This window comes from Bacillus cereus group sp. MYBK108-1 (assembly GCF_051917185.1).
GTDB classification, from domain to species: Bacteria; Bacillota; Bacilli; order Bacillales; family Bacillaceae_G; genus Bacillus_A; species Bacillus_A cereus.
Window position 1 is genome coordinate 1 of record NZ_JBQAHZ010000028.1, and the last position, 57,671, is coordinate 57,671.

Consider the following 57,671-nt stretch of genomic DNA (forward strand, 5'->3'; position numbering starts at 1 on the left):
GTTCATCCTGAGCCAGGATCAAACTCTCCAATAAAGTTAGTTTGTCTAGCATCTAAAATAAAAATTGACGTTTCACGTTGTTTGTTTCGTTCAGTTTTCAAAGAACTACTTGGTCGCTCATTTGCGACTTCCTTATGTTAACATCTTCGTTTTTCGATGTCAACTAAGTTTTTTAATTTCTTTTTTGTCGTTTTCTGCGTTTCCGCATCAGCGACGGTTATTAATATATCATGGTGAAAAATGAAATGCAACACCTTTTATAAACTTTTTTTAAAACTGCCCACATTTCTTTTTTTATATCATATACTTAAACGAAATATCTCTTTCATGTATGAGCAATTCCTACATATATTTTATATAAAGTTACTCTATCAAAAGACGTTTCTTTCTATAATAAACGTTTTATTCATATAGCATATCATACAAGGAGGAATATATATGGACTATACCGATTTATTAATCAAACTAGGTCTCTCGGCTATTTTAGGATTTGCCATTGGTTTAGAACGCGAATTAAAACGGAAACCACTTGGTTTAAAAACGTGTTTAGTTATTTCTATTATTAGTTGCCTCCTAACGATTGTTTCTATTAAAGCAGCTTATAACTTACCACATACCGATCATATGAATATGGATCCACTTCGACTTGCCGCTCAAATTGTATCAGGAATTGGTTTTTTAGGTGCTGGCGTAATTTTAAGAAGAGGCAACGATAGCATTGCAGGGCTCACGACTGCCGCTATGATCTGGGGTGCTTCTGGTATTGGTATTGCTGTTGGGGCCGGATTCTATATTGAAGCGATATTCGGAATGTGTTTCCTTATGATTAGTGTCGAACTTATACCACTCGCGATGAAATATGTAGGTCCTAGATCATTTCGTCAACGTGATATCGCTGTGAAACTTGTTGTACGAAATATGGACAATATCCCAATCGTAATTGAAGAAATAAAAGAAATGGATATAAAAGTTAAGAATATGAAGCTTAAAACATTAGAAAACGGTTCTCACTATTTACATCTTAAACTGTCCATTGATCAAAAAAGACATACCGCTGATGTTTACTATGCTCTCCAGCATCTTGAAAGTGTCCAACAAACTGAAGTGGAAAGTATGTAACGTAAAACAAACTCTCTTTAATTAGAGAGTTTTTCTTTTTTCTATAATGGCAACAATGAATGTAGTCCTACAAAGTAAGGAGGAATAGGCAATTGAAATCCCGTCCGAATTTAGTAGATACATTTCGTGATTCCATTATTTTTCGTTTAATTTGTTTTATTATTGTACTGACTGCTTTTTCCGGTTTTCTTATACATAGATTAGAACCTTTTCATTTCACTACATGGTTTGACGGAATTTGGTGGTCAATCGTTACCATTTTTACAGTTGGATATGGCGACTTTGCTCCCCATACGACGATAGGAAAACTAATAGGTATAAGTATTATTTTATTAGGAACTGGCTTTTGTTCTTATTATATGGTGCTGTTTGCTACTGAAATGATTAATAAACAATATATGAAAATTAAAGGTGAAGAAGCCGCTACTTCTAACGGTCATATGATTATCGTTGGCTGGAATGAGCGCGCAAAACATGTTGTAAAGCAAATGCACGTATTACAACCAAACCTTGATATCGTTTTAATTGATGAAACACTTTCTTTACTCCCAAAACCATTTCATCATTTAGAATTTATAAAAGGTTGTCCGCATCACGATCAAACTTTATTAAAGGCTAATATTGCAACGGCACACACCATATTAATAACAGCTGATAAAGAAAAAAACGAAAGCTTAGCGGATACACAGTCCATTTTAAATATTTTAACTGCAAAAGGGCTCAACCCAAACATTCACTGCATCGCTGAACTTCTTACTTCTGAACAAATACAAAATGCAACGAGAGCTGGCGTGTCAGAAATTATAGAAGGAAATAAATTAACGAGCTATGTATTTACCGCTTCTCTTTTATTCCCTTCTATTTCAGGTGTACTATTTTCACTTTACGACGAAATCTCTGATAATAAATTACAACTGATGGAGCTTCCATCGTCCTGCACCGGACAAACTTTTGCCAATTGTAGTTATACTCTTTTAAAGCAAAACATTCTCTTACTAGGTATAAAGCGCGACGAACAATATATGATTAATCCAGTTCATTCCTTTGTTCTCATTGAAAGCGACATACTCATTGTTATTCACCATTAGTAAAATGACGCTCTAATTCTTGCATGAGCACTTTCCCAATATTGATATATTTTCTTTTCACATCTCCATCTGGATCTTTCGGCTCAGCAAATTGATCCATTCCACTTGTTCCAGCTGTTAAAGTATTCACATTATCATCTAGTTCGTCTTGATATACGTGCGAAAGAATATACGGCGTTCCAAGACGAACTATTACGCCTGGTACATCTAGTTCTCCATCAATGGCTGTAAATGGAACTCGTAAAAATTGATACCCATCTTCTTCATCGATTTTGTAATCGAAGCATCCTTTATCATAATCCCAATTACCACCAATGCTATATCCAAGTGGTTTCATAATCTCTTCTAACTTATATAACGCATATGTACGTCCTTCTAAATTTGATTGAATCGGAATCAAGCCCATCCCTCCTAGACTTTTCCTTTAGCATACCCACTTTAGTTTGAATATACTGATGGACTTTTCGATAAAATAATAAAAAGCGACCGGAATCCGGTCGCTTTTTATTATTTTAAACGCTCTTCTAATTCTGCTTTTAATTCTTCAAATCCTGGTTTACCAAGTAAAGCAAACATGTTTTTCTTATATGCTTCTACTCCAGGTTGGTCAAATGGATTCACGCCTAATAAGTAGCCGCTCATCGCACATGCTTTTTCGAAGAAGTATACAAGGTAACCGAATGTGTACTCATTTAATTCAGGAATATTGACGATTAAGTTTGGTACTCCCCCGTCGCTATGTGCAAGTAATGTACCTTCGTATGCTTTTGTATTTACGAAGTCTACAGTTTCACCAGCAAGGTAGTTTAATCCGTCTAAATCGTTTTCTTCTGATTCGATTGTTAGTTCATGTGTAGATTTACCTACTTTAAGAACTGTTTCAAATAAGTCACGACGACCCTCTTGAACGTATTGACCTAATGAGTGTAAATCAGTTGAGAAGTTTGCTGAAGATGGGAAAATACCTTTTTGATCTTTTCCTTCACTTTCACCAAATAACTGTTTCCACCACTCAGCGAAGTATTGAAGTGCTGGTTCATAGTTAACAAGCATTTCAATTGTTTTTCCTTTATTGTATAAAGCGTTACGAACTACTGCATATTGGTAAGCTGGATTTTCTTCTAGTTCTGATGTTCCGAAGTCATCACGACCAGCAGCTGCACCTTTCATCATCTCTTCAATATTTAAGCCACTTACTGCGATTGGTAATAAACCAACTGGCGTTAATACAGAGAAACGACCTCCAACATCATCTGGAATAACAAATGTTTCGTAACCTTCGTTATCAGCTAATGTTTTTAATGCACCACGCGCTTTATCTGTAGTTGCATAAATACGTTTGCGAGCTTCTTCTTTTCCATACTTTTCTTCTAATAACTTACGGAAGATACGGAATGCTAGTGCTGGCTCTGTTGTTGTACCTGATTTGGAAATAACGTTAATAGAGAAGTCTTTACCTTCTAATACGTCCATTAAATCTTTCATGTAAGTGGAGCTAATGTTTTGTCCAACAAATAGCACTTGTGGAGTTTTACGTTGTTCTTTAGAAAGCGTGTTGTAGAAAGAATGGTTTAACATTTCGATTGCTGCACGTGCTCCTAAGTAAGAACCACCGATACCTACAACAAGTAAAATGTCAGAGTCATTTTTAATTTTTTCTGCGCATTTTTGAATGCGAGCGAATTCTTCTTTGTCATATTGAAGCGGAAGGTCTACCCACCCAAGGAAATCGTTCCCAGCTCCAGTTTTTTCGTGGATTGCGTGATGTGTTACTTTCACTGCATCACGTAAATAAGTGATTTCATGTTCACCGATGAAGGATAACGCTTTAGAATAGTCGAACGTTACATGTGTACTCATCTTTTTCCCTCCAATTATGGATATGTATTTCTGTATTCACTTTAGCGAAACTGAAGTTGTAAATCAAGCGATTCAAACATTGTAAACGTAACCAATATATATTTTTTAGAAAAAGTTCATTTTTTGCATAAAAATTCGCATTTTTCGGTATAGATGTATATACATCTTCTTTCAAACATTTTTTATGTATAAAAACAACATAACTACCCCATTCTATAAAAGAGTTAATTAACTCATTGCTTGCTCATGCTTCACAATTAAGGGGGGCTTTTTCATGAGTACTTTACAACGTATCGCATTAGTCTTTACTGTAATTGGCGCTGTGAACTGGGGACTAATCGGGTTTTTCCAGTTTGACTTAGTAGCAGCCATTTTCGGTGGACAAAATTCAGCTCTTGCACGTATTATTTACGGCATCGTTGGTATATCTGGGCTTATCAACCTTGGTTTACTGTTTAAACCATCTGAAAATCTTGGTACGCACCCAGAAACAAACGAAATTCGATAATCAGTATGTCCTTTCACCTCCGACATACGAATATGATTGCATGCAATCATATTTGCAAATATATATCATAAGATAAAGTAAAAGAGGAACGCTCATATGCGTTCCTCTTTTACTTTGTTAACTCGGACTCTTCAATCCATTCTGCCAACTTTTCTCGCAGCGTATTAAATCCGTTTTCAGATGGGTTCGGTATAAGAATCCTTCCTTGTTTTCTTTTCGCCGCTTTTAACGATAAACTCATTTTTCTGTGCTCTTCATCAATTGAAAGTACCTTTACTTCTACTGTATCGCCGACCTTTAAAAAGTCATGAATATCCTTTACATATCCATTTGTAATTTCAGATATATGCACAAGCCCTTGTGTTTCTGCATCTAACGCTACAAACGCACCGTAATCTTGAATTCCAGTCACTTTCCCTGTTACAACCACTCCTGTTGTATATTGTTCTGACATATGAAACACTCCCATACGTTTACCATTCTCTCTACAATTATAGAGAGCAAAGCAGATATATTTATTTTAAATATCCGATTGGTTAGTACGCATTCTAGATAACTTTATCTAGAATGCGTATACCTTATATTAGTAAATTATACCACTATGACAGAACTCATTCAAAATTCATGAAAAATTTCCCTTAAAGAAGTATAATTATCCAATATTGGGATAGAATACTAACACATGGCTTTCTAGTATTCCCCCCCTTTTATGGACAAAACGTATTACGTTTTGTCCTTTTTTTATTTTCTACAAATCGTTCCATTCTCTTCATTGCTTCCATAAGTTGTTCAAGCGATGTTGCATAAGAACAACGAATAAAACCTTCACCACTTTCGCCAAATACGCTACCAGGGACAACAGCCACTTTTTCTTCCAGCAATAACTGTTCTGCAAATTCCGCTGAAGATAATCCTGTTGAAGATATAGAAGGGAAAACATAAAATGCTCCGCCTGGCACATGACACGTTAAGCCCATTTCATTGAAAGATTTCGTCATGAAGTTACGACGCTTCTTATAACTATCTCTCATTCGAATTACTTCATCGTTCCCTGCGCGTAACGCCTCAAGTGCTGCAAACTGAGACATCGTCGGTGCACACATCATTGAATACTGATGGATTTTGAGCATTAATTCTGAAAATTGAACAGGAGCTGCAATCATACCGAGACGCCATCCTGTCATCGCAAACCCTTTTGAAAATCCTGAAATTAAAATCGTATGCTCGCGCATATTTTTAATACTCGCGAAACTTGTATATACTTCGTCGTATACAAGCTCTGCATAAATTTCATCAGATAATACAATTAGATTGTACTTCTCAACAATCACTGCTATTTCTTCAAGCTCGGATTTATTTAGCATTGCACCTGTCGGGTTATTTGGTGAACAAAGCAAAATCGCCTTTGTTTTCGCTGTAATAGCTGCTTCAATTTGTTCTGGTAGTACTTTAAACTCATTTTCTAAAGTAGTCGCCACAGGAACTGGAACTCCTCCAGCTAATGTCACAAGTGGTGCATAAGAAACGAAGCTTGGTTCAATAATGAGCACTTCATCATCAGGATTTATAATGGCGCGCATTGCTACATCTAACGCCTGGCTCGCTCCAACTGTAACAATGATTTCATCACTTGGGTCATAAGATACTGCAAATTGTTTTTTTAGATACTTTGCTATTTCTTGACGGAGCTCCAATAATCCTGCATTTGCTGTATATGACGTATACCCTTGTTCCAAAGAACGAATACATGCTTGCCTTACATTCCAAGGGGTAACAAAATCCGGCTCTCCTACCCCGAGGGAAATAACACCTTTCATATTTGCTGCTAAATCAAAAAATTTTCGAATACCAGATGGTTTTAAAGATTCTGCTGATCTAGATAGTTCAAATTGCTTCATGGTGTCACCACAATTCGCTTATCATCATCGTCTTTTTCATAAATAACGCCCTCATGTTTATACTTCTTCAAAATGAAATGAGTAGTTGTAGAAACGACAGATTCAATTGTTGCTAATTTCTCAGAAACAAACATCGCTACTTCCCCCATCGTTTTACCTTCTAATGTAATAGAAAGATCATATGTCCCTGACATTAAATAAACGGATTTCACTTCTGAATAACGATAAATTTGCTCAGCAACCGCATCAAACCCAACGCCGTGCTTTGGCGTAACTTTCACATCGATCATTGCCGTTAAACCTGTATGTTCTTTCACTTTCGTCCAATCGATATGTGTTACATAATCCACAATAATCTTTTCATTTTCTAATCTCGCAACCATCTTCTTTACTTCTTCTACTTCTATATTTAACAGCTTCGCTAATGTATCTACAGATAATCGACTACTCTTTTCAAGACAAGCTAATAATTCTAATTCTTTTTCTGTCACCATATAAATCATCCTTCCTTTTCGTTTGTGTCTAAATTATACAAATACCCTTTCCAGTTTGAAAAGAAGATTTTTCTATTGAATTATGTCAAAATAAAGTGAAACTTTAATCAGCGGAAAAATGCGTGATAAAGCGAAAGGGGATGGAACCGTGAAACCAAAAATTTATATTGCTGAACCAGTTCCGACATTTGTAGAAAACTATTTATCAGAACACTGTGATTATGAAAAATGGGATCAAAATGAGAAAGTACCTCGTGATGTTCTATTAGAGAAAATACAAGATAAAGATGGGTTATTAAATTTCGGATCTGCTATTAATGAAGAATTACTGACAGTGGCTCCTAACTTAAAAGTAGTGAGCAACATTTCTGTCGGTTACGATAATTTTGATTTACAAGCGATGAAAAATCGAAAGGTTATCGGAACGAATACACCATACGTATTAGATGATACAGTAGCTGATCTCGTTTTCGCCCTTATGCTATCAGCTGGGCGCCGCGTTTGCGAACTCGATTCTTACGTAAAAAATGGTGAATGGAACGCTGAAATCGGAAAAGAACACTTCGGACTAGATGTACACCATAGCACAATTGGTATTATCGGTATGGGCCGAATTGGAGAAGCCGTTGCAAAACGAGCAAAATTCGGATTTGATATGAATGTTCTTTACTATAACCGCCGTCGTAAAGAAGAAGCTGAACAAAAATTCGATGCTACATATTGTGATTTACAGACGCTACTGAAGCAGTCTGACTTTATTGTTCTTCTTACTCCATTAACAGATGAAACATATCACCTTATCGGAGAAAAGGAATTTTCATTAATGAAAGAAACAGCAATCTTCATTAATGCTTCTCGGGGGAAAACAGTAGATGAAGAAGCGTTAATCCATGCTTTAACAGAAAAGAAAATCTTTGCAGCAGGCATCGATACTTTTACACAAGAGCCAATTCAAAAAGATAATCCACTCTTATCATTACAAAATGTTGTGACTTTACCGCACATCGGATCTGCAACATTAAAAACTCGTCAGCAAATGGCCATGACCGCCGCTGAAAATTTAGTTGCAGGATTACAAGGAAAAACACCGCCTAATATTGTGCGCGGGTAATACTGAATAAACGAAAGGCAAGATGACATCGTCATCTTGCCTTTTTTTGTTAACATATTTTCTTCTTCCTTGGAGATGATATGAACAAAAATCAATGGAGTGACAAAAAATGAATCATAAATATACTTGTCCTTATTTCACTTTTTCCACTCGCGGCACTACTGTTCATTACGAATTGTATGAACATGATAATAAAACAGAACGCCCTACTTTCGTACTCGTTCACGGCTTTTTATCTTCCTCATTCAGTTACCGCCGTCTCATTCCTTTACTAGCGAAGGAAGGAACAGTCATTGCTCTTGATTTACCACCGTTCGGAAAAAGTGATAAGTCTCATCTGTTTAAGTATTCTTATCACAATTTAGCAACGATTATTATTGATTTAATTGAACATTTATCTCTCTCAAACATTGTATTAGTTGGGCATTCTATGGGTGGGCAAATTTCTCTCTATGTAAACCGTATACGTCCTGAACTCATTTCAAAGACGATTTTACTATGTAGCTCGAGCTATTTAGCGCGCGCAACCTTACCTTTACTATACTCTTCTTATTTACCGTTCTTTCATTTATACGTAAAGAACTGGATTATACGGCGCGGCATTGTTCATAACTTAATGAATGTCGTTCATGATCACTCATTAATTGACGATGAAATGAAAAAAGGTTACTCCGCTCCTTTTTATGACAACCGTATATTTCCCGCTTTAACTCGCATGATACGAGACCGTGAAGGTGACTTATCTTCAACTGAATTACAAAAAATCGAAACACCTACCCTACTCATTTGGGGTGAAAAAGACCGCGTCGTCCCTGTACATGTAGGTCATCGTCTACACAAAGATTTACCGAATTCAAAATTTATTTCTTATGAAAATACAGGACATTTACTACCTGAAGAAAAGCCTGAACATGTTTATGAAGAAATTATCGCTTTTTCCGCGCAATAAAATGAAACTTTAATCAGTCCCCACCTAACTTCTTTGCTTCCGCTGAATTTTGAGGTGAGGGTCTTACTGCCCGGAAAATAGCGGGATAATATAAAAAAGGCTGTCGGAAATTCCGACAGCCTATAATGAACAGCTTCCACCTTCTTTTATTACAAGTAATTCCATAGCTAATTTCTCACATTTTTCAAGCGCAGGTACTTCCTCAAAAGACATAAAGTATATATGTTGAATCTTCTTTGCGATGTATTTTGGATCGTCAAACACACTTATGACGTTCACAACATCGCTCGCTTCTGTTTCATAAAACTCCGGTCCCATTTGAAACGGATCCCAATTCTTCACAACCTCTATCATCTTTTCATATGTACCCATTCGCTTCCCGCCTTTTCACTTTTTAATACTTTTCTTTATCCTATCACATCAGCTATTCTATAAGAAGAGAGAGAACTTTCATAACTTATTGGTTTTACAGAAGAAGGGAGCAAACTTATGCAACTATTTCATAAAGCAATCAATCGACGTGGAACGCATAGTATAAAATGGGATACATATAAAAACGAAGAACTTATCCATGCTTGGATTGCTGATATGGATTTTGAAGTACCAAAACCAATTCAAACTGCCTTAAAACAACGAATCGAACATCCGATTTTTGGCTATACACTTCCTCCCGAAAATATTGGGAATATTATTTGTAACTGGACAAAACAACAATACGACTGGGATATTCAAAAAGAATGGATTGTCTTTAGCGCCGGAATCGTTCCAGCTCTTAGTACGAGCATACAGGCTTTCACAAAAGAAAACGAATCCGTTCTCGTACAACCACCTATTTATCCTCCATTTTTCGAAATGGTCACAACAAACAACAGACAGTTATACGTGAGTCCATTACAGAAACAAAATGATACATATGTGATAGACTTCAAGCATTTAGAAAAGCAGTTTCAGCAAGGCATCAAACTCATGCTTCTTTGTAGCCCTCATAACCCAATCGGGCGCGTTTGGACGAAAGAGGAACTTTTGCAGCTCGGATCGTTATGTACTAAATATAACGTAATCGTTGTGGCGGATGAAATTCATTCCGATATTATTTACGCAGATCATACACATACACCGTTCGCTTCTTTATCTGAAGAATTAGCAGCTCGCACGATTACTTGTATGGCTCCAAGTAAAACATTTAATATCGCTGGATTACAAGCATCGATTATTATCATTCCAAATGAAAAACTCCGTCAAGCCTTTACATCTATCCAATATAGACAAGGCTTCCACGGATTAAATATCTTCGCTTATACAGCGATGCAAAGTGCCTATACAGAATGTAATGATTGGCTAAACGAAATTCGATTATATATAGAAGATAATGCTCAATTTGCTTGTGAATATATTAAAACTCACATACCTGCTCTTTCCGTAACGAAGCCAGAAGGTAGCTTTTTATTATGGATTGATTGTTCTCTTCTAAAGCTTTCTCAAAACGAGCGTACTGCATTACTTGAGGAAAAAGGAAAAATCATTGTTGAACCTGGTGAGAAATACGGGTTAGGTGGCGAAGAACATATTCGAATTAATATCGGCTGTCCACGATCTGTTTTAGAAGAAATTTTAAACAGACTGCGTCATACGTTTTCATAATAAGAAAGGTGTCTGTCCCCCTAATCATTCTTGGACAGACTCCTTTGTCATATTTTGTCGGTAAGTCGATATATTTCAAGTTACGGTCGATATATTCCAATAATCGCCGATATAATTTGAGTTACAGTCGATATATTCCAATAATCGCTGATATATTTTCAATTACATTTCACAAAGAAAGCTACCATTCACGGTAGCTTTTACTTTTTCTTCATATCCGATGCTTTTTTTACAATTACGCCACAAGCAATTCGATCCCCTGATTTACCTGTCGGTTGAGTCATACCATCATCAGGGTTTTCTGTAATAATAATAGACGCTCCATCTTTTCTATGAATCGTCGTTTTTCCTTCTTCAAGTGTGATGTGAGGTGCATCGATTTCCGCTTTAATCTTTCCAGAACCATCTGCAACTACGTTCGGTAAATCACCGTTTTCTGCACCCGTCGGATTAAGAAGACCATGTTTTTTATCATCAGGATTAAAATGATTCCCGGATGATTCAAAACGAGGTGCCTTACACTCTCCGATTTCATGTACATGTAGTCCGTGTGGTCCTGGCGTGAAACCTTCTCCTTTAATCGTAATTTTCACGCCACTTGTTTGCTGCACTACTTTCGCAGTCCCTACTTCATCTCCTGAAGCATTATGTAATTTCACTTCAATTTCTTTCGGCTTTCCTTGGTCACAACCTGCCATCAGAAATAATAAACAACAACTGAAAAAAAGCCGTTTCTTCATTTTATTCCCTCCAAAATATATTCTGCCCTTAGATTGTCCGAGCATAGAGGGAAACATACAAAAATGCATTACTGTTTCTTTTCAGCTAATAGTTTTTCTTCAACTTTCTGCAATCGCTCTGCTTCTCTTTTTGATACACGAATAAACATGCGCCACGTGGCAATAGCACCGATAATAAATAGAACGCAAACAATCCCTGGAATAATATATTCTGTTTTATCTTCCGGAAAATATAAAGGCATCATATAGAACACTCCTTATTATAGGATTTATAAAACATCAGAATTTTCTGTTATATCATTTTAAATTATAGTGGAACCTATCCATATTCTCAAGGGGCGTTCTGAAAGCAAATGATTTCTTTGACTCCTTCCCGTACTTTCCTTACTATAAACTTGAGGTGAAAAATATGAGAGAAACATTTGAAATTGGCGAAATCGTTACTGGTATTTATAAAACAGGAAAATACATTGGCGAAGTTACAAATAGCCGCCCTGGCAGTTACGTCGTAAAAGTATTAGCTGTTTTAAAACATCCGGTGCAAGGTGACTTACATAACGTAAAACAAGCTGACGTACCATTTTTCCACGAAAGACGCGCTTTAGCTTTCCGTGAACAGACGAACATTCCAGAGCAAATGGTGAAAAAATATGAAGGAGAAATTCCGGATTATACCGAGTCACTAAAATTAGCATTAGAAACTCAAATGAATTCATTTTCTGAAGATGATTCACCTTTTGCGGTTCGTAGTCTAGAAACATTACAACAGTTAAAGAAAGACTACAAACTCTAAAAAACAAAACGACCAAATTACATAATGTGCAATTTGGTCGTTACTGTGTGCTCACTTTCTTTAACACTTTTGAAAAATCAACAAGTTCTCCTAATGTTGGAGGTGCTGGCTTTACTAAATACTCTTTATCTTTTTCTACTAGTTTAAAAATATTGTACGTCGTCATCGCATCATCAAGCGCACAATGATGCTTCCCTGTCCCTACTTTTCCATACGCCTCAATTGCTTTCCATAATCCTGTTTGATTTCTTTCTCCAAAAAACTTCTTATACTCAAGCGATAAATCACGACACTGTCCGAAGAATGGAAAAGCTATCCCTGCCATTTCACAATTATGTTTCAGCACTTTCATATCCATATTTCCCCACGTTACAATTGTCGGTTTACATTTCGTTTCGTATTCTGCAAGCTTCTTAACGAGTTCAGGAAATGAAATCCCTTTATCCACGACTTCTTGTTTTATTCCCAAAAACTTCTTACATCGATCCGTTAAAGAGGGAAATGTTTTCGGCCTGACATGTGATGAATACGTATCTTCTACCTTACAGCCAGCAACTGAAACGAGTCCTACCTCAATAATCTCCGGAAAAAATCCTTTCGGTTTCTTTCTATGCTGGGGCATCGTAAACTCAAAGTCTAAAAATAAAAATCGTTGTTCATCCATACGATCCCTTCCTTATCATTTTTGTCATTCCTTTCTATTTGACACTCCTACACGAACAAGCTCGAATGCTAATTCCATTTTAAATATTCAGATTGGATGTATCTTATATATATGTCAAATGCCCACAAATATTTTAAAAAATAAGAAAAAATGACCTATGCAGAAAATATGACAAAATCCCCCCTTTCATTTACATCCGCCATTTTCCTACTTTATAATGACGTTATGTGTGTTTCTTCTAGAACATTTTTGACACACTAAGAAAAAGTGAATGAAAGGAGATGAGATTTTTGCACGAAACAACGCAAGAACTCGCTAACTGGCAGTATTATTTTGCTATCGCAGTCTTTTTAATTACATATGCCATTATTATTTCTGAAAAAATTAATCGTGCTGTCATCGCACTTCTTGGTGCAGCACTCATGGTAATTGTGGGAGTCGTCGATTTACACAACGCCTTTACGAAACATATTGAATGGGGAACGATTACGTTACTTATCGGTATGATGATTTTGGTGAACATTACGAGTAAATCAGGTGTTTTCCAATACGTTGCTATTAAAGCAGCAAAAGGAGCTCAAGGAAATCCAATTAAAATTTTAATTTCACTTTCCTTACTTACCGCGCTTGGCTCCGCATTTTTAGATAACGTTACAACTGTACTTCTTGTTGTTCCAGTTACTTTATCTATTACGCGCATACTGCAAGTAAATCCTGTTCCTTATTTACTTTCTGAAATTATTTTTTCAAACATTGGAGGAACAGCAACATTAATTGGTGATCCACCTAACATTATGATTGGTTCTGCCAATAAGCATTTAGACTTCAATGCTTTCCTATTGAATCTAGCACCAATCGTAATTATTATTATTGCAGTTACAGCGATAATACTTTACTTTATGTATCGCAAACAATTAATTGCCGATCCTGTACAAGTTAAAAAATTAATGAGCTTAGATGAAAAACAATACATTAAAGATCCAGTATTAATGAAAAAATCTTTAACGGTACTTGGACTTACAATTGTAGGTTTCATGACTCATTCTATTTTCCATATTGATGCCGCTATTATCGCCTTAACTGGTGCTACTGTACTTATGTTAATTGGTGTGAAAGAGCATGAAATTGAGGAAGTATTTGCAAGCGTAGAGTGGGTAACAATCTTCTTCTTCGCAGGGCTATTCGTACTTGTTGGAGGACTTATCGATATCGGTCTTATCAAAATGTTAGCTCAAAAAGTAATTGGTATAACAGGCGGAGATATTTCTTACGCATCCATCCTTATTTTATGGGTATCTGGTATCGCCTCTGCAACAATTGATAACATCCCATTCGTTGCAACAATGATTCCACTTATTAACGATATGGCAGTTGGGCTAGGCTTATCACCATCTGACGCACAAATCGATGTATTATGGTGGGCATTAGCACTAGGTGCTTGTCTGGGTGGAAACGGAACATTAATCGGAGCTTCTGCTAACGTAATCGTTGCAGGTATCGCGAGCCGCGAAGGACATAAATTTAGTTACATGGACTTCCTAAAAGTCGGTTTCCCAATTATGATCGTTTCATTAATCATTTCTCACATTTATATTTATTTACGCTACCTTATGTAGTAAAAAAAGCGCTCTGATAATCAGGGCGCTTTTTTACTTATATCTAAAATATATCGACTTATCAACAAAAAAGAAAAATCTACTCTTTATATCTCACCCGTTCATTTCGAATGATAAATAAATGAATCGGTAAGAACACCGAAAATGTGATTACATGAATAATCGTAAATAATATAGAGTTCGTTCCGTATCTGTCTAAAATAGCGTAGATAAGATAAATGGACAATACAATCGATACAGCTGTTGCTAGTAAACTTATAACTGGTACGAAATTAAAAATAAAACATGCAACGTATATACCGAATACTTTCCACCCTGCTTCTTCTTTCAAAAAATCTGGTAATTTATCTTTCGCTAAGTCACCCCACGTCTTACTATTCAAAAACGGAATAAACGCAAGCACCCCGTCCGTTGCACCATCATTTTTCGCCATCGAATAAAGTGCAAAAGCCGTTAACAAATATGAAATAATTGCCCAAATCAATATAACAAGAATAAACGCAAAACTAAGAGCAAAGAAACCTGCTAATACGCCTTGATCCTCCATCTTATCCTCTCCTCTCTACTTTCAACATATTTCATTACATTGCAAGTTATGTTTTAAAATTTATCCAAACTCTTTGTATAATAAGAAAAGAAAGAGAATAAGAGAGGAGCAACACTTATGCATCCATTTGTAAAAGCATTACAAGAGCATTTTACAGCTCATCAAAATCCTGAAAAAGCAGAACCTATGGCTCGTTATATGAAAAATCACTTCCCCTTTCTAGGTATTCAAACACCGGAAAGACGTCAATTATTAAAAGACATCATTCAAATACATACTCTCCCAGATCCAAAAGACTTCCAAATTATCATACGTGAGCTTTGGGACTTAACAGAACGTGAATTCCAAGCGGCCGCACTTGATATTATGCAAAAATATAAAAAGCATATAAATGAAACTCATATCCCCTTCTTAGAAGAACTGATTGTCACAAAATCTTGGTGGGACTCTGTCGATAGCATCGTCCCTACATTTTTAGGCGATATCTTTTTAAAACATCCAGAATTAATTTCTGCCTATATTCCAAAATGGATTGCATCAGATAACATATGGTTACAACGTGCCGCTATTTTATTCCAACTAAAATATAAACAAAAGATGGATGAAGAACTTCTTTTCTGGATTATTGGACAACTACATTCTTCAAAAGAATTTTTCATCCAAAAAGCGATTGGCTGGGTCCTTCGTGAATATGCAAAAACAAATCCGAATGTAGTTTGGGAATACGTTCAAAACAAGGAGCTCGCTCCATTAAGTAAGCGTGAAGCAATTAAGCATATTAAGCAAAATTACGGAATAAATAATGAAAAAATAGGCGAGACTCTATCATAGATAGACGCGTTCCTCTATTGAGATTTAAAAAAGAACGTGTTAGAATATGTTCATTATTATTAATATAAGTAGCGATGACGGACTTATAAGTACTTGCATAAAAAGCGATTCAGGGATAGTGAAAGCCTGAAGCCGCAAGGAAACGGCAGTCCCGAGCAATACATGATAAAGTGGATGCACCTTTTGTGTATCAACTAGGGTGGAACCGCGGGCAAACGCTCGTCCCTAGGCAAATAAGCCTTGGGATGAGCGTTTTTTTATGTTCTTTTTAGCATATACTGCTCGTTTCCAAAGTATCAGAGTATGTCATCGCCAATACGTTAACTTTCAAAAGGAGGATTTTCTTATGTATTCAATGGAACAAGTTGTAAACTTAGCGAAACATCGCGGTTTTATTTTCCCTGGTTCTGAAATTTACGGTGGTCTTGCAAACACTTGGGATTACGGTCCACTTGGAATCGAACTAAAAAATAACGTTAAAAAAGCTTGGTGGAAAAAATTCATTCAAGAATCTCCACACAACGTTGGTTTAGACGCAGCTATTTTAATGAACCCTAAAACTTGGATCGCTTCTGGTCACGTTGGTAACTTCAACGATCCAATGATTGACTGTAAAAAATGTAAAGCTCGTCACCGTGCTGACAAATTAATTGAGGATGCTTTAGATGCAAAAGGCATCGAAATGGTTGTTGATGGTCTTACTTTCGACCAAATGGCTGACTTAATGAAAGAACATGAAGTAAAATGTCCTGATTGCGGTAGTGAAGAATTCACTGAAATCCGTCAGTTCAACTTAATGTTCAAAACATTCCAAGGTGTTACAGAGTCTAGCACAAACGAAATCTTCCTTCGTCCTGAAACAGCACAAGGTATTTTCGTAAACTTCAAAAACGTTCAACGCTCTATGCGTAAAAAGCTTCCATTTGGTATCGGCCAAATCGGTAAGAGTTTCCGTAACGAAATCACGCCTGGTAACTTCACATTCCGTACACGTGAATTCGAACAAATGGAACTTGAATTCTTCTGTAAGCCTGGTGAAGATTTAGAGTGGTTTGCATTCTGGCGTGAAACTTGTAAAAACTGGTTACTTTCACTTGGTATGTCTGAAGAGAGCATGCGTCTTCGTGACCACGGTGAAGAAGAGTTATCTCACTACAGTAATGCAACAACTGACATTGAATTCAAATTCCCATTCGGTTGGGGCGAACTTTGGGGCGTTGCATCTCGTACAGACTTCGACTTAAAACGTCACATGGAACATTCAAACGAAGACTTTAACTATATTGATCCACAAACGAATGAGCGTTACGTGCCATACTGCATCGAGCCATCTTTAGGCGCAGACCGCGTAACATTAGCATTCTTATGTGATGCATATGAAGAAGAGCAATTAGAAAACGATTCTCGTACAGTTCTTCGTTTCCACCCTGCTTTAGCACCATACAAAGCAGCTATCTTACCATTATCTAAGAAGCTATCTGAAGGTGCTACTGAAGTATTCGCAGAATTAGCTAAAGACTTCATGGTAGACTTTGATGAAACTGGTTCTATCGGTAAACGTTACCGTCGTCAAGACGAAATCGGTACACCATTCTGTATCACATACGACTTCGACTCAGTTGAAGACAAAGCTGTTACAGTACGTGACCGTGACACAATGGAACAAGTTCGTATGCCAATTAGCGAACTAAAAGGTTTCTTAGAGAAGAAAATCCAGTTCTAATTATAAGAAAAAGAGGCTGCTCGTAAGAGCGCCTCTTTTTTACTTTTCACGTTTTTCTTTAATTGCTACTGTACATCTTGATATACATAGTAAATCATCATTTTCATCAATAATACGAACATCCCAAACCATTGTCGATTGTCCTCTATGTATCGGTGTTCCGATCGCCGTTACAATTCCATCTTTCTTTGAGCGAATGTGGTTTGCATTAATTTCTAATCCGAAACAAATACATTTTTCTTGATCAATTAAATTATATGAACCAACACTTGCCACTGTTTCCGCTAATGCAACCGATGCACCTCCATGTAAAAATCCAAACGGTTGATGCGTACGCTCATCAACAGGCATCGTAGCAACTACCTTATCTTCTGTCATCTCTAACAACTCAATTCCAAGTGAATCCATTAAAGTTTTTGCCATATCGCTTCCCCCTTCTCTTACTTTAATTAAATGTATAATTTTACCTATTTATTTTCAAACTACTTATAACACTTATATAAGGAGGCTTCACCTAAATGAAACAGAAATTTTGTATATTACTGCTTATGTTCTCCTTGCTGACTATTGTACCAAATTGTGCAATAACAGCCAAAGCATCTAACCTGACAATCGATGTTAAGACTGTAACGCAAAAAGGTAAGAAACCTTATATAGAATATCAAATAAATAGGCCTTCTTTTCACAACTTTTCTGATTCTAAATTTCAAAATAAACTCAATTTATACTACAAAAAATCCACTGACAAATTTAAAAACAAATTAGAAAAAGAAGCAAAAAAATATTATAAAGAGACAGAAGGATCTAGTACACCCTTTCATCCATACGTAGCAAATGTTGATTATAAAGTCTCTTTAAACAAACCACCTTTTCTTAGCCTATATGTGAATTACTATCAATATACTGGCGGAGCACACGGTCTTTATACGTGGAAGGCAAATACATTTGATTTAAACGAAAAAAAGGTGCTGCACTTAGACGATTTATTTCAACAAAAGGATAAATATAAAGATGTAATCCGTGCAGAGATTGTACGACAAATTAAACAAAATGAAAGCATTTATTTTCCTGATGCAACTGAAAAAGTAATGAGTATGAAAAAATTTCACTTCTTTTTAGAGCCAGACAATCTCGTCATTTATTTCCCTTTATATGAGATTGCTCCCTATTCAAGTGGAATTCCGCAATTTCGTATTCCATATACGTTGCTAAGAGACTATTTAAAGCCTTCTTATCAAAATATTTTGATTGACAACAAGTAAATATTTTCGCTACGATAATGTTAACCTAAAAACAACAGGAGGTTAACATTATGAGAAGATTACATGTTTTAGATTTAGCATTAGCTGCCATGTTCGTTGCTCTTATGGCCATCGGTGCAAATATTGTATCTTGGGCACCTTTCTTACAAGTAGCAGGCATCCCATTATCTATGCAACCATTTTTCGCAATTTTAGCAGGTCTTCTTCTTGGAAGTAGACTTGGTGCCTTATCCATGACTGTATATATGCTCGTTGGTTTAGCCGGCGCACCAATCTTCGCTAACTTCAAAGCTGGATTTGGAGCACTTTTAGATCCTACTGGTGGTTTTATTATCGCCTTTATTATCGTTGCTTACGTATCAGGAAAACTAGTAGAACAAAAAGAAAGACCCACTTTCATTACATTTGCAATTGCCTCTTTCACTGGAATTATTTTAACTTATATAATCGGTACTACTTACATGTACGGAGCAGTCAATCTCTTTATGGGCGGTAATATGAGCTATAAAGCTGCTTGGATGATTATGATGTGGTTTGCAGTAAAAGATATTGCATTTACAATTATCGGTGCTATTATCGCACCTCGCATATACTATGCTGTGCGTCGTTCTGCTTATCAGCATTCTCATTCGACGATTTCATAATAAAAAAGAGTTATTGCAGCTTGCTGCAATAACTCTTTTTTTATATTAAGACTCTTGATTCGCTTGTTCTTCTAAAATTTTCTTCATCATTGCAACCATGTCATCACGTAATTCTGGGTGTTGCAGGGCCATTTCAATTGTCGTTTGAACGAATCCTAGCTTTTCACCTACGTCGTAGCGCTTTCCTTCGAAATCGTAAGCAAATACACGTTGGATTTCATTTAAGCTTTGGATTGCATCTGTTAATTGAATTTCACCACCAGCACCGACATGTTGCTGTTCTAAGAACATAAAGATTTCAGGCGTTAAAATGTAACGGCCCATAATTGCTAAGTTTGAAGGAGCTGTACCTTGTGCTGGTTTCTCAACGAAATTGCGAACTTGGTAACGACGACCTTCTTGTTCTAATGGATCGATAATTCCATAGCGATGTGTTTCCGACTCTGGAACAGTTTGTACACCAATAACAGAAGAAAGTGTTTTTTCATACTCATCCATTAATTGACGTAAACACGGTTTCTCAGCTTGGACAATATCATCACCTAGTAACACTGCAAACGGCTCATCACCAATGAATTTACGCGCACACCAAACAGCATGTCCTAGTCCCTTCGGCTCTTTTTGACGGATATAATGAATATCTACCATTTTTGAAGAAGCTTGTACTTTTTCAAGCAACTCATATTTTTTCTTCTCTAATAAGTTTTGTTCTAGTTCAAATGCATTATCAAAATGATCTTCAATAGAACGCTTTGTTTTACCAGTAACGATAATAATATCTTCGATACCCGATTTCACTGCTTCTTCTACAATGTATTGGATCGTTGGTTTATCTACTATCGGTAACATTTCTTTCGGCATTGCTTTCGTTGCTGGTAAAAAACGTGTTCCTAATCCAGCTGCTGGGATTATCGCTTTTCTTACTTTTTTCATCACAAAATACCCTCTCTCCTGTCGGAATCAATAGCAATCATTTCCTACATAAAACAAAAGGGAGATTTCGCTCCCTTTTGTTCCTTACTACTTAAAATTACTTTGTATTATAAACGATTCATAATGTCTTCTTTAATAGTAAGTAACTTTTGTTCACTATTTTGTAAAGAACTATCTTTTACACCAAAGTAAAACTTAATCTTCGGCTCAGTTCCAGATGGACGTAGGCAGAACCATGAACCATCCTCTAATTGATATTTTAACACATTTGATTTCGGTAAGTGAATCTCTTCTTTATGTCCATCTTGTAAAGATGTAACGATGCTTGCTTTATAGTCTTCCACTGCTACGACTGTTAAGCCCGCTACTTCTTTCGGAGGATTCTCACGGAACGTTGCCATCATCTCTTGGATTTTTTCAGCTCCATCTTTTCCTTTTAACGTTAACGATACAAGGTCTTCGCGGAAGAAACCGTACTTCTCAAATACTTCTAATAGACCGTCATATAACGTTTTCCCTTGTGATTTGTAGTATGCAGCTACTTCACATGCAAATAGGACAGATTGTACTGCATCTTTATCACGGCAGAATGGGCGGATTAAATAACCATAGCTTTCCTCATAACCGAATTGGAATTCATATTGTCCGCTTTCTTCATACTGCCTAATTTTCTCACCGATAAATTTAAATCCAGTTAACGTATCAACTGTATCTAAACCGTATGCTTTCGCAATTGTACGGCCAATCTCAGACGTTACGATTGTTTTTAATACGACACCGTTCTCCGGAAGCGTTCCGTTTTCTTTCTTTTGAGATAGTAAGTAATCAAGCATTAATGCACCTGTTTGGTTTCCTGTTAATACTTGGAACTCACCACTATGATTACGCACTGCTACACCTAGACGATCTGCGTCAGGATCAGTTGCGATTAATACATCTGCGCCTACCTTTTCACCGTCACGAATGGCATACTCAAACGCTGCGTGCTCTTCTGGGTTCGGTGATTTTACTGTAGAGAAGTTTGGATCTGGTAACTCTTGCTCTTTTACAACTGTTACATCTGTAAATCCAACTTCTTTTAAACCACGGCGTACAGAAATATTTGATGTTCCGTGCAATGGTGTAAAGACGATTTTTAAGTCTTTGCCGACCTTTTGCACCATTTCTTTATTAATGATGACATTGTTCAATTCTGCAGCATATGCATCATCTACTTCTTGTCCAATAATATGTAATAAACCGTCAGCTTTTAATTGCTCTACATCAGCGACTTCAACTGTTAATTCATCTTCTACTGCATTTACGTAGCTAATTAACTCATCTGCTTCTTTTGGAGGTAACTGTCCACCATCTTCACCGTATACTTTGTATCCGTTATATTCAGGTGGATTATGGCTTGCCGTAAGAACGATTCCACTTACTGTATGTAAATGACGAACTGCGAAAGAAAGTACTGGCGTTGGACGTAAGCTTTCAAACACATATGTTGTGATACCGCGTGCCCCAAGTGTAGCAGCTACTTCCATTGCGAACTCAGGTGATTTATGACGAGAATCATAGGCTACAACAACACCGCGTTTTTTCGCTTCCTCACCTAATTTTTCAATAAAGCTTGCTAATCCTTTTGTTGCTTTACGAACTGTATATACGTTTAAACGGTTCGTACCAGCACCAAGTTCACCACGCATACCACCTGTGCCAAACTCTAGATTTTTATAAAAGCTATCCTCGATTTTCTTCTCATCTTGCTTCATATTTTCTAGCTGTTCTTTTAATTCTGCATCTAATTGTGCGTAAGAAAGCCAGCGACTAAATTCTTGTTTCCAATTCATTCTTCTCTCTCCTCTCGCTCGTCATACCTTTATTATATGAAAAAAACATGCTGTATCTCAATATTTTATAAAATCTAACAGGATTTTACTAGGAATATTTGTATACACTATTGTTAAATACTCCACTAAAGGGAATGAGGATTATGCACGAATGGGGCTTGTCAGAAGAGCTCAAAATACAAACAAAGCAAATGATTGAAATTGCTGAAAAAGAACTATCGATTATGAGGAACGCAATCGATAAAGAAGACGAATGTATTTTATGCAAAATGGAAGATATTCATCATATGTTAGCAAATGTACAAACATTGGCAGCTACATACTATATTCAGGCATATTTATCACCTTATACGGAAAGTTCATCTTTTATTACAACAGCTATCCAACATTTAAGCGCCAGAAAACATGGTGCTCTTATCGTTGTGGAAAGAAACGAGACGCTTGAAGCTCTCATTCAAACTGGAACGACATTAAACGCTCATTTAACTGCGCCATTACTCGAATCAATATTTTATCCAGGTAACCCTCTTCATGACGGTGCCGTTCTCGTAAAAAATAATCATATTGTCTCAGCTGCTAATATTCTTCCTTTAACGAAAAGTACAAAAGTTGATCCTGAGCTAGGAACACGTCACAGAGCTGCAATTGGCTTATCAGAAAAGAGTGATGCACTTATATTAGTTGTCTCTGAAGAAACGGGCCGTACTTCTTTTGCTTTAAACGGGATTTTGTATACGATTTCTTTATAAACACTTTTTAGCACTTTTTTGAACAGCGCGGTAGTAAATGAAGTTATATCGAATTACCAACAAATACACCTACAATATGAATAAAAAGGCTGTCTACAAAATTTGAGACAGCTTTTTCTTCAAAAAAATTATTCTTCTACAAAATGCTCGAAAAGTATACGAATTACCTATACCATTGCTCGAGCTGACCATAAATTATTTGCTCACAGGGATGTCTAAGTACACTTACTACTCTTTTTGTACTCAAAACATGTTTAGACCTCTTTCATAACAACTATATGTTTTCTAAAATGCTTCACTTCTAGCTATTATTTTTTATCTATTTTTAAGAAATAGTAAAAAAGGGTACTTTAGAAATCCTATCTAAAGTACCCTTTTATTAAAAATCTATTTTATTATAAAGAATAATTGGAGACTGCAAAATGATAAAAATATAGCATACTTTCAAAATTATTTATAATTATTAATATTAATATTAAACATAAAGCAACTACTTTTACACGTCTCATCACTTTAAAACCATATGCTAATAATAACGGTATTGTAAACAGCATATGTGCGCCATAAATAAATGCTTCAGATGCCCCAAAACCAATAATTCCATGTAAAACAATATTAAATAGTAAACAGAAACTTAAAAACCTTACGAAAGGCTCTTTTCTAAAGTTTTTCCATACAGCTACTATTATAAAAGCATACACAGATACAATCACAATCCACCCGATCATAGTATGCGATGGAAGTATATTTAATTGTGCGAATTGCTCACCTTGTCTTAAAGTAACTTCCGAGAATGGTCCAAAGATGAATGAAGATCCTAATAATAGATGAAATACTAATATACCTGATGGCTTAACGTATTCTGGTGAAAAACTCTGTCCTTGCGCAGCAAAGTCCATACTACCCTTTAATCCTTCGATAAGAACGACATTATTTGCGTTCATTGCTAATACAAACAGGACCACGACAATAACAATCGAAATACCAGTCCAAATAATTTTTTTCCGTAGTTTCTTATAACTCATCAGACTACCTAAAAACCACATAAACGAATTGGTTAATGTAACCCCTGTTATTACTATTGCCAACAATACATTCGCAATACTAAATCCTATTTTCGCTTCTTTTTCCCCTGTAATAAATGGATAGCATACAAAGCACATAAGTACCAATGTGAAATTTGCATAGCTAAAAGATTCTGGTGTCCACGTAATAACTAACATTGTAGCTGAAAATCCATACATGACCGCTAGTAAAAAAGAAACAATCGTATTCTTACAAATTTTACAGCATAATGTATAAATCATCACTACACTGAACGCGCTTAAAAACGTTTGAATGAATATAATACCATGTACAATATTCCCTACTTTTACTGTCTCCAGTATCCACATGAATTGTTGAATAAAATAATAAAGGAATGGATGTCGGAACCAGGTCGCCGCTGCTACATCTACTTTTTCAAGGAAAAAGGAGATGATATAATATCCTTGATCAAAAGAAAAATAGGTATCAACCACCCACGCTTCAATAAAAAGCTTAGAGTGAGTATCCATTTTCCAACCGATAAAAAAATAAAATGACCAATAAAAAATGAAAAGGACAAGGGCTAATATCCCCTTTCCTTTATAATCATTCCAAATATTCAATACTTCTTCTCCTCTCTACGGTAGAAATAACATAATTAGATGTGCCACGTATCCAATAACTGTTCCTAACACAAGCCCACCAAAAATCTCATGCCAATGATGTCCTTGACGCTCTCTTAATTTTTCTTCTTCCGAACTTATATGTTTATTCAACATTCTTGCATGTTTACCAACTGTACGGCGAAGTCCTGTGGCATCAATGATAACAATTGTTAAAATTGCCATCCCGATTCCAAACATCGGTGTATTAAATCCTTCATGAAACCCTATTGTCATGACCATACTTGATAAAATCGTTGTATGCGTGCTAGGAAATCCACCATTTCCAACTAAACGAAAAGCATCTTTTCCAGAACGAAGATAATTCACTAAAAATTTCAATACTCCCGAAGCTACCCAAGCTATAAATGGAAGTATACAATATAAATATGTTCCCATTGCTTTACCTCCTATGATTTTGCAATAAATAAAATGCCAGCTACTATACATACCATTCCAGCAATTTTCATGAAATTGATTGTTTCACCAAATAATAATGCTGACGCAATAATAACAAATACATATCCGAAACTCACCATTGGGTATGCATAACTTAAATCAACCTTTCTCAGCACAATCATCCATAATAATGCACTTAAACCGTAAAAAGCTAGTCCGAAAAAGTTCGGTACGTTAATGAAATTCATAATACCTACAGCCGCTGAACTTTGTGATTTCATTGCGCCAAACTTTAATAAAATTTGCCCTACAACTCCCATACCAACTGATAAAATAATCATTAAAAATTGTTGCATCTCTATACTCCTTAACTGTTTATATTCAAAAAATGTTTTATTCCAAATAAAAAACGTTTAAGACACTCCTCTTAAACGTTTTAACAAACCCGAATAGAGTAATTAAAAGTTCAATAGTATAATAATAACTGTTATCGCATATAACAACACTGTTATTAAAATATGCTGATCCTCTAATAAAACTTTATCTGGTTCTCCACCTTTATCTTCCATGTGAACTAAATATAAATAACGAAAAATCCCGTAAATTACAAATGGGATTGTCCACATTAAATAGATACTTTTCCCTGCATTAAAAGTAAAGATAGCATAAGTTACAATAGTTGCCGATGTAACAATTGTACTTAATTGGTCTAACAAAGCAGGAGAATAACTTTCTAATACTTTTCTATGAGAACCTTTATTATTCTGTAACAATACTAATTCATGTCTTCTTTTATTAATAGCCAAGAATAGTGACAGTAATAATGTACATAATAAAAACCACGGTGTAAATGGCACTTGAATAACTAATCCACCGGCCAATGCTCGTAAAACAAATCCAGCTGCAATAATTAAAATATCAATGATTACAACGTGCTTTAAACGAATTGAATACGCTACATTTAAAATAAAATAGGCTGCTAATACTAAGCACAATAACGGATTTAATATATATGAAACTACTAAAGACGCTACTAAAATAACACAACCTGCCGTAATAGCAAAGTACGGATTTAATGCCCCCGATGCCATCGGTCGATATCGCTTAACAGGGTGTTGTCGATCTGCCTCAATATCCATAAAATCATTTAAAATATAGACACAGCCAGATATTGCACAAAATAGCGCAAAACAAATTGCAGCTTGTGCCACCATAGTTAAAGATACTTGTTTTATTGAAAAGACTAACGCTGCAAATACAAGCAAGTTTTTAGTCCACTGTTTCGGGCGTAACTGTTTAAAAAACAATACAACTATATTTTGTTGAGATAAAGTCCCTTCCCTCATAATAATAAGAGTGCTTCTATTTTTGTCACTCTCTTCTTTCCCTCCCTATTCAATTGTTATTTACTTCTAATACAGGGAAAATTATATCACATAAGTATAACATTGAAAATCAACTATTAAATACCAATAAAAAAGGCTGCCTCAAAAATTTGAGACAGCCTTTTCTTCAAAAAATCATTCTTCTCCAAAACGCTCCACAAGTGTTGCAAGTGTACGTACCATTGCACCAGTTGCTCCAGCTGGACCTAAGTCGTGCGCGCCTTTTGTTTCTGATGTTCCAGCGATATCTAAGTGTACCCACGGTGTATCTTCAGCGAATTCGCCTAAGAATGTACCTGCCATAACCGCATGTCCTTCACGGCCTGGTGAGTTATTTAAATCAGCAAACTTACTGTTTCGAACGCGTTCTTTATCACGATCAAAAATCGGTAGTTGCCAAATTGGCTCATCTGTTTCCATAGAAGCCTCTAGCACTTGCTCAAATAACTCTTCATTATTTGTCATTGCGCCTGTCGTATAGTTTCCAAGTGCAACAATTACACCGCCTGTTAATGTTGCAACATCAACAAGGTAGTTTGCACCAAGTTTTTTCGCATACGTAATACCGTCAGCTAAAGCTAGACGACCTTCTGCATCCGTATTTAATACTTCAATTGTTTTTCCGCTCATAGATGTAATTACATCGTCTGGCTTAAATGCCGTACCACTTACAACGTTATCAGTTGAAGGAATAACAGCGATCACATTTTGTTCTGGGCGAAGTTCACCGATAATTTCCATCGCACCTAATACAGCAGCTGCACCGCCCATATCACCTTTCATACCGACCATGCCTTCACGTGGTTTTAAAGAATAACCACCTGTATCGTATGTAATACCTTTTCCAACGAATCCAATGACATCTGTCCACTCTTCTTTTCCTTTATAAATAAGGGCAATCATTTTTGGTGGCTCTACACTACCTTGGTTTACTGCAAGTAACGCACCCATACCAAGATCTTCCATCTCTTCTTTCTCAAGAACTTTATAGTCCATATCATACTTCTCCGCTAATTCAACAGCATACTCAGCAAGCTTTGTCGCTGTTAATACGTTTGGCGGCATATTTACAAGTGTACGAGCTGAATTTGTTGCACTTCCATGTACGTAGCCAACTGTTAATGCGGCTTCAATTTCTTGTGCATCTTCCGCTGTAATAGCCGTGAACTTCTCTAACTCTACACGATCCTTTTTATCTGATTTATACGTTTGTAATTCATATGTACCAAGGCCTTGTACCTCTGCTGCAATATGAGCAACATCAATCGCGTCTAATTTCTCTGTTACGAAAGAATCAAGTAAGATTGCTGCATCTTGTACTTTTGCTGATTGCATTGTTTTAAATGCCTTACCAAGAGCCGCACGTAACGTTTCTGTCGTGTAAGACTCTTTCTTGCCTAAACCAACAAAGTAATAACGTTTCACATTTGTTTTTCCTAAGCTATGCACTTTCGAAATGGCCTTTTTCTTCGTAGATAATTCTTTCTCTTCTAGTAAAACTTGTAATTGTCCTTCAAACGCTTTGTCCAGTTCTTGTACAAAACTACTCATTTTCTCTTCTTCAAATAAAGCAACAATTACTGCTTCATGACCTGCTAATTCTTTTTGTACTTGAAACATGTTCAGACCCCCTAAATTTCTCTACCACCATTATAACTTTATTTTCGATAAAATGCGACAATTCTAACTACAGTTATATGACGTGTAAAATCCCCTTTATTATGAAATAAGCCAAGAAAAAAAGTCTAGCGTAATTACGACTAGACTATCTTTGTTTTAAATATTGACCACGAAACACTTGCATCGTTTCGTCTTGATTTAACATCGTTAACTCTTCTTCTGTAAACTTACCATTTCCTACTTTTACTACGTACACATTTACTTTTTTCTTACCCCATTGGCTATAAACATCTTTCACCGTATCATAATATAGATCAAGACGGTTTCCTTTTATTGCACCGCCCTTATCAGCTACTACACCATATCCATAACCTGGTACGAATAAAATCGTTCCAATCGGAAATACGCGTAAGTCCGCAGCGATTGTGGAATATAAATCCCTTTTCACTTTAACACCTGAATATGTAATACCATACTCTGGATGCCCTGGCCTCTTACCAGTTGACTCAATCCCCGATGTATAACCTGTTGCAGTCATTTCAATTGAACGATATTTAGACCAGTCGTTTGCCTGCTCTAAAGCATTTATCACTTCTTTACTCGGAGCAACATTTCTCTTAACTTCTGCTGCATGTACTTCTTTTGCACTCGTTCCCTCATACTTCTTTACAATCTCTAATAAAGAAACTCCTGTGAAAGCATTCCATGTTACGCATAATGCAATTGCAAGTAAACAAGTCATCATAATGCGAATACAATATCGTTTTAACATTTTTATATTCCACACTCCTTCATCGTTAATCATTCCCTATACCATGAAGGAATATGCAAAAAAATAATCTCCAACTTAATTGGAGATTAAAACATTTGATATCCGCTTTTCCGAAGTTTCTTGATTACGACTCCTGCTAAAGCAGCCCCTACTAATCCAGTAGATAGAATAAATACGTCTGCTTGTCCTAAGTGCGATACACTTGTCCCAAATGAAGAAAATGTTTCTTTCGGTTTTGAAAAATAATCCCACATACTCGCTTTATTAATAATAAGCATACAAACAATCGGATACACAATAACCATTACCCAAGTAGCTCGCAAAATCATGTTGAGTAAAAATCCAATTCCAAAGAACAAAATAAAGAATAACATCATTGAAATAAGTAGTACCGGTATACTCACTCTTTTCCCCTCTCCTTCGCACGTGCCGTAAATACGTGATAAGCTGTATAACCAAATGGTTCGCCTGGATTTAATGTTTTGTCCACTTCAAGATGTAGTTCTGATCTTCCTTCTAACAAATATTTAATAAGCACAGACGTATTCGGATCGTCCGCAATCTTATCCGGATGTAAGAACGCCACTTCAGACAATTCTTTCTCCTGTATAATAATATTTTCTCCTTCAGGCTCCAAAAGAAAAATAATCATATTATCACTAATCTCATTACGAATAACACCCGATCGAACACCAATGATCCCCTTCACATGAGCGACAATGCCTGTCTCTTCTAACACTTCGCGTTTCACAGCTTCATCAACCGTCTCACCTTCATTTACAAACCCAGCCGGTAAAGACCATTTCCCTTTTAATCCACTGTATTTCTTCTTAACAAATAGCCACCTACCATCTTTTGTAGCTACTAAACCACTAACAGCTAGCCATACCTTCCCTCGTTTCTCCATGATGTAATAACCTCCTCTTTCAGAACGGACAGAATATTCTTTCTTTTTTTATATTATACTATATTTTTAATATGAAAAAAGCAGAAACAGCTCTTAGCCGTTTCTGCTTTTTCTACTATATATTAAAAGAACTTTAATTTACCTTTTTTAAGAACTAATAAAGGTCCACCTAATAAGAATAGGTAACGGTTATCGATTACTTTCTTCATGAAGGAAGCTTTCCAACCTGTTAACTTTTTACCCATAACAACGCCCATTGCATCGTCATGACCTAAAGAACATACAGATCCTTTATTATCAAATGCGAATTTTTTCATTTCACCTTTACCACGAACTAATACAGTTAAGTTGTGTGCAATATTGTAACCTTGTTGAATTGCAATTTGTGCTGTTGGTGGGTATGGACGGTTAATTTCTTCATTAATGATTAACGCTGCGTCACCAACCATGAATACATCTTCGTATCCTGGAGCATGCATGTACTCATCAACTTTTACACGTCCGCGCATTGCTTCAAATCCAGACTCTTCCACAATACCGTTACCACGAACACCTGCAGCCCAAACTACTGTTTCAGACTTAATTAATTCAGTGTCATCGCCATTCGCAACGATAATACCTTCTTCAGTTGCTTCTTTAATTGCTGTACCGATGCGGAATTCTACACCTTTTTTCTCAAGTTGTTTTACAGCGTATTCTACTAACGCTGGATCGAAACCTGGAAGTGCTGTTGGAGCAGCTTCTACACAGATGATACGTGCTTTTTCACGTGGTACATTGTACTCTTTGCAAAGTTCAGGAACACGGTTTGCAAGCTCACCTACGTACTCGATACCAGTAAATCCAGCACCACCAACAACGATTGTTACTAACTCATCGCGTTGTTCAGTTGCATATTTAGAGAAACTAGCTTCCATATGCTCACGAATTTCACGAGTTGCATTAATGTTAGCGATTGAGAATGCATGCTCTTTTAATCCTGTAATTCCGAATGTTTCTGATTCGAAACCAAGACCAATTACTAAGTAGTCATACTCTAACTCGCCGTCTTTTAAGATAATGCGTTTTTCAGCAGCTTTAATTTCTACTACTGTGTCTTGTACAAAGTTCACTTTATTTGTATCAATAACGTCTTGAATATCTAGACAGATTTTTTCATCTTGTAATGTACCAGCTGCGCTCTCGTGTAACCAAGTCGCTTGGTAGTGATAGCTGTTGTTGTTTACTAGCGTAATTTCAGCTTCATTTACAGATAATGCTTTTTGCAGACGAACAGTCGTAATCATCCCGCCATAACCTGCACCTAAAACTACGATTTTTGGAGTCTTCACCAAATCACAACCCTTTTCTTTATATAATAGTAATGAGAAATAATACCAAGTACTAAAAACTCTATTTGTCAAGAATGTGGAATTTATCACATTCTATATCATAACAAAACGCAGTCAAAAAATCGTACGAATTTTGTCATAGAAATTTAACATAATACTTCCCTATATTAGTCGGTTTTATTCCAGAATTCAAGCGTCTGGAGAATTATCAATATTTTAAAATAACATAGCGTTTTCAAGGGTTTTTTAGACTTTTTTTCATGTATTTTCCTTTCTGTATATTTTATACAATAAAAAAGAACCTATGCGAAAACTTACACACAATTCAGTCGTTTTCAGAAGTATTATGAACTCAAATATGCTATCATTTATTTGAAAGTGTCATCATTTGCAGGATTTTCGTGTACATATGAACAATATATGAAATCAATATCAAAATTCCATCTATAGGGGGAATGAAAGTGGCAGAAAATCAAAAAGTTTACGACATAACAATTATTGGTGGTGGTCCAACAGGGCTGTTTACAGCATTTTATGGCGGTATGAGACAAGCAAGTGTAAAGATCATTGAAAGCTTACCTCAACTTGGAGGACAATTATCCGCACTCTACCCTGAAAAATACATTTATGATGTAGCTGGATTCCCAAAAGTGCGCGCACAAGAATTAGTTGATAACTTAAAAGAGCAAATGAAGAAATTTGACCCAACCGTTTGTTTAGAAGAAGCTGTCGATACGCTTGAGAAACAAGCTGACGGTATATTTAAACTTGTTACGAATAAGCAAACTCACTATTCTAAATCAGTTATTATTACTGCTGGCAATGGTGCTTTCCAACCACGCCGCTTAGAATTAGAAGGTACAGCAAAGTATGAAAAGAAAAACTTACATTATTTCGTTGATGATATGAATAAATTTGCCGGTAAGCGCGTCGTAGTATTTGGCGGCGGCGATTCAGCTGTTGATTGGACAATGATGTTAGAACCGATCGCTGAAAAAGTTACAATCGTTCATCGCCGCGATAAATTCCGTGCGCATGAACATAGCGTCGAAAACTTAATGAATTCTCGTGCAGAAGTAAGTACACCGTATGTTCCAGTTGAACTCATTGGTGATGACAAAATTGAACAAGTCGTTCTTCAGCACGTAAAAACGGAAGAAAAAGTTATCATCGATGTTGATGACGTAATTGTAAACTATGGCTTCGTTTCTTCTCTTGGCCCAATTAAAAACTGGGGCTTAGATATACAAAAAAACAGCATCCTTGTAAATTCAAAAATGGAAACAAATATTCCTGGCATTTACGCTGCTGGTGACATTTGTACATATGAAGGAAAAGTAAAACTCATTGCTTGCGGCTTCGGTGAAGCACCAACAGCAGTAAACAATGCAAAAGCTTACTTCGATCCAAATGCAAAACTTCAACCAATGCATAGCTCAAGCATGTTTTAATATGTAAAAATAAAAGCTCCTTCCATACGTGGAAGGAGCTTTTATTTTATATACCACGAAAGCACACTGAATTCGATAAACTATCGAACTCAGTGTGCTTTTCGTCTAAAAAAATTATTGTTTTCTTCTTCTACCTAATACGAATAATACTCCGCCAACTAAGAATGAAATTCCAGCACCAACTGACATCATCCATGGAGACGCTGCCCCTGTTTTCGGTAATTCTCTTTCTGTTTTTACTTGCGGCTCTTTAATTAATTTTTCCAATCTTACTTCCGGTTTCACTTCTGGCTCCTTCGGCTCTTTCGGATCTTCTGGTTTCACTTCTGGCTCCTTCGGTTCTTTCGGATCTTCCGGTTTCACTTCTGGCTCCTTCGGCTCTTTCGGATCCTCCGGTTTCACTTCTGGCTCCTTCGGCTCTTTCGGATCCTCCGGTTTCACTTCTGGCTCCTTCGGCTCTTTCGGATCTTCTGGTATCTTAAAATCTTCTTTTGTTTTCGGTAAAATTGTAACTGTAGGCTCAAGTGGCGGATTTATTTTATCGTCCACTACTGCTTTATTTGTTATCCCTTTACTCGGCGCTTCTTTTACCTTCGCTTTAAAAATAATACTACGTTCTTTCGTATCTGTAATTTCTAGATACTTGGCGATTACTTTTCCAAACTCCATTTTTAACTCTATTGGATTTGGCTCAGCCCCTTCAAATCTAATACTACCTTGCACGTATTCTAAACCGGCTGGAATTTCATCTTCTATTGTAACTACATCTAGTTTTCCGTTTTCCACCGTATTTTTGAAGCTAATTCGGTATTCTACTTCTTCTCCTAGCTTTGGCTCTTTATTACTTACTGTCTTCGCTGCTGTTAACTTACCATCTTTATATTCTGGCTTTATTTTCGCTGTCGGTTCTATAACTGGATGTTTCGGATCATCCACTTCAATAATCGCTTTATTTGTTATTTCTCCTCCAACTTTTGCTGTTTCTTTTACCTTTACTTTAAAGATGACACTTCTTTCTTTCGTATCCGTAATTTCTGGATACTTCACTGTTACTTTTCCATTCTCTACTTTAAGTTCTGTAGGCACAGGCTTATCACCTACGGCCTCCAGACTATCTTTCACATACTCTAAACCAGACGGAATTTCATCTTCAATCTTTACATCAACTAACTTCCCGCCATCTACTGTGCCGTTAAAAGTAATTCGATATTCAATTTCTTCCCCTAGCTTTGGTTCATGATTACTTACTTCTTTCCTTGCCTCTAGTTTCCCATCTTTATATTGCGGTGTGATTGGTATAAGTGACTCAACTGGCGGCGTCGTCGGATTATTATCATCAACAATCGCCTTGTTTACAATCTCTTTTCCTACTTGTACCGTCTCTTGTACTCTCACTTTAAAGATGATACTTCTTTTTTTCGTATCCGTAATTTCTGGATACTTTGCTGTTACTTTTCCATTCTCTACTTTCAGTTCCACCGGATGTGGTTCGGGCCCATCAGACTTTATACTATCTTGTACGTATTCTAAACCGGCTGGAATTTCATCTTCTACCTTTACCTCAGTTAGTTTTCCGTTCTCTACCGTATTTTCAAAGCTAATTCGATATTCTGCTTCTTCTCCTAACTTTGGTTCATAATTACTTACTGTTTTTTCTGCTTGTAATGCACCATCTTTATATTGAGGCTGAATAGAGATATTCGGTTGCTCTGGTGGATTTATTGTATCTTCCACAATCGCCTTGTTCACAATCTCTTCGCCTACTTTAGCTTTTTCTTTCACTTTCACTTTAAAGACGATACTTCTTTCTTTCATATCCGTAATTTCTGGATATTCCGCAAGGACGATTCCGTTTTTCACTTTCACATACAACGGTTTCGGATTCTCTCCCTCGGCTCTTTCACTACCTTCTACAAACTCTAAGCCAGTTGGTAATTCATCCTTAATCTTCACCTTCGCTACTTTTCCATGCTCTACTACGTTACGGAAAGTAATTCGATACTCTACTTCTTCTCCTAATTTTGGAGCTGGATTATTTACTGTTTTCTCAGCTTTTAGTTTTCCGTCCTTATACTCCGGCGTAATAATCGCTTCTGGTTTTTGCGGCGGATTCTTCGGATTGTCATCATCCACAATTGCCGTATTCACGATTTTCTTACCGACTTTTGCTACTTCCGTTACTTTCACTTTAAAGATAATACTACGCTCAGCTGTATCAGTAATATTTTCATACTTCGCTGTAATTTCCCCAGCTTCTTCTTTTAACTCTACTGGCGCTGGCTCATTACCTTCTGATTTTAAACTATCCTTCACATACTCTAAACCAGTTGGTAATTGATCCTCAATTTTCACTTCTGCTAGTTTTCCGTTTTCTACCGTATTTTTAAAACTAATTCGGTACTCTACTTCTTCTCCTAGCTTTGGATCTTTTTTATTTACCTTTTTATCAGCTTTAACTTTACCGTCTTTATGCTGCGGGGTAATTTCTACTTCTGGTCGCTCTGGTGGATTTTTTGTATCATCAACAATTGCTTTATTTACAATTGCTTTGTCCACTTCAACAGAATCTTTCACCTTCACTTTAAAGATAATGCTTCTTTCTTTCATGTCAGTGATATTTTCATACTTCGCACTAACCTTACCAGCTTCTTCTTTCAACTCTACTGGTGCTGGCTTATCACCTTCTGCTTTTAGACTATCTTTCACATACTCTAAACCAGACGGAATTTCATCCTCAATTTTCACCTCTGCCAGTTTTCCATCTTTCACCGTATTATTAAATGAAATTCGGTATTCGATTTCTTCCCCTAGCTTCGGTTTATGATTATTCACCTTTTTATGAGTAGCAATTTTACCGTCTTTATATCGCGGTGTAATTTTTGCTGTCGGATCAATTACTGGATGGTTCGGATCATCAACATGGATAATCGCTTTATTTGTGATGTCTTTACCTATTGCAACTGAATCTTTCACCTTCACTTTAAAGACGATACTTCTTTCTTTCGTATCCATAATCTCTGAATACTTTGCCATTACCTTACCATTTTCTACTTTCAACTCCACTGGTTTTGGCTCTTCACCTTCAGCCTTTTCGCTTCCTTCTACAAACTCTAATCCAGCTGGAATTTCATCTTCTATTTTTACCTCTGCTAGTTTTCCATCTTTCACCGTATTATTAAAAATAATTCGATATTCGATTTCCTCACCTAACTTCGGTTCATGATTACTTACTTCTTTTCTTGCCTCAATTTTCCCATCTTTATATTGTGGTGTAATCGGTACATGAGGCTCTTCTGGCAGATTCTTTGTATCATCTATAATTGCCTCATTTACGATTTCTTCTCCCACTTTTACGCTTTCTTTTACCTTCGCTTTAAAGACAATACTTCTTTCCTCTGTATCTGTAATTTCTGGATACTTTGCCATTACCTTATTATTTTTCACCTGTAGCTCTACTGGTTTCGGTTTAGAACCTTCTGCTGTGATGCTGCCTTCTACATACTCTAAACCATTTGGTAATGTATCCTTTATATTTACCTCTACTAGTTTTCCGTTTTCTACCGTGTTTTTAAAACTAATTCGGTATTCTACTTCTTCTCCTAGTTTCGGTTTATGATTATTTGCTACTTTCTGCGCAGCAATTTTACCATCTTTATATTGCGGAGTAATTTCCACACGAGGCTCTTCTGGCTCATTTTTTGTATCTACTACGATTGCTTTATTAACAATCTCCTTGCCTATTTCTGCCTCTTCTTTTACTTTCACTTTAAAAATAATACTTCTTTCTTTTGTATCCGCAATTTCTAGATACTTTGCCATTACCTTGCCGTTTTCAAATTTCAATTCTACCGGACTTGGTTTAGAACCTTCTGCTTGTAAACTGTTCTCCACGTACTCTAATCCAGCTGGAATTTCATCTTCTACTGTAACCTCTACTAGTTTTCCGTTTTCTACCGTGTTTTTAAAACTAATTCGGTATTCTACTTCTTCTCCTAATTTCGGTTTTTTATTGTTTACAAATTTCTCTGCTTTAAGTTTACCGTCTTTATATTCTGGCGTAATTGTTACTTCTGAAGTTGTTGGATCTTTTGTATCATCAACAACTACTTTATTGACAATGCCTTCACCAACCTTAAATTCTTCTTTTACTTTCGCTTTAAAGACGATACTTCTTTCTTCTGTATCCATAATTTCTGGATATTTTGCGATTACTTTTCCATCTTTCACTTTCAGTTCTACCGGATCTGGCTTAGAACCTTCTGCTCGTAAACTATCTTTCACATACTCTAATCCAATTGGTAAATCATCTTTTATTGTTACCTCTGCTAGCTTTCCGTTTTCTACCGTATTTTTAAAGCTAATTCGGTATTCCACTTCTTCTCCTAACTTCGGTGTTTCATTATTTACCGTTTTCTTCGCTTCCACTTTTCCATCTTTATGCTGTGGAGTAATTTCTGCCGTCGGTGTTTCTGGCTCATTTTTCGTATCATCAATAATTGCTTTATTGACGATTTTTTTACCGACTTTCACTTCATCTTTTACTTTCACTTTAAAAGTGATACTTCTTTCTTCTGTATCCGTAATCTCTGGATACTTCGCCATTACCTTACCATTTTCAAATTTCAATTCTACTGGATCCGGCTTAGAACCTTCTGCTTTCACACTGTTTTCTACGTACTCTAAACCTTCGGGTAAAGTATCTTCTATTTTCACCTCTGCTAGTTTTCCGTCTTCTACCGTGTTTTTAAAACTAATTCGGTATTCTACTTCTTCTCCTAACTTCGGCGTTTCATTATTTACCGTCTTCTTCGCTTTCACTTTTCCGTCTTTATGTTGCGGAATAATTTCTGCTGTCGGTGTTTCTGGCGGATGTTTCGTATCGCTCACAATCGCTTCATTAACAATTGAATCGCTCACTTTACCTTTTACTTTCACTTTAAAGGTAATACTTCTCTCTTTTGTATCTGTAATCTCAGGATACTTTGCCATTACCTTACCGTTTTCAAATTTCAATTCCACTGGATCTGGCTTAGAACCTTCTACTTTTACACTATCTTTCACATACTCTAATCCATTTGGTAAATCATCTTCTATCTTTACCTCTGTTAGCTTTCCATGTTCTACCGTATTTTTAAAGCTGATTCGGTATTCTACTTCTTCTCCTAACTTCGGCGTTTCATTATTTACCATCTTTTTCGCTTCAAGTTTTCCATCTTTATACTGAGGAATAATTTCCGCAGTCGGATTAACTGGCTTATTTTGCGAATCATCAATAGTTGCTTTATTAATGATTTTTTTACCGACTGTTACTCCTTCTTTTACTTTCACTTTAAAAACGATACTTCTTTCTTCTGTATCCATAATTTCTGGATATTTTGCCATTACCTTACCATTTTCAAATTTCAGCTCTACTGAATCTGTTCCGACACCTTCTGCTTTCAAACTATTTTCTACATACTCTAAACCTTCTGGTAAAGTATCCTCTATTATCACGTCTGTTAGCTTTCCGTACTTAACCGTGTTTTTCATACTAATTCGGTATTCTACTTCTTCTCCTAACTTCGGTGTTTCATTATTTACGCTTTTCTTCGCTTTAATTTTTCCATCTTTGTGTAATGGTGTGATTTTTGCTTCTGGTTCTTTCGGATGTTTCGTATCATCCACAATTGCCTTATTGATGATTTCCTTACCTACTTCCGCTTCTTCCTTCACCTTTACCTTAAAGACAATACTTCTTTCTTTCATATCCGTAATATTTTCGTATTCAGCAATGACTTTTCCATCTTTCACACTTAACTTTAATGGAGCTGGTTTATCACCTTCAGCCTTTTCACTGCCTTTTACATACTCTAAACCGTTAGGAATTGTATCCTCTATTATTACCTTTTCTAGTTTTCCGTTTTCTACCGTGTTCTTAAAGCTAATTCGGTATTCTACTTCTTCTCCTAGTTTTGGTGATGGATTATCTACTGTCTTCTTCGAATCAATTATTCCATCCTTATGTTGCGGAGTAATTCTTTCCTCCGGCTCAATCGGTGGATTTTTCGTATCATCAACAATTGCTTTATTGACAATCTCTTTATCTACTTTTGCTTCTTCCTTCACCTTTACTTTAAAGACGATACTTCTTTCTTTCATATCCATAATATCGATATACTTAGCTTTGACTATCCCATTTTCAACAGCTAATTCTACTGGTCCAGGTGCTTCTCCTTCGGCCTTGATGCTATTTTCTACATATTCAAGACCTTTTGGAATTGTATCTTCCACTCGCACCTCTTCAAGTTTTCCGTTCTCAACCGTATTATGAAAACTAATGCGGTACTCGATTTCTTCGCCTAACTTTGGCTTCTTATTATTAACTACCTTTGTAGCAGCAATTTCACCTTTTTTACTTTGCGGTGTAATAACAACCTTTGATTCAACAGGCTCATTTTTCGGATCTTTTGCAATTGCTTTATTTACGATTGCCTCCCCTACTTTTGCCGAATCTTTTACTTTCACTTTAAAAACAATACTTCTTTTTTCTGTATCCGTAATTTCTGGATACTTTGCCATTACTTTGCCGTCTTCCACTTTTAGTTCTACTGGCTCTGGTTTTATACCTTCAGCTTTCAAACTATCTTTCACGTATTCAACATCTTTAGGTAGTGTATCTTCTACTAGCACCTTTTCTAGTTTTCCGTTTTCTACCGTATTATAAAATGTAATTCGGTATTCCACTTCTTCTCCTAGTTTTGGTGTTTGATTCGTTACGCTTTTTTCAACATCCACTTTACCGTATTTATAATCCAGCGTAATCTTTTCTTCTGGATGCTCAGTTTGTCCATTCGGCTCACTCACAACCGCTTTATTAACAATCGTTTCTCCGGCTTTTGCCTCTTCTTTTACTTTCACTTTAAAGGCAATGCTTCGCTCTTTTGTATCCGTAATCTCTGGATATTTTGCGATTACCTTACCATTTTCTACTTTTAACTCTACTGGATTTGGTTCAGCACCTTCAGCTCTCTCACTGCCTTGAACAAATTCTAAGTTAGCTGGAATTTCATCTTCTATTGTAACTGCATCTAGTTTTCCGTTTCCCACCGTATTTTGGAAGCTAATTTGATATTCAAATTCTTCTCCTAGCTTTGGTTTCTTATTTGTTGCTTTTTTCTTTGCAGCAATTTTACCGGCCTTATGCTGTGGTGTAATCTTCTCTTCTAGATTCTTTGGTGGATTTGTTTTATCACTAACGGTTGCTTTATTAACAATTTCTTCACCAATTTTTGCAGTTTCTTTTACTTTTGTTTTAAAGACGATACTTCTTTCTTCCATATCCATAATTTCTGGATACTTTGCAATTACTTTTCCATTTTCAAACTTCAGCTCTACTGGCTCTGGTTTTGCACCTTCTGCTTTCAAACTATCTTTCACGTATTCAAGATTGCTTGGTAATTCATCTTCAATGGTCAATACATCTAGACGTCCATCTTTTGTCTTATTTTTAAATGTAATACGATACTCTACTTCGTCACCTAGTTTCGGTGTTTTATTAGATGCTATTTTTTTAGCTTCTATTTCTCCAGGGATCTCTTTTGGAGTCGTAACCGTAATATCTGCATCATCTGCAGTTTCATAATTTACCTCGGTACTATCTTGTCCCTTTACAACAACGATATTTTTTACTGTTGTATCTGATTGTACAGAAGCTTTCACTTTTACTTTGAATGTAATAATGGCACTTTCACCAGGCTTTAAAACACCGCCGTCTTTAGCATTAGCACCTTCACCAACACGGAAATCAATTTGATTATTTACAAACTCTGCTTCATCATCGCTTGCATCATCTGTTTTATTTCCTTTATTACTTCCAGAAATATATTGTATAGATCCCGGAACATACTCTAAACGATCATCTAATTTATCAAAACCTTTTACATTCGATACCGGCGCTTGATTATTTTTCGTATCATTTTTCACTTCAATTTGATACGTAAACTCTTCACCAGCTTTAATTTCCTTAATTTCTTTACCGGTACTATCTAATGCCTTTTTATCAACTTGTAAGTTTGGAGCATTATGTTCTGTAACAAATGTGGCGTTGTTTAATACGTAAATATCACCAGTACCAGCATATGCTCTAAAACGCATTTTTCCTTCTTTCAAATCATTCTTTACTTGAGTCGGTCCTTCAAGATGATACGTATGAATGTCAGTACTGAATGAATTTGTCCAATCCGGTTTATATCCTGGATATTTTTTTGTAACAAACTCGTTAGTACCGTCTACTTGTACTTCTGTCATAGATGAGTCATTAACATCATTATCTTTACCTTTAATATTTTTAAACTTTTGATACCCTAATCCAAAATCATACTCTCCATAATCATAGGCATACCCATCGTTATCAGCTGGATCACCTTGCGATGAAAAATAACTAAATTTCGCCTTAAAAGCACCTTCTTTTGGTGTGTTTATTTTATTAACACTAATGTCTGTCCAAGCTGTACTTTTTTGAGCAACTAAACCTTCCCAAATCTTCATATCTTTTACTGTTTCTTTATAGTTTTCATACACTAATATAAGATTCCAGTTGCCCCAGTAGTAACCACTGCCTTTTTCAAATTTAATTTGTGGCACATTCGCAACTGTCACCGTTTGAGAAATACCTTGCTGTGCAATTACATTTGTTACGTCAGCATATGCAACATAACCGGCACCACTACCAGAGTAATTTGAAATATACGGTAAACTAGCTGCTTTTCGTATACTAGTAGCACTTACCTCTTTATATTCTTTATTACCCATTTTCATTTTAACCGGCTGCCTTACATCTTCATCACTAACTCTATACTCTTTATTTGCATAAGTTGGCGTTCCCATAGCTGCTGTCCAAAATAAATAAGCCTTTTTCACTTTACTTCCAGCAGGAATGTTAGGAAAAGCTCCTGTTGACGAATTAAAAGTACTATCATCGTTATCAACGTCCACAGTCATTTTATTCGTCTTATACCCCAGACTTTGTCTGCCATAATGATCGGTCGTCAAACCAAGTGTTACATTACCAGTCTGTACTAAATTACCAGCAGCAATTGTAGAATACAGTGGATCTCCAAACCCTTGTTTATCTCCTGTTTGGATTTGAACCTTCGAAGCATTTTCTGACGCAGTTTGCACTTCTGCAACACTCTGCTTTACTGCCTCTTTTTCTGGCTGTTTCTCAGCTTCGGTTACTGGTTGTTTTGGTAGTTCTGTTTTTGATGTAGGGTTATTTTTATCTTCCACAGATACTTTTAGCTTTTCATCAACTTTTTTAATTGTATTATTAGCTGATGGGCCAACTTCTTTCTTACTACTGTCAGCCTCCTCATCGGCATTAGCTGCTACCTTTTCTTCAGAAGGGATTCCCTCAACATCTACAGACATGTTTCCTATTTGTACTTGATCTTTTTGCACACTAATCTTTTGTTTGTATTCTTTATTAAAATGCTGCGTGCGGCTAGCCTTTATTAGCACCGTCATTTTTTCGTGTGATTTTAAATCTCGAATTTTAAGATTAGAAGAAAGAAGTTTTCCTCCCTTATCTTTTTCTTCTACATAGAAATCCGCTAGTTTATTTTCAGGTAACTTCTCTCCGTTTACTTTCACAGATTGCGAGAGGAACGTAATTTCATTTTCATTACTTTGTTTAAGCACCAATTCTTGAATTGGTGTATCTCCCGTATTTTCAATCGTATATTGAAATACGTGCTCCCTCTTAGCTACTTCCCCCTTATATATTTCGGCATTTACTTGCTCTGCCTTAATTTTCACATCATTTCCTTGTAACTCATCCCAGCTTTTTTTATTTATCTCTGCAAAAGCACTGGGTGAAGGCAATATGATGGATAGGAGAAGTGTGATCATTGTTACGACATTAAAACACTTCAATACTTGTTTCATATTTTCTACCTTTCTCCTTTCTATATACTTGCTATCCGTCTACTTAATTTCGTAGCCGTATACATATCAATATATATCCACTCGCAACAATCCGACCTACGAAAATGTATCGTTGAAATCCCAATGTCAACAATATAAATCTCATAGAATATTACTATTTTAATTTATCAAAAATAGCATATATATATCGGACACTTATACAAACCTTCACCATTTTTTAACATAGTAAAAAATGCCCTATTGTATAGGTTTATATAACAGTTAAAGGATACATAAAAAGCTTAACATATCTCTTAATCTATTCATACATACAATAGAAATTTTACCATTTTTAGTCATTTCAGTTTGTTATTTATGATTAAAATTTTCAAAAAACAATAACCGTTACATGTAAAAATATGTTATATTATCAAGGAACGTATGTTCTTATTTTAAAGGAGGAATTTGTAATGATAAACGAACCCATTATCGTAAAAAAAGAAGCTTTCCAAGCAATCGGCGTTTCGATTACGACGACTAACGAAATAGAGGCATCTACTGAAGGAAAAATTCCCGAGCTCTGGAACCGATACTTTCAAGAACAAATGATGCATCACATCCCAAATCAAAAAACGAAAGAAACATTCGCATTCTACTCCAACTATGAATCAGATGAAACTGGTACATATACATTCACAATCGGTACGCCCGTTTCTTCATTAGAAGACGTTCCTGAAAATATGACAACTTTAACAATACCTGCTGCTACATATGCGGTATTTACAACGAGAAAGGGACCAGTTGCTGAAGTCGTTTGCGAAGCTTGGGAATATATTTGGCAATGGTCGAAAGAAAATAAACGTGCCTTCACAACTGACTTCGAGCTTTACGACGAAAGAGCATTAGACCCAAATCATGCACAATTGGATATTTATATTGCGTTAGCCTAAAAAAAGATGCCCATTCGGCATCTTTTTTTGTCGTTAAATAGCTACTGGGCAAATTCATTATTATTGTCTACAATGAGAAAGTGCAGTATAGAAATATTAGAAACTGTATAAAGTGAAACTATAATCAGTGGGGGCATCTCCCATTAAGTATTAGCCCTCACCAATCGGGCGTTTACTGGTTTTTTAGTTTAAATTTGTCACATAGAAAGGAAGCAATATGGAGGAACTACAACAAAATAAAACTGCTTTAGAAGGAAGCGGAAAACCGTTATTAAAAAATACGAATTTCCTTTTTCTTTGGGCAGCTACTCTTTTTTCAAGCTTTGCTTTAGCCTTTTTTACTTTTTCACAAACGTGGTACATAGCAAAAACATTAAACCTTGAAGCTTCACTCGGTGTTGTTTTCGTAGCCCTTAGTGTTCCAAGGCTTATTTTTATGATTGTCGGCGGCGCTGTAGCTGATAAATTCCCGAAAAAAAATATTATGTTTTACTCCAATATCATTCGAGCGATTCTTGTCGCAACCATTCTCACATGGTTTATCGTTGGTGATGTAACGCTATATACATTTGCTTTATTCGCTTTATTCTTTGGACTTGCTGATGCTTTCTTCTGGTCAGCAGATGGATCTATCTTACCGGAATTGGTAGAAAAAAGCCGGTTAACACAAGCGAATTCACTTACACAAATGACGAACCAAGCATCGGTCATCTTAGGCCCTGTACTTGGCGGAATTCTCATTAAATTTACGAACTATGAGACAATATTTTCCATTACGATTTTATTACTGATTGTCGCTGCCATACTCGTTCAAAAAATACAATTTACGATGCCAGAACAAAAAGATACAGATAAAGGTATGTTCACTTCCATTAAAGAAGGAATCTTATATGTAAAGGAATCGCCATTCCTTTCAACTTTCCTTATTTGTAGCGCTTTTTTAAACTTATTTTTAATCGGTCCGATGCAAGTTGGTTTCCCGCTTTTTGTTAAAAACGTGCTGCATGGTGATTCGCTCCAGTTTAGTTACTTAGAAGCGTCTGTCGGCGGCGGAATGGCAATCGGTGCGGTCATTGTCGGTTTAAAAAATATTAATCGTAGACGCGGTCTATTTTGCATTATCATGATGCTACTGTCTGGTGTCTTCTTCTTATCCATCAACTTTAGTACCGTACTATGGCAAGCATTATTAGCTGGCATGTTTTACGGTATTACAATCGCAATGGCTATCGTTCCACTGATGGCGATGATTCAATCGACAGTAAAAGAAGAAATGATGGGGCGCGTAATGAGTTTGCTTATGCTATCATCAATGGGCTTTATCCCGCTTTCTTATGCATTCACATCCATCGCGCTTGCAATAGGAATTCCAATCGTAACCGTTATGAAAAGCGGTGCAATCGCCGTTATTGTCTTCGTACTCTTTGTAGCGATTCGTGTTCCAGTTGTAAGAAAGTTTGATTAACTACTTGGAGTCATGCATTTACGCATGGCTCCTTTTTAAAAGGATCAAATAACGGTATCCCCTTACTTCTTCTCACAGCTGCTCCCCATTCTAATCCAATCTCTAAAAATAAATCCCGCACTGTACTATATAAAAGTGCCTTCACATTTTTACGGATTTCCCCGTATTTATACGCCCTCACAACACTTTTCACGCGCCAAATGAAATTCCCATACACTTCTTCATCAGCTAATATTTGCTCCAGTAAAACACCTTGCTCTAGTAATCCACTCTTTTTATATGCAAGTTCCACCTTACTCCAAAATATATTAATCTTCTTCGGATTACTCGTCATCGGCAGAAGTGCGTATATAAAAGGCTTCGGTATATCATGACGGCAATACGTCTCATCAAGCTCGTACGTTATTTTTCTTTTCTCTTTTATTTGTGGAATGTTTTTAGAAAGAATTGTTTCCCTTTCGCTTTTTTGCTCCTTTCCACTACAGCCAGCTGTATAATCCTCACTTTCACATGCGGACATTTTCATACGGTCATCCATGCGGTCAATTGCAGATATAAGAAATACATATAAGTTCGCACTATATCCGCCGCGCCTATGTCTTTCTTTTGTCGCAACACGCTTTATAATTCCTAGTTCCTCTAACTTTACAATAGAGCGGCGTACTGTACGAATACTCTTTCCAACATTTGTAGCAATCGTCTCCATTAATGGACAAGCAACCCCCACTGTTTTCTGTTTCTCATTCACTGCATACTTTCCTAAAAAATGAATAATGGTAGCATCCGTTTTATTTAATTGAAATCGATAATGTTTCAAAACTTGTTTTTGATATGTATTAAACTCTTCTTTACTTTGAAATTCACTATATGGTTTCATTAAATTATATAAGCTTCCCATTTTTATCACCTCACTTATAAATAAGAGGCAGGAAGAAAAATTGGCGTGATAGTTAATATTTTTTTATTGGAGATGAAAATATGATCGTAATTAGTGCTTGTTTAGGTGGTATCGCTTGTCGGTATGATGGAAATGACAATCTCGTTTCAAAAATAGAGGAGCTTTTGCAAAAAGAAGATACAGTCCTCATTTGTCCTGAAGTATTAGGGGGATTACCAACACCTCGCCCCTCAGCTGAAATTATTGGCGGGAATGGCGACGACGTTTTAGACGGAAAAGCGAAAGTGATGACAAAAGATGGTGAAGATGTTACAGAAGCTTTCGTAAATGGCGCTTATAAAGCATTAGAACAAATTAAAAATTTACACCCAGAATATATTATTTTAAAGGAACGCAGCCCATCTTGTGGTAGTTCTACGATTTACACTGGAGAATTTAACGGCAATAAGCAAACTGGTTTCGGAGTGACAACTGCTTTATTTAAAAGACACGGATTTAAAGTCATTTCAGAAGAAGAATTTGAAAGCAAAAAAAGGAATTGACCCTGTTCGTCAATTCCTTTTCTATCTGTCTTATTTCACGCCTAATTTTTCTTTCACTTTCGCTGGAAGCTCGTCTTTCTTTACTTCTTCCCAAGCTGATACACCTTTTTTATCTGAGTGATATACGCGTAGGAATGCTTCTTTACGAAGATTTTTTTGAGCTGTAAATTCTAATTCTTTCTCTTTACCGTCTTTATCAAAGCCAGTCAACTTATATTCATAATCTTTAAATTTTTGACCATTATCAGCTTTACTATGAACTTCTTTTCCATCTACTGTAATTTGAACGTAGTACTCATCTTTACCCATACGGTTTAAATCACAACCAACTAACAAGCTTGCGAATACAACTAAAATACTAAATAGTGCAATGTATCTTTTCATTTCCTTCACCTCATATGTTTTTTCTTATATTCTTATCTTAAAGCCCAGAGCTTAAAGAAGAAATTCAAAAACATGACATGAACATTACACTTTTGTAAGATAATAATTATTTCTTCACTTTAGAAATTGTCATTCCATCACCAATTGGAACGAGTACAGATTGTAAATGCGGGTCGATTTCTATCATTTCATTAAACTTCTGTATAACGTTTTTGTTTCGCACGTTTCTCAGCTACACTACCGCCAATAACGTCTTTCACGCCAATTTGGCCACTTATCACGTAATTTCCTTATACCGTTTATTACGCCTTCTATTATACCCTCAATTATAATCTCTATTACAAGGTATCTTATTAAACTAATAATAGGTTTAATTACGTATTTCCTTATGAATTCAAGAATATCCTCCATCATATTTCCCTCCTTTTTTCAAAAGGAAGCTGCTACTCCTCCGCGTCCTTTTACGTCCAATTACAATTGCTGCCCTACTGCGGCATATATCAACAAAACTAATACGTCAACAACATCCACAATAACGCTATTGAATTTGGAAGAAACTTCGGTAAATACTAATACTATAACATGGCTAAAAGAATTATTTTTTCATCTATATTTGGGGATGCTCCCAAAAACTTTATAAAATCAAAGACAACTTTACTACAACTCTTCCCGTAACTAATTTATTATCGTGGTAAACCGTCTTCCACTACATCCGTAACAGTTCCATTCGGTTCAAAGATTACACGTAATGATCCTTCTCCACCATAACCAGTATAGTCATATACTGAATAAGATTTATATTTCTCAATCACATGTGGCTGTCCAATTGCAGCTTTTACCTGATTCGCGGGCATACCTTTTTTGATTTTCAAATAGTGATTGTAACTTACTGCTGCCGAATTGTTATTTACATCTTTATACCACGGTACACGATCGTTTTTTTCTTCATATTCCTTTACAGGCTCTTCAATACGTTTCATAGATACCTCATTCTCTTTATCTGTACCCTTTATAGCAGTACGTTCAATATTCACAACGTAACCATATGTATTTAATTCAACCACAATTTCATATGTACCATCCGTATCTTTTTCAGTATAAAATACGCGTTTTTCATTATTATTATAATGTTTTATATTCTCACCACCGTAGTCAATCGTATTAAGAATATCCGTATACGTCATACCTTCCTCAATCTTTTGAGATTCGTCATGAAAAATATAACGCTTCTTTGATGATGGAGCATCCTCATTTTTAATACTTTCACGTTTACTCGTGGTCATAGGTGTTTTCTTCTGATCTTTTAATACTTCTTCACCTTCGGCCTTCGCTGGTTGCTTTGCTCCTACTTTTGTTAATACGTCTGTATCGCTAGAACAAGCTCCCAAAATCGATACTGTAGTCAACGCCACCCCTACTATAAGTACTTTCTTAAATAACTTCATTCTAATCCCCCCGGTGTTTTTTAATATCTAGTAATCAACGTATTTTAATGAATACGGAACTATTCAGTTCTATACAATTTGCTATAGCCTTCTCCCTCATACACCTTTTTTATATAAAGTGAAACTTTAATCAGCCCTCACCAATCGGGCTTTTATGGGATAAATCTACCTATTAGTAATAACCGGTGAAACTACAGCTAGTCCGAACACGATCGCCAATCATCTTCGTTACAAATATTAACATTAAATACAACTAATAAATAGTATATTTCTTCTATTTATTTACATTTCCGTTACGAAATCTTATCTTAAAACGAGCAATATGAAACTGGAATTCACAATATAAATCACATATCCTATATATAATAACATTTAAATTAAATTCCAAAGTAACTTTACATGCATTTTCTGTTTTAACGCCAAAAGAAAAGACCTTTCTAACGATTTTATTCCATCGCTAAAAAGGCCTTTTCTATTTCGTCTAAAAACTTAGCACTCTTCTGGTTTACCAGCATTCGTCGCTGTACGGAAAGATGATCCACATCCGCATGATGCGATTGCGTTTGGATTGTCGATTGTGAATCCACCGCCAAGCATAGATTGTTTATAGTCAATTTTTACTCCTTTAACAATTGGAGCACTTTCTGTATCGATAACAAATTCAACACCGAAAAACTCAAGAACTGTGTCGTCTTCTTTTGGTTCTACTTCAAATCCTAAGCCGTAAGAAAGACCGCTACATCCGCCGCCGTGTACAGCAAGGCGCACATACTTCTCTCCATCTTCAGCATCTTTTAACATATCTTTAATTTGAAAAGCTGCTTGTTCTGTTACTTCAATCATGAAATACACCTTCCTTTCTGTTCTTAGTCCATTATACATCTTTACGCTTCTATCTTGTACTCATACACTCCGCGGCAAATTACTTCCGCAGGTCCTTTCATCAACACGTTTCCCTCTTCAGTCCACGCAATCATTAAATCGCCACCAGCTAAATGAACAGTAATTTCCTTACCGCGTTCCATCTTTCCATTTAAAATAGCAGCTACAACTGCAGCGCACGCTCCTGTTCCGCAAGCTTGCGTTACACCAGATCCACGTTCCCAAACACGGAAGTTCATCTCGTCATCATTCAAAATTTCGATAAACTCAACATTTACTCGCTCTGGAAACATTTCATGTGTCTCAAGGACTGGTCCAAGTGTTGTAAGAGGTGCTTTTTCTACATCATCAACCAAAATAACCGCATGCGGATTTCCCATTGAAACAGCTGTAAATGCATAACGATGATTATTATATAAGAAGTTTTCACGAATAAATGGCGTTTCACCTTCACCAAGCATCGGTATTTCTGCACGTGTTAGACGCGGTGCCCCCATATCGATTTTCGCTAATGTCACGACACCACCTTCTACTGTTACTTCAGCCGTTACAATACCAGCCAACGTTTCAATTGTAAAAACTGTTTCTTCTACTAGTTTATGCTCATACGCATATTTCGCTACGCAGCGTAAACCGTTACCACAGCTCTTTCCTTCAGAACCATCATTATTAAACATGCGCATTTTCACCGGAGCTACGTCTGAAGGGCAAATTAAAATCATCCCGTCTGCTCCAATACCAGTATTAATATTTGAAACCTTTTCGGCCACAAGGGCTAAATCTTCTTCAGGAATTTGCTCTTCAAACATATTTACATATATATAACTATTGCCAAGACCATGCATTTTTGTAAAAGAAAATTGGCTCATTTATATTCACTCCAAAAATAATTTGTTATGTTAAGTATAAAATGCATGCTTTTAGAACACAATATGAATGTCCCCCGTTTCTCATATTTGACAACGTTTGGCGATGAGCCACTCTTACACAATTTGTGTAAGAAAAAAGCCCTTCTAAAAAGGGCCTTTTTTTATTTACCCCACTATTTTCAATTGGGGAAGGCTAATAATCAGCATTAGCCTTCCCCACAAAATAAAGTTTTATCTAATGGAAAAGGTGCTGCTAATTCGCAACACCTTAAAACATTGGATTTTCATCCAAATACTCATATACATTATTAACAAGCTCTTCTACTGTTGCACCTTGTACAACTTCACCATTTACAAGTGCAAACGGTCCTTCAAAACAAATACCACAATACCCTAAACAACCGTACTCCATTACATCTAAATTCGGATCTTTTTCTAATTTTTCTAGAGCTGCTTGTGAACCACTTGCAAGGTTACCTACACAAAATTCAATTAATGGTTTAATCAAAATTCTCCCCCCTGTACTACAAAACAAATTACCTTTTCACTTTATCTATAAGAAGAAAACTAAGCTGTTTCTTGTTGTTTTCGTTACACAGTCTAAACTATTTAGTTACTTCATTACTTCACTTCAAAGTAGATGACTTCTTCTATATAACATGCTACTTCCAATGAAATAGTAACTACAAAGGAAAAACAGTTTATTTTACTTTTCTTCTTATTGTACAACAGAGTATTCATTCATGCATTGTTATTTGTTCACAAATTCGATATAATTTGATTGAGTAAAGTCAAAATATTTTATTAATATAAAATTTTATGATTAGGGGATATTTCAACAGAAAAGGGGTAATCCATCATGAAACACCTCGTAATACTAGGTGGCGGCTACGGTGGAATGAGAATTCTGCAAAGGCTACTTCCAAGCAACCAACTTCCAGATGATGTACAAGTGACATTAATCGACAAAGTACCATATCATTGCTTCAAAACTGAATATTATGCATTAGTTGCGGGTACTATTTCAGAAACGCATATTCGTATACCGTTTCCTGAACACCCACGCCTCAATATTCAATACGGCACAATAACAAATATTGACCTCGAAGAAAAAGCTGTTCATCTCGATGGCGGCGAAGCAATCCAATATGATGACTTAATTATCGGACTTGGCTGTGAAGATAAATATCATAACGTTCCTGGGGCTAGGGAATATACACATAGTCTACAATCAATTGAACAAACACGTAAAACATATGAACAATTAAATAGTCTAGAACCAAATGCAACAGTAGCTGTTGTTGGTGCTGGCTTAAGTGGCGTTGAAGTAGCAAGTGAACTTCGTGAAAGCCGTTCTGATTTAAAAATCTATTTATTTGATCGAAAAGATAGAATTTTATTCCCGTATCCAGAGAAATTAAGTAGATACGTAGAAGAATGGTTCGTAAAACATAAAGTTAATATTATAAGAAACTCTAACATTACAAAAGTGGAACCAAATATTGTGTATAATCACGATGAACCACTTGAATGTGATGCAATTGTCTGGACAGCTGGTATTCAAGCAAATGAAGTTGTTCGAAACCTTCCAGTTGAACAAGATGGTAGCGGACGGGTTGTCTTAACGAAATATCACAATATTCCAAACAACGAGCATGTTTACGTTGTAGGAGATTGCGCAGCACTTCCACATGCACCATCTGCCCAACTTGCTGAAGGTCAAGGAGAACAAATTGTCCAAATATTATTAAAACGTTGGAATAATGAACCACTCCCTGATGAACTACCTGTTATTAAATTAAAAGGTGTTCTAGGATCTCTTGGTAAAAAACACGGATTTGGTTTACTCGCAAACCAACCGTTAATGGGACGTGTACCGAGATTATTAAAATCTGGTCTTCTTTGGATGTACAAATATCATAAGGGTTAATACTTTACAGGCTGTCTACTATGTAGGCAGCCTCTTTGCATGAGTTTTTAAAAATTATCAGACACATCTTTCTCAATATTTATAATGATTTATTTTTCATTTTTATATTAAAAACTATGGATAAACAGTGTATGCTATTTGTAAGTTGTTTTATTATTTCCTTGAAGACCGAATTCATTCGGTCTTATTTTTTATGTGATAAATACTTTTGTAGGAGGCATTACATTCCACTTATGAACTTATCGAAACTAAACAATCGAATAGAAGCGAAAAAGAAAGAGTTAATCTATCTCGTTGAACGATACGGATTCACTCATGATAAAGTGATTTCTTTCAGCCAAGAATTAGATCGTTTACTTAACTTATTAATAAAACTCAAGACGCAGAAAAAACGTTGTTCGTTATAACCATTTCCCCCTCTTTTTTGATACGATATAACTAGAATCAGAAAGGAGCGATTTATGTTTATATTAAAAGACGTTATATATAAAGATATACTACACATTCCTTATTTACAGATTCAAAAAGAAAAGATCACTTGCATTATCGGTGAAAGCGGAAGCGGAAAAAGCACATTGCTTCGCATGTTAAACGATTTACAATCTCCAACATCCGGCACAATTGAATATAACGGAAAGTTAATTTCTGATTATCCGCCTATTCAATTACGTCGTGACGTAGTTATGCTTGGGCAAACTCCACCTCTTTTTGATGGAACCGTTAAAGAAAATCTATTAATGGGACTTCGTCTTTCTGAAAAACCATTTCCAAATGATGATGCCCTGCGGAGCGCACTACAAACCGTTAGCTTAGACAAGCAATTAGAAGATAGCGCCTCCTCATTATCCGGCGGTGAAAAACAAAGACTTGCCTTTGCACGTATCGTACTTATGGATCCGCCTGTCTATTTATTAGATGAACCAACTTCAGCATTAGACAGTGATACAGAACGTCGCGTTATGAAACAATTTACTGAACTAGCACGAAAAAAGAAAAAAACAATTATCTTCATCACACACTCACAACAACTTCCAGAAGAAATTGCAGACGACATTATTGAGATTAGTAAAGCAAACGGTGCAACTAGAAAGGAAGTGCTCTCTGTTGAAGGGCGTTATTGAACTCCAAATTTGGCAACTTGCAGCTGCCTATATTTTTATTCTTATTTTAATTGGACTTGTAAAATTAAAAGGAATACCTCGCGAAAAACAAATCGCGCTCGCAACATTCCGTATGACCATTCAGCTCGTACTTGTTGCATATGTCCTTACATACGTATTTGAAAACAGTAATCCATTTTATACAATTGCTCTCATTACTTCTATTACTACCTTTGCAATTTTTAATATTTATAAACGAGTTAACATCCCGATGTCTAAAGAATTAAAACGAGTAGCCGCCCTTTCCATGGTCGCCGGATCAATTGGGCCACTTCTACTATTTATCTTTGTTATTATCGGACATGATCCGTGGTATGCTCCGCAATATATCGTCCCTATTACAGGAATGTTAGTTGGGAATGCCATGACTGGTGTTTCTCTCGGCGCAAATACGTTCTTAAACAATATGAAATCGCAAAGAGGTCAAATTGAAGGTGCACTTATGCTCGGCGCAACACCGAAAGAAGCAGCTGCTCCGCTCATTCGAGACGCTTTTGACTCTGCTATTTTACCAACAATTAATTCTATGGTCGGAATGGGAATTATAAGCTTACCAGGCATGATGACTGGTCAAATATTATCCGGTGTATCACCATTCACAGCCATTCAATATCAAATCGCCATCATACTCGGTATTTCTGGAAGTACTGCCTTTGCTGTCATTATCTTTTTACAGCTTGGATATAAAACGTTCTTTAATAAGCGATGTCAATTGAAAGAAATTGACTATGGTGCACGGTGAATCGTGCGTAGTTCACGATGAATGAAATTATATTAACGATTTTTTCAATATATCTATCATAACTTGCAATATATCAACGATTTTTCAAATATATCTATCATAACTCAGAATATATCAACGATTTTGTACGAAATATCGATTTACCGACAAAAAGTGACATAATAAAAAGAGGAGGCTATTCGCCTCCTCTTCTATTTACTTACGCCTTCTTAACGAACTGTGATTTTAACTTCATAGCTCCGAAGCCGTCGATTTTGCAATCGATATCGTGATCGCCATCAACTAGACGGATACTCTTTACTTTCGTACCGATCTTCACAACTGAAGAAGTTCCTTTTACTTTTAAATCTTTAATAACAGTAACTGCATCGCCGTCTTGAAGAACGTTTCCGTTCGCATCTTTTACAACTTTCGCACCATCATTATTTTCAGCTTCTGCTTCTTGGCCCCATTCATGAGCACATTCTGGACATACGAAAAGAACGCCATCCTCATACGTATATTCTGAATTACATTTTGGACAATTTGGTAAAGTAGCCATAAATTCATTTCCTCCGTTCATTATTTATACGTAAAAATCAAAATTGATGTTTACATCTCGATAAATAAAATTTGTATAGCATTTCTTTATAGTGCCATAGTCTCACGTTATTGACAAGCCTACCTCAAATTCTCATTTTTTATTGTATTTTACAAAATTTCAATTTGTATGCCGTTTTTCTATTTGCTCTTCTACTAATTTTAAAAATCTTCGTTGTGTATTTTTATTTTTTACAAGCAATCGAACTCTTAGCTTACTTTGTAAATATGAGCGAACTTTGTAGTTCGTAATAAATAACTTTCGATACTTTTCGTCTTTATATATCATTCGAAACCATTCATACTGCTGCAAGTAACGTATGTTAGCATCAATCTTTTTCGTGTGTAAACCCGTACTTAAACTAATCGATCCTATTAGAGCTTCTATTAATGCTGAAATTATTTCTCTTCCCCTAATAAATAAAAGAAGAACCTTCACAAGATTCTTCTTTTCAAAATGAACGAGTTCCCTCTAGAAACCCCAATTATTTTCTTCAATGTAAATTTGATATTCTTCTACTTCTTCTTCACTTAACTTCTTATTATTTTCATATACCTCTTGCCACTCGAAATAATCTTCATCGAAATAAACAGCAAATTTAATTTTCACGTTTTTCTTCTCTGTATAATCATAACCAGTAAACTCTACTACGTCATAATCTTTTTCTTTCTTCACAAACTTCCAAGTTGGATTATCAGTCATAATCTCTAAAGTAACCCCTTCGCCACTTGAACGAACAACGTTTTTAATATTCGGCTCAGTTGGTAAAAAGGACAGCCCGAACGCAGCTAATCCATACACAATCCCGACTATAATCTGTAAACCAATCATACCAGCAATACTCACGCCGCCCTTTGATTGTAAGAAATACGCCTTCTCATGATCAGACGCATCTTCTCCCTTACGAAAAACACGAACAGCCTGCTTATAATATAAACGGTTTCCTTGCCATCCAGTAAATATCATCATTCCTAATTGAAGAGCTAAACTAAATGTTACATAAATCCCATCTGGAATATCTATAAAAGGGGGTATAACTATACTAGGTATAGCCAATAACGCAAATATAATAAATAACTTATACATTTTACGATAAGCTAACCAAAAAGTTGGGAAGAAAAAGGCTACCCAATTCCATGTATTCCCTTGCGCTGGATTTTCTACTTTACCCCACTTAAAGTCATAATAAGCTGTATTCTTTTGAACAACTTTATGTAATTCTTGTGGAGAAATCGTTTCTTGTAAAACCGTGTCCTTCACGTACATCATCCTTTTCTTATTTCTATATACATTTATTGTATATGGACAAAATGAAGGAATCTAACAAAAAGTACACATATTTCATAAAAATGAACGGAAATCGAATATATTCCGACAATTATCCGTTTCTTATTTCATTTTACTTTTAAATATATTAAAATAATCGTGTATCATATCTTTAATACACTAAGTTAATTATTTTATATATTCACTAAAAAGGATGCACCAAAATCATTTTTATACATCCTTTTTAGTGAATATATACTACTATTTTAAAACAAACATCTCGACTTAAGAGCGCTCACAAATTAGCCTTCTACTATTTCAAACATATTTCCACTTACACAACTAATGAATAGTCCATTATTACCTTCCTCAATTGATACAATAAAATCTATTACAACAACATTTTTAGGGAGTTTAATTATATCTTTTACTTCACCACATTCAGCATCAAGTATTATCAATTCTAAATTTGAAGTTGCAATGTAAATTTCTCCATCTTTATATAACAGAACCTCTGTAATATCATGTAGAGTAGTATTGTTCCAAAGCACTTTACCTGTTTGAATATTAATACCACAAATTCTGCCTTCTCCTAAGGACAATACCATCATCTCTCCGATAAGAAATGGAGGCAATTCAATTTCAAAAGACATATTTACTTCATATAACTTTTGACCGCTCTTATGAATATGACGAAGAATAAGCCTGGCTCTAAAAAGGAGCAAGATTTTATTACAAATTTACACGCCACTTTAAAACCACTCGGCTTTAAGAAAAAAAGACATACATTTTTCAAAGCTGAAAACGGATTTTATAAGCTCATTAACATACAAAAAAGCCAGTTTGGAGATGATTTTTATATAAATATAGGAGTTCACCCTATCGGTCTCCCGCAGCTTATTACGAACCAATTACAAATAAAAGAAAACATTTCAATATTCGATTGCATTCTACAAACGAGAATAGAGCCTATACATATCAAACAGAACCAGCTATTGCATAATGTTTCACATGAAACTATCGCTATTCCGGGTTACCTTTCTACTGTTTTCGACTGGTTTCAAACGTGGGCATCTTATGAAAATTTAGTGGAAACAAATATGCATTCCATTACTCCCGTACTAGCTGTCGTTCCAACATTAGAAGAAAAAGCGTTTCTACTTCTTACCTGTTTTTCTTTCTACAAATTAAAACAGTACGAACAAGCTAATCGCTACTTACAGCAATATTTACATTGCACCGTGCATCTGAATACCGAGGAAAAAGAGCCCCTATTCTTTCATGAGGTTGATATGTATATGAAAAAACTAGTAAAAAGTGCACTGTAATTTCACATTGTGCTTTATATTCCTTTTGTGACTTTTTAAATCAGAAATATTTTATCCTCCCCCTACAACTCCCAAGTAATATTCATTTCTTCAAATGAGTCCTTACTAACTTCCAATCCTTCGCTATCTTCCGTTCCAATCATTGCTATTTCTTCTTTAGACAACTTAATTTCCTCATTTGGACTTTGGATTTTTTTCTTATACACGAGTTGTAAAAGCTCTATTTGTTCCTCTGTCAGTTCATACTCTTCTTCCAGTCTTTCTATTGCTGATTCTGTATCAAGTAATGGAATTTCTAATAAGAATCCGCCGTGCTCTTCCATCTCTTCAAATGAATCAATTGAATACGCACCACTATCCTCAATCCAAAATGCAGTTGTAATAAAAGGAACTGTTTCGCCTTCTACTTCTTCTAATACGTATTGAAGTGCTTCTTCTTTCGCAATATCTATTACTTCCGAAGGTGCCCCTTCAAAATAATTTTTCGCATCAATCCACTCATCAATTCTCTCGCTATTCACATCTTGAAGACATACAATCGTGTAATTCGGATGAAACGTAATTGTCCCTTGTCCGCCTTGGCTATCTTGCATACTATAGTTAAATCCATCCCATGAACTTTCATGTGAGAAATCTGGACAATGCGCTACATTAATTGCATGGGCAATCGAATTTAAAACGCAGCCTTTCCATAGTTGTTCTTTATCTATATGTAATTTATATTTACTCATCATCTTCCCCCATGCGCATATTTTTTTCTATTATCTTTCCT

The 57,671-nt window shown here is 35.9% G+C and carries 55 protein-coding genes and 2 pseudogenes; 22 read left to right on the forward strand and 35 right to left on the reverse strand.

Going from position 1 to position 57,671, the window contains the following annotated elements; translation table 11 throughout:
- Positions 1 to 438: 438 nt before the first annotated feature.
- A complete protein-coding gene (locus ACTFSL_RS26130; protein ID WP_000386676.1) occupies positions 439 to 1,119 on the forward strand; it encodes an MgtC/SapB family protein in 681 nt (226 codons plus the stop codon).
- Between the two features lie 92 nt (positions 1,120 to 1,211).
- Complete coding sequence (locus tag ACTFSL_RS26135) at positions 1,212 to 2,207, forward strand: potassium channel family protein (RefSeq protein ID WP_000842320.1); 996 nt, start codon at positions 1,212 to 1,214, stop codon at positions 2,205 to 2,207.
- Here the strand turns inward: ACTFSL_RS26135 and ACTFSL_RS26140 are convergent.
- Together ACTFSL_RS26140 and ACTFSL_RS26145 are read right to left on the reverse strand one after the other, a co-directional pair.
- Positions 2,194 to 2,607: a YugN-like family protein gene (locus tag ACTFSL_RS26140; protein WP_000612334.1), complete on the reverse strand. Its 414-nt coding sequence runs from the start codon at positions 2,605 to 2,607 to the stop codon at positions 2,194 to 2,196. The two genes, ACTFSL_RS26135 and ACTFSL_RS26140, sit on opposite strands and share 14 nt — an antisense overlap.
- Positions 2,608 to 2,714: 107 nt before the next feature.
- Positions 2,715 to 4,067 (reverse strand): glucose-6-phosphate isomerase, encoded by a 1,353-nt coding sequence (locus tag ACTFSL_RS26145; protein WP_000103658.1) that lies wholly within the window; start codon positions 4,065 to 4,067, stop codon positions 2,715 to 2,717.
- A 274-nt stretch (positions 4,068 to 4,341) separates the two neighbouring features.
- Between ACTFSL_RS26145 and ACTFSL_RS26150 the strand changes: the two genes are divergently transcribed.
- A complete protein-coding gene (locus ACTFSL_RS26150) occupies positions 4,342 to 4,575 on the forward strand; it encodes a DUF378 domain-containing protein (RefSeq protein WP_000105788.1) in 234 nt (77 codons plus the stop codon).
- A gap of 109 nt (positions 4,576 to 4,684) precedes the next feature.
- On the opposite strand, the gene yugI is transcribed toward ACTFSL_RS26150, so the two are convergent.
- The 3 genes from yugI to ACTFSL_RS26165 form a co-directional block, all read right to left on the reverse strand.
- A complete protein-coding gene (gene yugI, locus ACTFSL_RS26155) occupies positions 4,685 to 5,029 on the reverse strand; it encodes a S1 domain-containing post-transcriptional regulator GSP13 (protein WP_000003764.1) in 345 nt (114 codons plus the stop codon).
- A gap of 253 nt (positions 5,030 to 5,282) precedes the next feature.
- Positions 5,283 to 6,473 carry an aminotransferase gene (locus tag ACTFSL_RS26160; RefSeq protein ID WP_048568252.1) on the reverse strand — a complete coding sequence of 397 codons (1,191 nt, stop codon included), beginning with the start codon at positions 6,471 to 6,473 and terminating at the stop codon, positions 5,283 to 5,285.
- Positions 6,470 to 6,967: an Lrp/AsnC family transcriptional regulator gene (locus ACTFSL_RS26165; RefSeq protein WP_000255696.1), complete on the reverse strand. Its 498-nt coding sequence runs from the start codon at positions 6,965 to 6,967 to the stop codon at positions 6,470 to 6,472. Before ACTFSL_RS26165 ends, ACTFSL_RS26160 begins: the two co-directional genes overlap by 4 nt.
- 118 nt (positions 6,968 to 7,085) lie before the next feature.
- On the opposite strand from ACTFSL_RS26165, the gene ACTFSL_RS26170 reads away from it, so the two are divergent.
- Entirely contained in the window at positions 7,086 to 8,078 is a 993-nt protein-coding gene (locus ACTFSL_RS26170; protein WP_002041993.1) for a 2-hydroxyacid dehydrogenase, read from the forward strand.
- 109 nt (positions 8,079 to 8,187) lie between these two features.
- Positions 8,188 to 9,027 carry an alpha/beta fold hydrolase gene (locus tag ACTFSL_RS26175; protein WP_440042646.1) on the forward strand — a complete coding sequence of 280 codons (840 nt, stop codon included), beginning with the start codon at positions 8,188 to 8,190 and terminating at the stop codon, positions 9,025 to 9,027.
- Between the two features lie 120 nt (positions 9,028 to 9,147).
- Here the strand turns inward: ACTFSL_RS26175 and ACTFSL_RS26180 are convergent, their stop codons facing one another.
- Positions 9,148 to 9,399: a YugE family protein gene (locus ACTFSL_RS26180; RefSeq protein WP_000537638.1), complete on the reverse strand. Its 252-nt coding sequence runs from the start codon at positions 9,397 to 9,399 to the stop codon at positions 9,148 to 9,150.
- 117 nt (positions 9,400 to 9,516) lie between these two features.
- On the opposite strand from ACTFSL_RS26180, the gene ACTFSL_RS26185 reads away from it, so the two are divergent.
- Positions 9,517 to 10,668 (forward strand): MalY/PatB family protein, encoded by a 1,152-nt coding sequence (locus ACTFSL_RS26185; protein ID WP_324656026.1) that lies wholly within the window; start codon positions 9,517 to 9,519, stop codon positions 10,666 to 10,668.
- Between the two features lie 200 nt (positions 10,669 to 10,868).
- On the opposite strand, the gene sodC is transcribed toward ACTFSL_RS26185, so the two are convergent.
- Entirely contained in the window at positions 10,869 to 11,408 is a 540-nt protein-coding gene (gene sodC, locus ACTFSL_RS26190; protein ID WP_440042647.1) for a superoxide dismutase [Cu-Zn], read from the reverse strand.
- 68 nt (positions 11,409 to 11,476) lie between these two features.
- Positions 11,477 to 11,653: a hypothetical protein gene (locus ACTFSL_RS26195; protein WP_000982757.1), complete on the reverse strand. Its 177-nt coding sequence runs from the start codon at positions 11,651 to 11,653 to the stop codon at positions 11,477 to 11,479.
- 164 nt (positions 11,654 to 11,817) lie between these two features.
- Here ACTFSL_RS26195 and ACTFSL_RS26200 point away from each other — a divergent pair, with 164 nt between their 5' ends.
- A complete protein-coding gene (locus ACTFSL_RS26200; RefSeq protein ID WP_103621981.1) occupies positions 11,818 to 12,201 on the forward strand; it encodes a kinase-associated lipoprotein B in 384 nt (127 codons plus the stop codon).
- A gap of 40 nt (positions 12,202 to 12,241) precedes the next feature.
- Here ACTFSL_RS26200 and kapD read toward each other — a convergent pair whose 3' ends face one another.
- Positions 12,242 to 12,865, reverse strand: coding sequence for a 3'-5' exonuclease KapD (kapD, locus tag ACTFSL_RS26205; RefSeq protein ID WP_000344356.1), 624 nt, complete (start codon positions 12,863 to 12,865; stop codon positions 12,242 to 12,244).
- 290 nt (positions 12,866 to 13,155) lie between these two features.
- On the opposite strand from kapD, the gene ACTFSL_RS26210 reads away from it, so the two are divergent.
- Positions 13,156 to 14,481: an ArsB/NhaD family transporter gene (locus tag ACTFSL_RS26210; RefSeq protein ID WP_000545231.1), complete on the forward strand. Its 1,326-nt coding sequence runs from the start codon at positions 13,156 to 13,158 to the stop codon at positions 14,479 to 14,481.
- Positions 14,482 to 14,560: 79 nt separating this feature from the next.
- On the opposite strand, the gene ACTFSL_RS26215 is transcribed toward ACTFSL_RS26210, so the two are convergent.
- Positions 14,561 to 15,028 (reverse strand): hypothetical protein, encoded by a 468-nt coding sequence (locus ACTFSL_RS26215; protein ID WP_440042649.1) that lies wholly within the window; start codon positions 15,026 to 15,028, stop codon positions 14,561 to 14,563.
- Positions 15,029 to 15,145: 117 nt separating this feature from the next.
- On the opposite strand from ACTFSL_RS26215, the gene ACTFSL_RS26220 reads away from it, so the two are divergent.
- Together ACTFSL_RS26220 and ACTFSL_RS26225 are read left to right on the forward strand one after the other, a co-directional pair.
- Positions 15,146 to 15,859, forward strand: coding sequence for a DNA alkylation repair protein (locus ACTFSL_RS26220; protein WP_440042650.1), 714 nt, complete (start codon positions 15,146 to 15,148; stop codon positions 15,857 to 15,859).
- Positions 15,860 to 16,205: 346 nt separating this feature from the next.
- Complete coding sequence (locus ACTFSL_RS26225) at positions 16,206 to 17,582, forward strand: glycine--tRNA ligase (RefSeq protein ID WP_440042652.1); 1,377 nt, start codon at positions 16,206 to 16,208, stop codon at positions 17,580 to 17,582.
- 39 nt (positions 17,583 to 17,621) lie between these two features.
- Here the strand turns inward: ACTFSL_RS26225 and ACTFSL_RS26230 are convergent, their stop codons facing one another.
- Complete coding sequence (locus tag ACTFSL_RS26230; protein WP_001140612.1) at positions 17,622 to 18,005, reverse strand: hotdog fold thioesterase; 384 nt, start codon at positions 18,003 to 18,005, stop codon at positions 17,622 to 17,624.
- 95 nt (positions 18,006 to 18,100) lie between these two features.
- On the opposite strand from ACTFSL_RS26230, the gene ACTFSL_RS26235 reads away from it, so the two are divergent.
- Both ACTFSL_RS26235 and ACTFSL_RS26240 read left to right on the forward strand, forming a co-directional pair.
- Entirely contained in the window at positions 18,101 to 18,844 is a 744-nt protein-coding gene (locus tag ACTFSL_RS26235; RefSeq protein ID WP_000810329.1) for a DUF3298 and DUF4163 domain-containing protein, read from the forward strand.
- A gap of 50 nt (positions 18,845 to 18,894) precedes the next feature.
- A complete protein-coding gene (locus ACTFSL_RS26240) occupies positions 18,895 to 19,488 on the forward strand; it encodes a biotin transporter BioY (RefSeq protein WP_001253379.1) in 594 nt (197 codons plus the stop codon).
- Positions 19,489 to 19,533: 45 nt separating this feature from the next.
- On the opposite strand, the gene galU is transcribed toward ACTFSL_RS26240, so the two are convergent.
- Positions 19,534 to 20,421 (reverse strand): UTP--glucose-1-phosphate uridylyltransferase GalU, encoded by an 888-nt coding sequence (gene galU / locus ACTFSL_RS26245; protein WP_002097988.1) that lies wholly within the window; start codon positions 20,419 to 20,421, stop codon positions 19,534 to 19,536.
- A gap of 107 nt (positions 20,422 to 20,528) precedes the next feature.
- Positions 20,529 to 22,253: a phospho-sugar mutase gene (locus tag ACTFSL_RS26250; protein WP_440042653.1), complete on the reverse strand. Its 1,725-nt coding sequence runs from the start codon at positions 22,251 to 22,253 to the stop codon at positions 20,529 to 20,531.
- A gap of 143 nt (positions 22,254 to 22,396) precedes the next feature.
- Here ACTFSL_RS26250 and cdaS point away from each other — a divergent pair, with 143 nt between their 5' ends.
- Positions 22,397 to 23,002, forward strand: a complete 606-nt coding sequence (gene cdaS, locus ACTFSL_RS26255) for a sporulation-specific diadenylate cyclase CdaS (RefSeq protein ID WP_440042655.1) — start codon at positions 22,397 to 22,399, stop codon at positions 23,000 to 23,002.
- A gap of 395 nt (positions 23,003 to 23,397) precedes the next feature.
- Here cdaS and ACTFSL_RS26260 read toward each other — a convergent pair whose 3' ends face one another.
- From ACTFSL_RS26260 to ACTFSL_RS26300, 9 genes are all read right to left on the reverse strand, one after another.
- Entirely contained in the window at positions 23,398 to 24,651 is a 1,254-nt protein-coding gene (locus tag ACTFSL_RS26260) for a DUF6080 domain-containing protein (protein ID WP_440042656.1), read from the reverse strand.
- A gap of 15 nt (positions 24,652 to 24,666) precedes the next feature.
- A complete protein-coding gene (locus ACTFSL_RS26265; protein WP_000537660.1) occupies positions 24,667 to 25,089 on the reverse strand; it encodes a divergent PAP2 family protein in 423 nt (140 codons plus the stop codon).
- A gap of 11 nt (positions 25,090 to 25,100) precedes the next feature.
- Complete coding sequence (locus tag ACTFSL_RS26270) at positions 25,101 to 25,445, reverse strand: EamA family transporter (RefSeq protein ID WP_001183889.1); 345 nt, start codon at positions 25,443 to 25,445, stop codon at positions 25,101 to 25,103.
- A gap of 102 nt (positions 25,446 to 25,547) precedes the next feature.
- Positions 25,548 to 26,435 (reverse strand): decaprenyl-phosphate phosphoribosyltransferase, encoded by an 888-nt coding sequence (locus ACTFSL_RS26275; protein WP_016123674.1) that lies wholly within the window; start codon positions 26,433 to 26,435, stop codon positions 25,548 to 25,550.
- Positions 26,436 to 26,609: 174 nt separating this feature from the next.
- The gene (gene pepA, locus ACTFSL_RS26280; protein ID WP_440042657.1) at positions 26,610 to 28,094 is read right to left on the reverse strand and encodes a cytosol aminopeptidase; all 1,485 of its coding nucleotides are present in this window, start codon (positions 28,092 to 28,094) and stop codon (positions 26,610 to 26,612) included.
- A gap of 145 nt (positions 28,095 to 28,239) precedes the next feature.
- Positions 28,240 to 28,866, reverse strand: a complete 627-nt coding sequence (locus ACTFSL_RS26285) for a 3D domain-containing protein (protein ID WP_000920103.1) — start codon at positions 28,864 to 28,866, stop codon at positions 28,240 to 28,242.
- Between the two features lie 86 nt (positions 28,867 to 28,952).
- Complete coding sequence (locus tag ACTFSL_RS26290; RefSeq protein WP_000027016.1) at positions 28,953 to 29,270, reverse strand: YuiB family protein; 318 nt, start codon at positions 29,268 to 29,270, stop codon at positions 28,953 to 28,955.
- Positions 29,267 to 29,773, reverse strand: a complete 507-nt coding sequence (locus ACTFSL_RS26295) for an NUDIX hydrolase (protein ID WP_000415313.1) — start codon at positions 29,771 to 29,773, stop codon at positions 29,267 to 29,269. The genes ACTFSL_RS26290 and ACTFSL_RS26295 overlap by 4 nt, the downstream gene beginning before the upstream one ends.
- Before the next feature lie 122 nt (positions 29,774 to 29,895).
- Complete coding sequence (locus tag ACTFSL_RS26300) at positions 29,896 to 31,104, reverse strand: NAD(P)/FAD-dependent oxidoreductase (protein WP_000856612.1); 1,209 nt, start codon at positions 31,102 to 31,104, stop codon at positions 29,896 to 29,898.
- A 461-nt stretch (positions 31,105 to 31,565) separates the two neighbouring features.
- Between ACTFSL_RS26300 and ACTFSL_RS26305 the strand changes: the two genes are divergently transcribed.
- Entirely contained in the window at positions 31,566 to 32,555 is a 990-nt protein-coding gene (locus ACTFSL_RS26305) for an NAD(P)/FAD-dependent oxidoreductase (RefSeq protein ID WP_000829785.1), read from the forward strand.
- 114 nt (positions 32,556 to 32,669) lie between these two features.
- On the opposite strand, the gene ACTFSL_RS26310 is transcribed toward ACTFSL_RS26305, so the two are convergent.
- The gene (locus ACTFSL_RS26310) at positions 32,670 to 42,479 is read right to left on the reverse strand and encodes an isopeptide-forming domain-containing fimbrial protein (RefSeq protein ID WP_440042659.1); all 9,810 of its coding nucleotides are present in this window, start codon (positions 42,477 to 42,479) and stop codon (positions 32,670 to 32,672) included.
- Between the two features lie 449 nt (positions 42,480 to 42,928).
- Here ACTFSL_RS26310 and ACTFSL_RS26315 point away from each other — a divergent pair, with 449 nt between their 5' ends.
- Together ACTFSL_RS26315 and ACTFSL_RS26320 are read left to right on the forward strand one after the other, a co-directional pair.
- Positions 42,929 to 43,408: a GyrI-like domain-containing protein gene (locus ACTFSL_RS26315; RefSeq protein ID WP_000606656.1), complete on the forward strand. Its 480-nt coding sequence runs from the start codon at positions 42,929 to 42,931 to the stop codon at positions 43,406 to 43,408.
- A gap of 217 nt (positions 43,409 to 43,625) precedes the next feature.
- On the forward strand, positions 43,626 to 44,873 hold the full coding sequence (locus tag ACTFSL_RS26320; RefSeq protein WP_048656031.1) for an MFS transporter: 1,248 nt from the start codon (positions 43,626 to 43,628) through the stop codon (positions 44,871 to 44,873).
- Positions 44,874 to 44,883: 10 nt separating this feature from the next.
- Here the strand turns inward: ACTFSL_RS26320 and ACTFSL_RS26325 are convergent, their stop codons facing one another.
- Complete coding sequence (locus ACTFSL_RS26325; protein WP_061457838.1) at positions 44,884 to 45,771, reverse strand: helix-turn-helix domain-containing protein; 888 nt, start codon at positions 45,769 to 45,771, stop codon at positions 44,884 to 44,886.
- 80 nt (positions 45,772 to 45,851) lie between these two features.
- Between ACTFSL_RS26325 and ACTFSL_RS26330 the strand changes: the two genes are divergently transcribed.
- Positions 45,852 to 46,313, forward strand: a complete 462-nt coding sequence (locus ACTFSL_RS26330) for a DUF523 domain-containing protein (protein ID WP_031312816.1) — start codon at positions 45,852 to 45,854, stop codon at positions 46,311 to 46,313.
- A 30-nt stretch (positions 46,314 to 46,343) separates the two neighbouring features.
- On the opposite strand, the gene ACTFSL_RS26335 is transcribed toward ACTFSL_RS26330, so the two are convergent.
- From ACTFSL_RS26335 to ACTFSL_RS26360, 6 genes and pseudogenes are all read right to left on the reverse strand, one after another.
- The gene (locus ACTFSL_RS26335) at positions 46,344 to 46,697 is read right to left on the reverse strand and encodes a YxeA family protein (protein WP_000833148.1); all 354 of its coding nucleotides are present in this window, start codon (positions 46,695 to 46,697) and stop codon (positions 46,344 to 46,346) included.
- A gap of 106 nt (positions 46,698 to 46,803) precedes the next feature.
- Positions 46,804 to 46,978, reverse strand: a pseudogene (locus ACTFSL_RS26340) (methyltransferase).
- Positions 46,979 to 47,380: 402 nt separating this feature from the next.
- Positions 47,381 to 48,142 (reverse strand): hypothetical protein, encoded by a 762-nt coding sequence (locus tag ACTFSL_RS26345; protein WP_440042662.1) that lies wholly within the window; start codon positions 48,140 to 48,142, stop codon positions 47,381 to 47,383.
- A gap of 489 nt (positions 48,143 to 48,631) precedes the next feature.
- The gene (locus tag ACTFSL_RS26350) at positions 48,632 to 48,985 is read right to left on the reverse strand and encodes a HesB/IscA family protein (protein ID WP_000573826.1); all 354 of its coding nucleotides are present in this window, start codon (positions 48,983 to 48,985) and stop codon (positions 48,632 to 48,634) included.
- A 41-nt stretch (positions 48,986 to 49,026) separates the two neighbouring features.
- Positions 49,027 to 49,893, reverse strand: a complete 867-nt coding sequence (gene dapF / locus ACTFSL_RS26355; protein ID WP_440042664.1) for a diaminopimelate epimerase — start codon at positions 49,891 to 49,893, stop codon at positions 49,027 to 49,029.
- A gap of 268 nt (positions 49,894 to 50,161) precedes the next feature.
- On the reverse strand, positions 50,162 to 50,401 hold the full coding sequence (locus ACTFSL_RS26360; protein ID WP_000595026.1) for a YuzB family protein: 240 nt from the start codon (positions 50,399 to 50,401) through the stop codon (positions 50,162 to 50,164).
- 351 nt (positions 50,402 to 50,752) lie between these two features.
- On the opposite strand from ACTFSL_RS26360, the gene ACTFSL_RS26365 reads away from it, so the two are divergent.
- The 4 genes from ACTFSL_RS26365 to ACTFSL_RS26380 all read left to right on the forward strand — a co-directional run bounded on the left by ACTFSL_RS26365 (position 50,753) and on the right by ACTFSL_RS26380 (position 53,725).
- Positions 50,753 to 51,823: an NAD(P)/FAD-dependent oxidoreductase gene (locus tag ACTFSL_RS26365; protein WP_000682068.1), complete on the forward strand. Its 1,071-nt coding sequence runs from the start codon at positions 50,753 to 50,755 to the stop codon at positions 51,821 to 51,823.
- 233 nt (positions 51,824 to 52,056) lie between these two features.
- Positions 52,057 to 52,230 (forward strand): aspartyl-phosphate phosphatase Spo0E family protein, encoded by a 174-nt coding sequence (locus tag ACTFSL_RS26370; protein WP_001054090.1) that lies wholly within the window; start codon positions 52,057 to 52,059, stop codon positions 52,228 to 52,230.
- Positions 52,231 to 52,284: 54 nt separating this feature from the next.
- Entirely contained in the window at positions 52,285 to 52,944 is a 660-nt protein-coding gene (locus tag ACTFSL_RS26375; RefSeq protein WP_000470263.1) for an ABC transporter ATP-binding protein, read from the forward strand.
- Positions 52,928 to 53,725, forward strand: a complete 798-nt coding sequence (locus ACTFSL_RS26380) for an ABC transporter permease (RefSeq protein ID WP_000679254.1) — start codon at positions 52,928 to 52,930, stop codon at positions 53,723 to 53,725. The genes ACTFSL_RS26375 and ACTFSL_RS26380 overlap by 17 nt, the downstream gene beginning before the upstream one ends.
- Positions 53,726 to 53,924: 199 nt before the next feature.
- Here the strand turns inward: ACTFSL_RS26380 and phnA are convergent, their stop codons facing one another.
- The 4 genes and pseudogenes from phnA to ACTFSL_RS26400 all read right to left on the reverse strand — a co-directional run.
- Entirely contained in the window at positions 53,925 to 54,266 is a 342-nt protein-coding gene (gene phnA / locus ACTFSL_RS26385; RefSeq protein ID WP_000212737.1) for an alkylphosphonate utilization operon protein PhnA, read from the reverse strand.
- Positions 54,267 to 54,425: 159 nt separating this feature from the next.
- Positions 54,426 to 54,707 (reverse strand): hypothetical protein, encoded by a 282-nt coding sequence (locus ACTFSL_RS26390; RefSeq protein WP_119684219.1) that lies wholly within the window; start codon positions 54,705 to 54,707, stop codon positions 54,426 to 54,428.
- A gap of 69 nt (positions 54,708 to 54,776) precedes the next feature.
- Positions 54,777 to 55,574 (reverse strand): DUF2628 domain-containing protein, encoded by a 798-nt coding sequence (locus tag ACTFSL_RS26395; protein ID WP_002026505.1) that lies wholly within the window; start codon positions 55,572 to 55,574, stop codon positions 54,777 to 54,779.
- Positions 55,575 to 55,873: 299 nt separating this feature from the next.
- Positions 55,874 to 56,257, reverse strand: a pseudogene (locus tag ACTFSL_RS26400) (PQQ-binding-like beta-propeller repeat protein); the annotation flags it as partial.
- A 3-nt stretch (positions 56,258 to 56,260) separates the two neighbouring features.
- On the opposite strand from ACTFSL_RS26400, the gene ACTFSL_RS26405 reads away from it, so the two are divergent.
- Entirely contained in the window at positions 56,261 to 56,899 is a 639-nt protein-coding gene (locus tag ACTFSL_RS26405) for a DUF4304 domain-containing protein (RefSeq protein ID WP_440042665.1), read from the forward strand.
- 62 nt (positions 56,900 to 56,961) lie between these two features.
- Here the strand turns inward: ACTFSL_RS26405 and ACTFSL_RS26410 are convergent, their stop codons facing one another.
- A complete protein-coding gene (locus tag ACTFSL_RS26410) occupies positions 56,962 to 57,630 on the reverse strand; it encodes a hypothetical protein (protein WP_053563437.1) in 669 nt (222 codons plus the stop codon).
- Between the last annotated feature and the right edge of the window lie 41 nt (positions 57,631 to 57,671).

What these genes read in the sequence shown, in the direction of transcription:
- ACTFSL_RS26370 (WP_001054090.1), top strand. Translation starts at nt 52,057, where the DNA reads ATGAACTTATCGAAACTAAACAATCGAATAGAAGCGAAAAAGAAAGAG.
- ACTFSL_RS26185 (WP_324656026.1), top strand. Translation starts at nt 9,517, where the DNA reads ATGCAACTATTTCATAAAGCAATCAATCGACGTGGAACGCATAGTATA.
- ACTFSL_RS26145 (WP_000103658.1), bottom strand. Translation starts at nt 4,067, where the DNA reads ATGAGTACACATGTAACGTTCGACTATTCTAAAGCGTTATCCTTCATC.
- ACTFSL_RS26325 (WP_061457838.1), bottom strand. Translation starts at nt 45,771, where the DNA reads ATGGGAAGCTTATATAATTTAATGAAACCATATAGTGAATTTCAAAGT.
- ACTFSL_RS26365 (WP_000682068.1), top strand. Translation starts at nt 50,753, where the DNA reads ATGAAACACCTCGTAATACTAGGTGGCGGCTACGGTGGAATGAGAATT.
- pepA (WP_440042657.1), bottom strand. Translation starts at nt 28,094, where the DNA reads ATGTTTCAAGTACAAAAAGAATTAGCAGGTCATGAAGCAGTAATTGTT.
- ACTFSL_RS26315 (WP_000606656.1), top strand. Translation starts at nt 42,929, where the DNA reads ATGATAAACGAACCCATTATCGTAAAAAAAGAAGCTTTCCAAGCAATC.
- ACTFSL_RS26270 (WP_001183889.1), bottom strand. Translation starts at nt 25,445, where the DNA reads ATGCAACAATTTTTAATGATTATTTTATCAGTTGGTATGGGAGTTGTA.
- ACTFSL_RS26285 (WP_000920103.1), bottom strand. Translation starts at nt 28,866, where the DNA reads ATGTTAAAACGATATTGTATTCGCATTATGATGACTTGTTTACTTGCA.
- ACTFSL_RS26395 (WP_002026505.1), bottom strand. Translation starts at nt 55,574, where the DNA reads ATGATGTACGTGAAGGACACGGTTTTACAAGAAACGATTTCTCCACAA.
- ACTFSL_RS26180 (WP_000537638.1), bottom strand. Translation starts at nt 9,399, where the DNA reads ATGGGTACATATGAAAAGATGATAGAGGTTGTGAAGAATTGGGATCCG.
- ACTFSL_RS26130 (WP_000386676.1), top strand. Translation starts at nt 439, where the DNA reads ATGGACTATACCGATTTATTAATCAAACTAGGTCTCTCGGCTATTTTA.
- ACTFSL_RS26175 (WP_440042646.1), top strand. Translation starts at nt 8,188, where the DNA reads ATGAATCATAAATATACTTGTCCTTATTTCACTTTTTCCACTCGCGGC.
- ACTFSL_RS26320 (WP_048656031.1), top strand. Translation starts at nt 43,626, where the DNA reads ATGGAGGAACTACAACAAAATAAAACTGCTTTAGAAGGAAGCGGAAAA.
- cdaS (WP_440042655.1), top strand. Translation starts at nt 22,397, where the DNA reads ATGCACGAATGGGGCTTGTCAGAAGAGCTCAAAATACAAACAAAGCAA.
- ACTFSL_RS26335 (WP_000833148.1), bottom strand. Translation starts at nt 46,697, where the DNA reads ATGAAAAGATACATTGCACTATTTAGTATTTTAGTTGTATTCGCAAGC.
- ACTFSL_RS26345 (WP_440042662.1), bottom strand. Translation starts at nt 48,142, where the DNA reads ATGAAGTTATTTAAGAAAGTACTTATAGTAGGGGTGGCGTTGACTACA.
- ACTFSL_RS26235 (WP_000810329.1), top strand. Translation starts at nt 18,101, where the DNA reads ATGAAACAGAAATTTTGTATATTACTGCTTATGTTCTCCTTGCTGACT.
- ACTFSL_RS26240 (WP_001253379.1), top strand. Translation starts at nt 18,895, where the DNA reads ATGAGAAGATTACATGTTTTAGATTTAGCATTAGCTGCCATGTTCGTT.
- ACTFSL_RS26215 (WP_440042649.1), bottom strand. Translation starts at nt 15,028, where the DNA reads ATGGAGGATCAAGGCGTATTAGCAGGTTTCTTTGCTCTTAGTTTTGCG.
- yugI (WP_000003764.1), bottom strand. Translation starts at nt 5,029, where the DNA reads ATGTCAGAACAATATACAACAGGAGTGGTTGTAACAGGGAAAGTGACT.
- ACTFSL_RS26195 (WP_000982757.1), bottom strand. Translation starts at nt 11,653, where the DNA reads ATGATGCCTTTATATTTTCCGGAAGATAAAACAGAATATATTATTCCA.
- ACTFSL_RS26220 (WP_440042650.1), top strand. Translation starts at nt 15,146, where the DNA reads ATGCATCCATTTGTAAAAGCATTACAAGAGCATTTTACAGCTCATCAA.
- ACTFSL_RS26230 (WP_001140612.1), bottom strand. Translation starts at nt 18,005, where the DNA reads ATGGCAAAAACTTTAATGGATTCACTTGGAATTGAGTTGTTAGAGATG.
- ACTFSL_RS26170 (WP_002041993.1), top strand. Translation starts at nt 7,086, where the DNA reads ATGCGTGATAAAGCGAAAGGGGATGGAACCGTGAAACCAAAAATTTAT.
- kapD (WP_000344356.1), bottom strand. Translation starts at nt 12,865, where the DNA reads ATGGATGAACAACGATTTTTATTTTTAGACTTTGAGTTTACGATGCCC.
- ACTFSL_RS26165 (WP_000255696.1), bottom strand. Translation starts at nt 6,967, where the DNA reads ATGGTGACAGAAAAAGAATTAGAATTATTAGCTTGTCTTGAAAAGAGT.
- ACTFSL_RS26410 (WP_053563437.1), bottom strand. Translation starts at nt 57,630, where the DNA reads ATGAGTAAATATAAATTACATATAGATAAAGAACAACTATGGAAAGGC.
- dapF (WP_440042664.1), bottom strand. Translation starts at nt 49,893, where the DNA reads ATGAGCCAATTTTCTTTTACAAAAATGCATGGTCTTGGCAATAGTTAT.
- ACTFSL_RS26225 (WP_440042652.1), top strand. Translation starts at nt 16,206, where the DNA reads ATGTATTCAATGGAACAAGTTGTAAACTTAGCGAAACATCGCGGTTTT.
- ACTFSL_RS26160 (WP_048568252.1), bottom strand. Translation starts at nt 6,473, where the DNA reads ATGAAGCAATTTGAACTATCTAGATCAGCAGAATCTTTAAAACCATCT.
- ACTFSL_RS26375 (WP_000470263.1), top strand. Translation starts at nt 52,285, where the DNA reads ATGTTTATATTAAAAGACGTTATATATAAAGATATACTACACATTCCT.
- ACTFSL_RS26330 (WP_031312816.1), top strand. Translation starts at nt 45,852, where the DNA reads ATGATCGTAATTAGTGCTTGTTTAGGTGGTATCGCTTGTCGGTATGAT.
- ACTFSL_RS26350 (WP_000573826.1), bottom strand. Translation starts at nt 48,985, where the DNA reads ATGATTGAAGTAACAGAACAAGCAGCTTTTCAAATTAAAGATATGTTA.
- sodC (WP_440042647.1), bottom strand. Translation starts at nt 11,408, where the DNA reads ATGAAGAAACGGCTTTTTTTCAGTTGTTGTTTATTATTTCTGATGGCA.
- galU (WP_002097988.1), bottom strand. Translation starts at nt 20,421, where the DNA reads ATGAAAAAAGTAAGAAAAGCGATAATCCCAGCAGCTGGATTAGGAACA.
- ACTFSL_RS26310 (WP_440042659.1), bottom strand. Translation starts at nt 42,479, where the DNA reads ATGAAACAAGTATTGAAGTGTTTTAATGTCGTAACAATGATCACACTT.
- ACTFSL_RS26265 (WP_000537660.1), bottom strand. Translation starts at nt 25,089, where the DNA reads ATGGGAACATATTTATATTGTATACTTCCATTTATAGCTTGGGTAGCT.
- ACTFSL_RS26250 (WP_440042653.1), bottom strand. Translation starts at nt 22,253, where the DNA reads ATGAATTGGAAACAAGAATTTAGTCGCTGGCTTTCTTACGCACAATTA.
- ACTFSL_RS26405 (WP_440042665.1), top strand. Translation starts at nt 56,261, where the DNA reads ATGACGAAGAATAAGCCTGGCTCTAAAAAGGAGCAAGATTTTATTACA.
- phnA (WP_000212737.1), bottom strand. Translation starts at nt 54,266, where the DNA reads ATGGCTACTTTACCAAATTGTCCAAAATGTAATTCAGAATATACGTAT.
- ACTFSL_RS26295 (WP_000415313.1), bottom strand. Translation starts at nt 29,773, where the DNA reads ATGGAGAAACGAGGGAAGGTATGGCTAGCTGTTAGTGGTTTAGTAGCT.
- ACTFSL_RS26275 (WP_016123674.1), bottom strand. Translation starts at nt 26,435, where the DNA reads ATGAGGGAAGGGACTTTATCTCAACAAAATATAGTTGTATTGTTTTTT.
- ACTFSL_RS26150 (WP_000105788.1), top strand. Translation starts at nt 4,342, where the DNA reads ATGAGTACTTTACAACGTATCGCATTAGTCTTTACTGTAATTGGCGCT.
- ACTFSL_RS26200 (WP_103621981.1), top strand. Translation starts at nt 11,818, where the DNA reads ATGAGAGAAACATTTGAAATTGGCGAAATCGTTACTGGTATTTATAAA.